The 57671-nt window shown below is 56.6% G+C and carries 48 protein-coding genes (2 of these 48 running past the window's edge); 36 read left to right on the top strand and 12 right to left on the bottom strand.

The features are described 5' to 3' along the window. From SJY29_RS04925 to SJY29_RS04915, 3 genes are all read left to right on the top strand, one after another. Nucleotides 1–1369 carry the 3' portion of an NAD-dependent succinate-semialdehyde dehydrogenase gene (locus SJY29_RS04925; protein WP_400087529.1) on the top strand. The gene continues 62 nt to the left of window position 1, outside the view, so 1369 of the gene's 1431 nt are visible here — the last part of the coding sequence; its start codon lies beyond the left edge, outside the window; its stop codon occupies nucleotides 1367–1369. Nucleotides 1370–1374: 5 nt separating this feature from the next. Then, complete coding sequence (locus SJY29_RS04920) at nucleotides 1375–2256, top strand: 2-oxo acid dehydrogenase subunit E2 (protein WP_400087526.1); 882 nt, start codon at nucleotides 1375–1377, stop codon at nucleotides 2254–2256. Between the two features lie 102 nt (nucleotides 2257–2358). Beyond that, the gene (locus tag SJY29_RS04915) at nucleotides 2359–4134 is read left to right on the top strand and encodes an SLC13 family permease (RefSeq protein ID WP_400087524.1); all 1776 of its coding nucleotides are present in this window, start codon (nucleotides 2359–2361) and stop codon (nucleotides 4132–4134) included. 46 nt (nucleotides 4135–4180) lie between these two features. Here the strand turns inward: SJY29_RS04915 and SJY29_RS04910 are convergent, their stop codons facing one another. Further along, nucleotides 4181–5356, bottom strand: a complete 1176-nt coding sequence (locus SJY29_RS04910; RefSeq protein ID WP_400087521.1) for a cytochrome c3 family protein — start codon at nucleotides 5354–5356, stop codon at nucleotides 4181–4183. A gap of 173 nt (nucleotides 5357–5529) precedes the next feature. Here SJY29_RS04910 and SJY29_RS04905 point away from each other — a divergent pair, with 173 nt between their 5' ends. The 13 genes from SJY29_RS04905 to SJY29_RS04845 all read left to right on the top strand — a co-directional run bounded on the left by SJY29_RS04905 (nucleotide 5530) and on the right by SJY29_RS04845 (nucleotide 18729). Beyond that, nucleotides 5530–6798, top strand: coding sequence for a Na(+)-translocating NADH-quinone reductase subunit A (locus SJY29_RS04905; RefSeq protein WP_400087518.1), 1269 nt, complete (start codon nucleotides 5530–5532; stop codon nucleotides 6796–6798). Next, complete coding sequence (locus tag SJY29_RS04900) at nucleotides 6795–7577, top strand: RnfABCDGE type electron transport complex subunit D (RefSeq protein ID WP_400087516.1); 783 nt, start codon at nucleotides 6795–6797, stop codon at nucleotides 7575–7577. Before SJY29_RS04905 ends, SJY29_RS04900 begins: the two co-directional genes overlap by 4 nt. Continuing rightward, the gene (locus SJY29_RS04895; RefSeq protein ID WP_400087513.1) at nucleotides 7564–8358 is read left to right on the top strand and encodes an FMN-binding protein; all 795 of its coding nucleotides are present in this window, start codon (nucleotides 7564–7566) and stop codon (nucleotides 8356–8358) included. The genes SJY29_RS04900 and SJY29_RS04895 overlap by 14 nt, the downstream gene beginning before the upstream one ends. 3 nt (nucleotides 8359–8361) lie before the next feature. Further along, entirely contained in the window at nucleotides 8362–9027 is a 666-nt protein-coding gene (locus SJY29_RS04890) for an NADH:ubiquinone reductase (Na(+)-transporting) subunit D (protein ID WP_400087510.1), read from the top strand. Beyond that, nucleotides 9024–9638, top strand: a complete 615-nt coding sequence (gene nqrE / locus SJY29_RS04885; RefSeq protein ID WP_400087507.1) for an NADH:ubiquinone reductase (Na(+)-transporting) subunit E — start codon at nucleotides 9024–9026, stop codon at nucleotides 9636–9638. The genes SJY29_RS04890 and nqrE overlap by 4 nt, the downstream gene beginning before the upstream one ends. Further along, complete coding sequence (gene nqrF, locus SJY29_RS04880; protein ID WP_400087504.1) at nucleotides 9635–10858, top strand: NADH:ubiquinone reductase (Na(+)-transporting) subunit F; 1224 nt, start codon at nucleotides 9635–9637, stop codon at nucleotides 10856–10858. The genes nqrE and nqrF overlap by 4 nt, the downstream gene beginning before the upstream one ends. Before the next feature lie 2 nt (nucleotides 10859–10860). Continuing rightward, entirely contained in the window at nucleotides 10861–11832 is a 972-nt protein-coding gene (locus SJY29_RS04875) for an FAD:protein FMN transferase (RefSeq protein WP_400087501.1), read from the top strand. 183 nt (nucleotides 11833–12015) lie between these two features. Next, nucleotides 12016–12408 (top strand): CBS domain-containing protein, encoded by a 393-nt coding sequence (locus SJY29_RS04870; RefSeq protein WP_400087498.1) that lies wholly within the window; start codon nucleotides 12016–12018, stop codon nucleotides 12406–12408. A gap of 97 nt (nucleotides 12409–12505) precedes the next feature. Further along, nucleotides 12506–14242, top strand: a complete 1737-nt coding sequence (gene acsA / locus SJY29_RS04865) for an acetate--CoA ligase (protein ID WP_400087495.1) — start codon at nucleotides 12506–12508, stop codon at nucleotides 14240–14242. Further along, nucleotides 14239–16242: a pyruvate dehydrogenase (acetyl-transferring) E1 component subunit alpha gene (pdhA, locus tag SJY29_RS04860; RefSeq protein ID WP_400087492.1), complete on the top strand. Its 2004-nt coding sequence runs from the start codon at nucleotides 14239–14241 to the stop codon at nucleotides 16240–16242. Before acsA ends, pdhA begins: the two co-directional genes overlap by 4 nt. Continuing rightward, nucleotides 16239–17438, top strand: a complete 1200-nt coding sequence (locus SJY29_RS04855; protein WP_400087489.1) for a dihydrolipoamide acetyltransferase family protein — start codon at nucleotides 16239–16241, stop codon at nucleotides 17436–17438. Before pdhA ends, SJY29_RS04855 begins: the two co-directional genes overlap by 4 nt. Beyond that, nucleotides 17435–17698: an acyl carrier protein gene (locus tag SJY29_RS04850; RefSeq protein WP_400087486.1), complete on the top strand. Its 264-nt coding sequence runs from the start codon at nucleotides 17435–17437 to the stop codon at nucleotides 17696–17698. The genes SJY29_RS04855 and SJY29_RS04850 overlap by 4 nt, the downstream gene beginning before the upstream one ends. An 11-nt stretch (nucleotides 17699–17709) precedes the next feature. Continuing rightward, nucleotides 17710–18729, top strand: coding sequence for an ABC transporter ATP-binding protein (locus SJY29_RS04845; RefSeq protein ID WP_400087483.1), 1020 nt, complete (start codon nucleotides 17710–17712; stop codon nucleotides 18727–18729). Here the strand turns inward: SJY29_RS04845 and SJY29_RS04840 are convergent. From SJY29_RS04840 to SJY29_RS04830, 3 genes are all read right to left on the bottom strand, one after another. Then, nucleotides 18726–19940, bottom strand: a complete 1215-nt coding sequence (locus SJY29_RS04840) for an MFS transporter (RefSeq protein WP_400087481.1) — start codon at nucleotides 19938–19940, stop codon at nucleotides 18726–18728. The genes SJY29_RS04845 and SJY29_RS04840 overlap by 4 nt on opposite strands. A gap of 76 nt (nucleotides 19941–20016) precedes the next feature. Beyond that, nucleotides 20017–20733 carry a response regulator transcription factor gene (locus tag SJY29_RS04835; RefSeq protein WP_400087479.1) on the bottom strand — a complete coding sequence of 239 codons (717 nt, stop codon included), beginning with the start codon at nucleotides 20731–20733 and terminating at the stop codon, nucleotides 20017–20019. Further along, complete coding sequence (locus SJY29_RS04830; protein WP_400087476.1) at nucleotides 20730–22643, bottom strand: PAS-domain containing protein; 1914 nt, start codon at nucleotides 22641–22643, stop codon at nucleotides 20730–20732. Before SJY29_RS04830 ends, SJY29_RS04835 begins: the two co-directional genes overlap by 4 nt. Before the next feature lie 131 nt (nucleotides 22644–22774). On the opposite strand from SJY29_RS04830, the gene SJY29_RS04825 reads away from it, so the two are divergent. The 18 genes from SJY29_RS04825 (at nucleotide 22775) to SJY29_RS04740 (ending at nucleotide 45198) form a co-directional block, all read left to right on the top strand. After that, the gene (locus tag SJY29_RS04825; protein ID WP_400087474.1) at nucleotides 22775–24724 is read left to right on the top strand and encodes an AMP-binding protein; all 1950 of its coding nucleotides are present in this window, start codon (nucleotides 22775–22777) and stop codon (nucleotides 24722–24724) included. Further along, nucleotides 24721–25539 (top strand): ABC transporter ATP-binding protein, encoded by an 819-nt coding sequence (locus SJY29_RS04820; protein ID WP_055293213.1) that lies wholly within the window; start codon nucleotides 24721–24723, stop codon nucleotides 25537–25539. The genes SJY29_RS04825 and SJY29_RS04820 overlap by 4 nt, the downstream gene beginning before the upstream one ends. Before the next feature lie 14 nt (nucleotides 25540–25553). Then, nucleotides 25554–26549 (top strand): branched-chain amino acid ABC transporter permease, encoded by a 996-nt coding sequence (locus SJY29_RS04815; protein ID WP_400087470.1) that lies wholly within the window; start codon nucleotides 25554–25556, stop codon nucleotides 26547–26549. Nucleotides 26550–26596: 47 nt separating this feature from the next. Continuing rightward, the gene (locus tag SJY29_RS04810; protein ID WP_055293217.1) at nucleotides 26597–27673 is read left to right on the top strand and encodes a branched-chain amino acid ABC transporter permease; all 1077 of its coding nucleotides are present in this window, start codon (nucleotides 26597–26599) and stop codon (nucleotides 27671–27673) included. Between the two features lie 83 nt (nucleotides 27674–27756). Continuing rightward, nucleotides 27757–29043: an ABC transporter substrate-binding protein gene (locus tag SJY29_RS04805; RefSeq protein ID WP_400087467.1), complete on the top strand. Its 1287-nt coding sequence runs from the start codon at nucleotides 27757–27759 to the stop codon at nucleotides 29041–29043. Nucleotides 29044–29111: 68 nt separating this feature from the next. Next, nucleotides 29112–29933, top strand: a complete 822-nt coding sequence (locus SJY29_RS04800; RefSeq protein ID WP_055293221.1) for an ABC transporter ATP-binding protein — start codon at nucleotides 29112–29114, stop codon at nucleotides 29931–29933. Then, nucleotides 29930–31114, top strand: coding sequence for a phenylacetate--CoA ligase family protein (locus tag SJY29_RS04795; RefSeq protein ID WP_400087464.1), 1185 nt, complete (start codon nucleotides 29930–29932; stop codon nucleotides 31112–31114). The genes SJY29_RS04800 and SJY29_RS04795 overlap by 4 nt, the downstream gene beginning before the upstream one ends. A 248-nt stretch (nucleotides 31115–31362) precedes the next feature. Beyond that, nucleotides 31363–32907, top strand: coding sequence for an O-antigen ligase family protein (locus SJY29_RS04790; RefSeq protein ID WP_400087461.1), 1545 nt, complete (start codon nucleotides 31363–31365; stop codon nucleotides 32905–32907). 4 nt (nucleotides 32908–32911) lie between these two features. Beyond that, on the top strand, nucleotides 32912–34255 hold the full coding sequence (locus SJY29_RS04785) for a flippase (protein ID WP_400087458.1): 1344 nt from the start codon (nucleotides 32912–32914) through the stop codon (nucleotides 34253–34255). A 108-nt stretch (nucleotides 34256–34363) separates the two neighbouring features. Then, nucleotides 34364–35056 carry an FkbM family methyltransferase gene (locus SJY29_RS04780; protein WP_400087455.1) on the top strand — a complete coding sequence of 231 codons (693 nt, stop codon included), beginning with the start codon at nucleotides 34364–34366 and terminating at the stop codon, nucleotides 35054–35056. Between the two features lie 132 nt (nucleotides 35057–35188). Next, on the top strand, nucleotides 35189–36166 hold the full coding sequence (locus tag SJY29_RS04775; protein ID WP_400087452.1) for a glycosyltransferase family 2 protein: 978 nt from the start codon (nucleotides 35189–35191) through the stop codon (nucleotides 36164–36166). A 187-nt stretch (nucleotides 36167–36353) separates the two neighbouring features. Continuing rightward, a complete protein-coding gene (locus SJY29_RS04770) occupies nucleotides 36354–37328 on the top strand; it encodes a UDP-glucuronic acid decarboxylase family protein (RefSeq protein ID WP_400087449.1) in 975 nt (324 codons plus the stop codon). 134 nt (nucleotides 37329–37462) lie between these two features. Next, entirely contained in the window at nucleotides 37463–38848 is a 1386-nt protein-coding gene (locus SJY29_RS04765) for a hypothetical protein (RefSeq protein WP_400087446.1), read from the top strand. After that, the gene (locus SJY29_RS04760; protein ID WP_400088835.1) at nucleotides 38775–40370 is read left to right on the top strand and encodes a hypothetical protein; all 1596 of its coding nucleotides are present in this window, start codon (nucleotides 38775–38777) and stop codon (nucleotides 40368–40370) included. The genes SJY29_RS04765 and SJY29_RS04760 overlap by 74 nt, the downstream gene beginning before the upstream one ends. Before the next feature lie 410 nt (nucleotides 40371–40780). Further along, nucleotides 40781–41590, top strand: coding sequence for a glycosyltransferase family 2 protein (locus SJY29_RS04755; RefSeq protein WP_400087443.1), 810 nt, complete (start codon nucleotides 40781–40783; stop codon nucleotides 41588–41590). A gap of 8 nt (nucleotides 41591–41598) precedes the next feature. Continuing rightward, on the top strand, nucleotides 41599–42675 hold the full coding sequence (locus SJY29_RS04750; RefSeq protein ID WP_400087440.1) for a glycosyltransferase: 1077 nt from the start codon (nucleotides 41599–41601) through the stop codon (nucleotides 42673–42675). 421 nt (nucleotides 42676–43096) lie between these two features. After that, a complete protein-coding gene (locus SJY29_RS04745) occupies nucleotides 43097–44374 on the top strand; it encodes a hypothetical protein (protein WP_400087437.1) in 1278 nt (425 codons plus the stop codon). Between the two features lie 80 nt (nucleotides 44375–44454). Beyond that, nucleotides 44455–45198 (top strand): glycosyltransferase family 2 protein, encoded by a 744-nt coding sequence (locus SJY29_RS04740; RefSeq protein WP_400087434.1) that lies wholly within the window; start codon nucleotides 44455–44457, stop codon nucleotides 45196–45198. A gap of 196 nt (nucleotides 45199–45394) precedes the next feature. Here SJY29_RS04740 and SJY29_RS04735 read toward each other — a convergent pair whose 3' ends face one another. The 8 genes from SJY29_RS04735 to SJY29_RS04700 all read right to left on the bottom strand — a co-directional run bounded on the left by SJY29_RS04735 (nucleotide 45395) and on the right by SJY29_RS04700 (nucleotide 55624). Then, nucleotides 45395–47584, bottom strand: a complete 2190-nt coding sequence (locus SJY29_RS04735; RefSeq protein WP_400087431.1) for a polysaccharide biosynthesis tyrosine autokinase — start codon at nucleotides 47582–47584, stop codon at nucleotides 45395–45397. 3 nt (nucleotides 47585–47587) lie between these two features. Further along, nucleotides 47588–48031 (bottom strand): low molecular weight phosphotyrosine protein phosphatase, encoded by a 444-nt coding sequence (locus SJY29_RS04730; protein WP_400087428.1) that lies wholly within the window; start codon nucleotides 48029–48031, stop codon nucleotides 47588–47590. A 6-nt stretch (nucleotides 48032–48037) separates the two neighbouring features. Next, on the bottom strand, nucleotides 48038–49111 hold the full coding sequence (locus SJY29_RS04725; protein ID WP_400087425.1) for a polysaccharide biosynthesis/export family protein: 1074 nt from the start codon (nucleotides 49109–49111) through the stop codon (nucleotides 48038–48040). A gap of 228 nt (nucleotides 49112–49339) precedes the next feature. Further along, nucleotides 49340–49543: a hypothetical protein gene (locus SJY29_RS04720; RefSeq protein ID WP_055687197.1), complete on the bottom strand. Its 204-nt coding sequence runs from the start codon at nucleotides 49541–49543 to the stop codon at nucleotides 49340–49342. Between the two features lie 70 nt (nucleotides 49544–49613). Next, nucleotides 49614–50243 (bottom strand): YjbF family lipoprotein, encoded by a 630-nt coding sequence (locus tag SJY29_RS04715; RefSeq protein ID WP_400087422.1) that lies wholly within the window; start codon nucleotides 50241–50243, stop codon nucleotides 49614–49616. 17 nt (nucleotides 50244–50260) lie between these two features. After that, entirely contained in the window at nucleotides 50261–52369 is a 2109-nt protein-coding gene (locus SJY29_RS04710; protein WP_400087419.1) for a YjbH domain-containing protein, read from the bottom strand. Nucleotides 52370–52583: 214 nt separating this feature from the next. Continuing rightward, complete coding sequence (locus SJY29_RS04705; RefSeq protein WP_400087416.1) at nucleotides 52584–53888, bottom strand: HlyD family type I secretion periplasmic adaptor subunit; 1305 nt, start codon at nucleotides 53886–53888, stop codon at nucleotides 52584–52586. Next, nucleotides 53885–55624, bottom strand: coding sequence for a type I secretion system permease/ATPase (locus SJY29_RS04700; protein ID WP_400087413.1), 1740 nt, complete (start codon nucleotides 55622–55624; stop codon nucleotides 53885–53887). Before SJY29_RS04700 ends, SJY29_RS04705 begins: the two co-directional genes overlap by 4 nt. A gap of 460 nt (nucleotides 55625–56084) precedes the next feature. On the opposite strand from SJY29_RS04700, the gene gmd reads away from it, so the two are divergent. After that, nucleotides 56085–57206: a GDP-mannose 4,6-dehydratase gene (gene gmd / locus SJY29_RS04695; RefSeq protein ID WP_400087410.1), complete on the top strand. Its 1122-nt coding sequence runs from the start codon at nucleotides 56085–56087 to the stop codon at nucleotides 57204–57206. 10 nt (nucleotides 57207–57216) lie between these two features. Beyond that, a protein-coding gene (locus SJY29_RS04690; protein ID WP_400087407.1) for a GDP-L-fucose synthase family protein crosses the window boundary here: on the top strand, nucleotides 57217–57671 show its beginning. The gene runs 505 nt beyond the window's last position; only the first 455 of its 960 coding nucleotides appear in the window; its start codon is at nucleotides 57217–57219; the stop codon falls past the right edge of the window.

The raw sequence follows: 57671 nt of genomic DNA, 5'->3' as shown, positions 1-57671 counted from the left end.
TGATGTGATCAACCCCGCCACAGAAGAGGTGATCGCCTCGGTCGCCTCAGCCGAGATTGCCGACGCTGACGCGGCCCTTGACGCCGCAGAAGCCGCAATGAAGGAATGGGCTGCACAAACACCGCGCCACCGCTCTGAAGTGCTGCGTAAGGCGTGGGAGTTGATGACAGCAAGGCTCGAAGAATTCGCCCATCTGATCACGCTGGAAAACGGCAAGGCCCGCACCGACGCCATGGGCGAAGCGACCTATGCCGCCGAATTCTTCCGCTGGTTTGCCGAAGAAGCCGTGCGCGCCGACGGGATGCTGACCCATGCCCCCGCATCCGGCGCACGGATCATGGTGCAGCATAAACCTGCAGGGCTTGCCGTGCTGGTGACCCCCTGGAACTACCCCGCTGCGATGGGGACGCGCAAAATTGCGCCCGCGCTGGCAGCTGGTTGTGCGGTCATCATCAAACCCGCCTCGGAAACGCCGCTGACAATGCTCGCGCTTATGCCACTTCTGGAAGAGGCTGGCGTGCCCAAGGGCCTTGTCAACGTGCTGCCGTCCAAGCGCACCGGTGCCTTGGTCGACCATATGTTGCACGATCCGCGCGTGCGCGTTGTGTCCTTCACAGGCTCGACCGGCGTGGGCCGCAAACTGCTGCATTCCGCGGCCGATCAGGTCCTGAAACCCGCCATGGAACTGGGTGGCAACGCGCCCCTGCTGGTCTTTGAAGACGCCGATCTTGATGTTGCCGTCGAAGGCGCGATGCTGGCCAAGATGCGCAACTTGGGCGAGGCCTGTACCGCCGCCAACCGCATCTACGTGCACGCGGACGTTGCAGAAGCCTTCACCGCCAAATTCACCGCCGCAATGGCCGCCTTGAAGGTCGGCGACGGCACAGACCCATCCGTTGATGTGGGCCCTTTGGTGAATGCAGACACCCGCGACAAGGTCGCGGCTTTTGTGGCTGATGCCGTCGCCAAGGGTGCCAAAATCGAATGTGGCGGCACCACCCCCAACGGCAAGGGCTTTTTCTACCCGCCAACCGTCATGTCCAATGTCCCCGAGGACGCAGACTGCGTGCATGACGAAATCTTCGGCCCTGTTGCCGCGATCCAGACATTCACCGATCAGGAAGACGTGATCCGCCGCGCCAATGACACCGAATACGGGCTGGTCGCCTACGTCTTTTCCGAAGACATGAAGCGCGCCCTGCAGGTCTGCGAGCGGCTGGAATACGGCATGGTCGGCCTGAACCGCGGCTTGGTCTCTGATCCCGCAGCCCCGTTTGGCGGTGTGAAACAGTCAGGGCTGGGGCGTGAAGGCGGGCATGAAGGCATGCTCGAATTCATGGAAACGCAATACATCTCGGCCAGCTGGTGAATGTGATGACAGATGTAATCGCCTCTCCTTCCGTCCGCACCCTTGCAGGTCAAAAAGGCATTGATCTGGAAAAACTGGCCCGCGATCTGGGCCGGACCACCATCGCCCGCGAGGATCTGACGGGTGATGCCAAATCCGCATCAGCCCAAAGCGATCACACCAAATACTGGGATGTGGATCACAGCCAGTTCGGCCCTGTGACCGAAGAACCGCTGAGCCGTTTTGCCCAGGTCGCGGCCGGAAACCTTGGTGCTGCAAACACCATGATCCCGCAGGTCACCCACCACGACCGCGCTGATGTCTCGGCGATTGAGGCACTGCGCAAAGAGTTGAAACCGGAGGCGCAGGCACGCGGTGTCAAGCTCACCGCCCTTGCCTTTCAGGTCAAGGCACTGGCACGGGCCCTGCGTGAATTCCCGCGTTTCAATGCGTCGCTGACACCGGATGGCAAGACACTGATCCTCAAGGATTATGCCCATATCGGGATCGCCGTTGATACCGCCCACGGTCTTATGGTGCCTGTGATCCGTGATGCGGACCGCAAGGGTCTTTGGCAGATCGCAAGCGAGATCACCGATCTGGCGGCGCGCGCACAAGCCCGCAAGGTGGGCCCCGATGAAATGGGCGGCGCGTCTATGTCGATCAGCAATCTGGGCGGGATCGGGGGCACAGCCTTCACCCCCATCGTGAACCCGCCCGAGGTGGCAATCCTTGGTCTGACGCGCACCGAAATCACGCCGGTCTGGGATGGCGAGGTATTTCAGCCCAAACCGATGGTGCCACTTGACCTGAGCTATGATCACCGCGTGATCAATGGCGCGGAGGCCGCGCGCTTTGTCAGCTATCTGGCCGGTCTGCTGGGTGATCCCCGCAGGATTATGATCTAGCGGTCAGCCACCGATCCTACAGCCGTCAGGCGCAGGCAAATGATCCCGCTCGTTTCGCAAAGCGGCATTTCCACTTTGATCAAAGCGCTCTAGGGTGCGGCTATGCAGGATCAACTGACGCAGATTTTTGTACTACTGGGCCTCGTTTTCGCGCTGCTCGTCTGGGGGCGTATCCGGTACGATCTGGTGGCGTTTGGCGCACTGATCATCGCGGCGACAATCGGGCTTGTCCCCACCGAGGAGATTTTTTCGGGGTTCGGACACGCGGCTGTGGCGATTATTGCACTGGTCCTGATTGTCAGCCGTGGTCTGTCATCGTCCGGTGCAGTGGAACTGATCGCGTCGCGGCTGATCAACCCTGACCGGCCCGTCCAGTTGCATATCGCTGTTGTCGGCGCGCTGGCTGCGGGATTGTCCGCCATCATCAATAATGTGGCCGCCCTCGCACTGCTCATGCCGCTTGATGTTGAAGCCGCAAAGAAGGCCAAGCGCGCGGCAGGGCAAACGCTGATGCCGCTCTCTTTTGCGACGATCCTCGGCGGCATGATCACCTTGATCGGGACGCCCCCGAATATTGTCATATCCGAATACAGACAGAGTGCCCTTGGCGAACCCTACGGTATGTTTGATTTTGCCCCTGTCGGCCTTGCCGTGGCCGTTGCAGGCATTGCATTTGTCTCGCTGTTCGGTTGGCGGCTTTTGCCGTCGCGTACTGCGGTCATGGACCAGAAAAAAGAGGTCAGTCAGGGACGCTATGTGGCGGAACTGCGGATCGGCGAACAATCCTTGGAAGAGGGGATGTTGGTCGCTGATCTTTACCCCAAAGCGAATGACGCTGACGTCAATATTCTTGGCCTGATCCGGCGCGGCAAACGCGTCCGCGGTCTTGCGCGACGTGTTGAATTGCAGGCGGGTGATTTTCTTGTGGTTGAAGGGGACCCAAAGGCAATCGAGGCCTTCATGGGTCAGGCTGGGCTTGATTTTGCAGGATCCGAAAAGCACGAAGGCGGCGTGGTTGCACCCGGTCTTACGCTGACCGAGGCCATCGTGCCCGAAGGTGCGCGCATTGACGGGCGCACGGCGCGCAGCCTCAATCTGCTGCAACGCCACGCGGTGACGCTTTTGGGTGTATCGCGGGGCGGGCGGAATTTTCAGGACCGTGTGCGCCTTTTGCCGATCCGGCCCGGTGATGTGCTGCTTCTGCTCGGGCCACCGGACCGCGTGGCGGACGCCATTGACTGGCTTGGCGTATTGCCTCTTGAAGGACGCCAGACCGAGGTTGTCCAGCGCAGCAAGGCGGGCCTGTCCATTGCTGTCTTTCTGGCCGCTGTCGGATTAGCGGTTTTGGGGCTCGTGCCTTTGTCTGTTGCGCTGGGTGGTGCGGTGATCGCCTATGTCGCGTTCGGCCTTGTCAGTTCCCGCGAGGTCTATGCCTCGGTGGAATGGAAGGTCATTGTCCTGCTGGCCAGCCTGATCCCGCTGGCTGAGGCCTTCGACCATTTCGGAGGTGCCGATCTGATCGCAAGAGAAATTGTGAGCCTGAGCGAAGGATACCCTGCCTGGGTGTCGCTTGTCGCGCTGATGGTCGTGACCATGACCCTGTCAGATTTCCTGAACAACGTCGCAACCACATTGATCGCCGCCCCCATCTCGATGTCGATCGCAACCGCGACGGGCACAAACCCCGATACCTATCTGATGACCGTTGCGGTCGCCGCGTCCTGCGCGTTTCTCACCCCCATCGGGCACAAGAACAACACCCTTATTCTGGGCCCGGGCGGGTATCGTTTCGGCGACTACTGGCGCATGGGCCTTCCGCTGGAAATCATCGTGATCTGCGTTGCAGTTCCGACAATCCTTGTGGTCTGGCCCTTATAAGCAGACATTTCTTGGCAGGTTCCCGCAGCCATGTTCCGCAATGTGGCTACCGCAAGAGATTGAGGTCATCCATGTCGATCCCGAGTGGTGTGCTCAGATCGTCGATGGAATTGTACAGAAGCTCCAGCGTGTATTGCGGATTATGCGCATAATTGCCCGGATCGGCGGTGACCAGTTTCCAGTTGAAGGCAGTCCGCAGGCTTCTGGGGGTCCATGCCTCGTAGGCGACGGGCGCACCGTCAACCATATCAATAACGCCGTCACCGTTCGCATCCGTAAAGAAATAGGGGTAGCGCGTGCCGTCATAGATCACCGGCATCCCGACCACTTCACGGGAATAATCTTCGATCATGTCAAGCAAAGTGCCGGCATTCGCCATGATGTCGGACCGGATCCCGACAGATGTGTCACCGCTGCCGTCATAGCTTTGGCGTGCAATCCGGATATCCTGCGGGCTGTTGGCTTCGTGGCAGGTCAGGCAGGGCTCGAAAGCAACCTCAAGCGTGTGTGGTTCATGGCACGAATTGCAACTGGCGACGGGGCGTGCGTGAAAGAAGCGCCCGCTGTAGGTATGGTCTTCATATTGAAAGCCGGCGCGCCCGTAGCCGCCCAGCCAGGTTGCGGCAGCCGTCGCATAATGCGGGTTAATGAAACGCAACGTGCTGTCTGGCGCGTCAAGCGCCTTATCGGCCGTTGCCCGTTCGACAGTCAGACCAGCAGCGCGCCCTTGGTGGCAGGTCAGGCAAGAGGCTTCGACACCTGTGACCGGATGCACGATACCGCTTGGAAATGTCACTTCGGCAATCTCTGCCAGTCCGGCATTGTGGCAAGTCCCGCAATCGACAACACCGCCCACATCAATTGTACCGTTCACGACGCCAACCTCTGTTCCGTCCAGACCGTGAAAATCCCGGAATCCTTCTCCCGAATGACAGGTCGCACAGGCGGCGCGCACCTCGCCGTCATCATCCCAATGGCTGAATGCCTCCGAGGCGGCATTAGCATGGGCCGAGCGGAACCAGTCGCTAATCGCCTTGTCATTCCCGATCTCGATCTCTGCCGGTGTGAACGGTCCTGACTTGGGCAAAGCGAAGGGAATAAGCGCTTCGTCATCCTGCACGTCTTGCGCTGTCTGGCTCGCGGCCTGACTGAAATAAAAGACAGCGGCAAGTCCGGCAGCAAGACACAAAGACATTGAGAAATTGGATGAAGGCAAAGGCATGAACGGTCTCCTGTGCTGGAACCTCAAAGGTTGTTTTAAACCATACCGTGCAAGCAACCGCTCGCTTTGATCTATGTCATGTCCTGGATCGCCTTCAGGCTGTAGACGTTGAGGGAGTGATGCGCGGGGGTTGCTGCGCGCAGCAGGCGTTGGCACATGTGATCGGAGGGCAGATGCAAATTCTTGGTTCCGGGACAGGTTTAAACCCGGACTTTCCGTCCCCGCCGGTGACGCCAGGGATAGAGGACGTGGTCACCGAGGAAGCGGCGGTGGCCGCTCCGGAAGGTTCTGCGCTGAAAGTAACCACGCTTGTCAAAGAAGGTGATCTTGTTGCGCAGGGTGCAGCTGTCGCATGTCTGCGGCATGCCCCGGACGTCTGTTTTGTTGCGCCCGTTGCTGGCCGTGTGGCACGTATTTCGCTTCTGGCGGGAAAAAAACTGTCTGAAATAGTTCTGTTTCGCGAAGCTTCGGATGCGGTCGAAACGCACGATGTGACAGGTACCAAGACCGATGCCGGATTGCGGCATCTGATGCAAAGCGCGGGCCTCTGGCCGTTGCTGCGCCGCAGACCTTTCGGGGGTATGCCCCATCCGTCAGAGAAACCCGCCGCAATCGTGGTCATGGCAACGGATACCCGCCCGTTTGCGCCTGATCCGCAGATTGCCCTTGAGGGACGCGAGGATGACTTCGCGCGCGGTCTGGCTGCGCTGGCACAGCTGACCGAAGGGCCTGTTCTTGTGTGTCAGCAAGCAGATGCGCCGGTTCTTGCACTTCCCAAAGGTGACAATAAGTTCAGGTGCGTCACCTGTGGCCCGCGTCATCCACAAGGTCTGGCTGGCCTGCCCATCCATCAACTCTTTCCCGCAGGTCTTGATGCACCCGTCTGGGACATCCATGCCGAAGATACCGCAGCCCTTGGCGCGCTTTTGAAAACCGGCGTGTTGCCAATGACACGGCTTGTCAGCATTGCCGGACAAGCGCTGCGCGAGGCACACCTGCTGCGCACTCATCCGGGTGCCGACCTGCGGCAACTGACGCAGCGCATCGTTCTGCCCGGACCGCATCTACTGATGTCGGGATCACCACTGGATGGCCATCCGGCAAGATGGCTGTCACCCCGCGACAGGCAGGTCACAGCGCTGCCCCGCGAGACAGCGCAAAACAGACCCCACTGGTTCATCGCCGCCCTGACGCGGTCTGCGGGCAAGACACCTGCCATCCCGACCGCCGCATTGACCCAGTCTTTCGGGGCCGGTCTTCCCGCTATCCCGTTTTTGCGTGCGCTCAGTGCAGGCGACGATGAAACCGCGCTCAGCCTCGGTATTCTTTCTCTGCTGGAAGAGGATGTGGCACTTGCCGATTATGTGCTGAGCGAAAACGGACAAATCACCGCGCAGTTGCGTGCCATGCTCGACCGGATCAAGACGGAATTTGCAGCATGAACCGCGGTTTGTGGAACCGCGAAACCGTCGCAGCCATCCTGATCGCGGCCTATCTTCCAATGGCACTATTCTGGCTTTGGCTGGAAGGCACCGACGCCTTGGCGCGGCTGGGTTTCACCGCGCTTGTCATCGCTGTCTGGCACTTGGTTTTCATGTTGACGCGCGCGCAGGCGCCTTCCCTCGCAGCCGTCACTGCCGCCTTTGCAATCGCGATGCTGGCGCCAGAGGACCTTGGGATCTTCCGTTTGGCGCTTGGCATCAGCTTTGGTGTGGTGATGGGTGAGCTTGTGTTCGGCGGATGGGGGCGCAACGTCGTGCATCCGGCAACCGTTGCGCTGTCGTTTCTGGGATACGGCTTTCCAACTGCTGCATGGCCGGTGCTGGACGCGCCCATCGCATGGGCCGCAATTCCTACCGCACTGATCGGCATGGCAACCGGGGTGATGCCCGCGCAGGTTATTGCTGGCGCGGTTCTCGTTGCAGGCGGGGCGGCGGCGGCGGGCCTTTTGGGGGAACCCGCGCTTTTGGCCGGAGGCATTGTTTTGGTGCTTCTGGTGGCTGATCCGGTCACCAGCGCGATCACCCTGCCCGGGCGCTGGGTCAACGGCGCGCTCTATGCCGCGCTTCTAACACTTTTTGCAACGGGCTGGACCGGGGCCGCCCCCCTTCAAATCGCAGTGGCCGCGGCCCTGCTCACATCACTTGCGGCCCCGCTTTTGGACGAAGCCGTGTTGGCGCTTTGGGTTGCACAACGTCGGAGGCGACATGGCAGGACGTGAATGGAACCCCTGGCGGCGACTGTTGGCCTTGCCAAATGAAAGCCGCGCGAAAACAGTGATCATTGCCTTTCTGGTGTCAGCGGTTTGTGCGGCATTGGTCAGTAGCGCGACAGTGGTGCTGCGCCCGATCCAGACCGCCAATCGCGCGGCAGAGGAACAGGCCCGCATTGCCGCACTGGTACAGGGCATCCCCGGGATGGCGACACTACTCGAACAGTCGGGCGGCACGCTCTCGACCGTTGTGATCAACCTCGAGACCGGTCGTGCCGCCACCGACGTGACACCGGCGAACCTTGAGGCAACGTTGCGTGATCAAACATACTGGACCGTGCTGGATGCCGCACAGGACTTGGCCGGTCTGGGACAGCGGCCCGATTTTGCGCAGGTGTTCTTGCTGCGTGAAAATGACAGCGTCTCGCTGGTGCTTTTGCCGATCAGCGGTCAGGGCTATGGCGGGCGCATTGATGCGATCATTGCGCTGCATGGTGACATGAACACCATCGCGGGGATTGCGGTAACGCAACACGCCGAGACACCCGGTCTTGGGGGGCGGATTCAAGAGGCATCATGGCAGGGCACATTCCCCGGGACGGCATTGCGCGATGATAACGATGACATGCGTTTTGAAGTAGCGCGCGGTCCTGCGGCTACCGCCTATGAGGTTGATGGCATTACCGGGGCCACGCGCACCGGACGCGGGGTAACACAGATGGTGCGGTTCTGGCTGGGGCCGGACGGTTACGGCCCTTTGCTTGACGCAATCCAGCGGCAGGAGTTCTGAGCAATGCCGCAGGTCCCCTCATATTGGAGCACCCTGACGACGCCGCTCATCCGGCAGAATCCGGTGACTTTGCAGATCCTCGGGATTTGCTCGGCGCTTGCGGTGACGACCTCGCTTGTGACCGCCCTGACCATGTCGGTATCCCTGACTGCGGTTCTTACCCTTGCCGCAGGTCTTGTCAGTGTCATCCGCCGCCATATCCCCGATACAATCCGGCTGATTGTGCAGATCGTGATTGTCGCCTCTCTCGTGATCGTCATCGACCAGATCTTACAGGCCTATTTCGCCGAAATCAGCCGTGCACTTTCGGTCTATGTTGGCCTGATCACGACCAATTGCCTCGTGCTGGGCCGGACCGAGGCCTATGCCAGACACCACCCCCCGCTGCCTGCGATGGTTGACGCGTTTGGCAACGGGCTTGGCTATTCCCTGATCCTGATCGTGATCGGCGGGCTGCGCGAGCTTCTGGGAAAAGGTCAGCTCTTGGGCGCGCAGGTTCTGTCGCTTGCGGATGCTGGCGGGTGGTTTACGCCGCTCAGTCTGATGCTGCTTGCGCCATCGGCCTTTTTCCTGCTGGGCATCTTGGTGTGGGCCGTGCGCAGCCTCTATCCTGGGCAAATCGAGCAGCCTGAATATGCGCCAGCACAACAAAAAAGCCCCGCCGAATGACCGGGCTGTGGGATATCTTTGTGACTGCGGCTTTTGTCGACAACATGCCGCTGACGCTTTTTCTGGGCCTGTGCACCTTTCTGGCCTTGTCCAAACGCCCCGAGGCCGCATTGGGCCTTGGCGTGGCAATGACGGGCGTGCTGGGGTTCACGGTGCCGCTGAATTACCTGATTTACCAAGGCTTTCTGGCACCCGGCGCATGGGCTTGGGCCGGCCTGCCGGACTTGGACCTTTCCTATTTGGCCCTGATTGCATTCATCGGGGTGATCGCAGCGGCGGTACAGCTTCTTGAGATGGTGCTGGACCGGTTCTTTCCAAAGATACACGCGGCGTTTGGTGTCTTTCTGCCACTTCTGACGGTGCAATGCGCGATCCTTGCCGGCAGCCTTTTCATGGTCGAGCGGAGCTATAACCTCGCAGAGTCAGCAGCCTTTGGCCTTGGCAGCGGGCTGGGGTTTGCCCTGGCCGTTGCCATGCTTGGCGCGATCCGCAAACGGCTTGTCTATGCTGACCTTCCGGCTGGTTTGCGCGGCCTCGGGATCGCGTTCGTCCTTGCAGGGCTGATGTCGCTGGGGTTTGCCTCTTTCGCGCAGATGGCGGTGGCGCAATGACAGAGGTTCTTTTTGGCAGTCTGATCATCGTGGTCCTGATTTTGGGGCTCACGTCCGTGCTCTTGCTGCTCAAGGCGCGTCTTGTGCCCGATCAAGGTCTCGACGTCGCGGTGAACAGCGATTTGCACCTGACGGCACGTCGCGGTGACCGGCTTTTGGGTGTGCTGCATAACGCAGGCATCATGATCCCTGCGGCTTGTGGTGGCACAGGCACCTGCGGGCTGTGTCGCGTCACTGTGACGGGACAAGGCGCTGGCCAGCCACAGGCCACCGAACGCGGCGTGTTGTCGCCCCGTGACCGCCGCGCGCATATCCGGCTCGCCTGCCAGACCACATTGCGCGGCGATTGCGCAGTCAAAGTCCCCGATGACATCCTGAGCGCGGGCGGCGGGTTTACGAGCAAAGTGTCTTCCACCCGCATGCTGGCGCCGCTGATCCGCGAGATCGTGGCGGACCTTCCGACCGATCACGCCTCCGACTTTCGCGCGGGGGATTTCATGCAAATCACCGCACCGCCCTATCAGCTGGACTTCGACACGCTCGCCCTTCCCGAGACCTTCCGCGATGCATGGCAAATCGCAGGATGGCGCAGCATGCGGGTCGGCTCCGACACAGAGGTAACACGCGCCTATTCCCTTGCCAGCAGGCCGGAGGACAAAGGCCGCGCGGTGTTCAACATCCGCCTCGCCGTCCCCCCCGCAGGGCGCGAGAACGAGATCCCGCCCGGTATTGTGTCGTCATGGCTCTTCTCGGTGGCGTCGGGCGACGATATTACACTCTCGGGTCCGTTCGGCGATTTCCATGTGCAACCGACCACGCGGGAGATGGTCTTGGTGGGCGGCGGTGTCGGCATGGCGCCACTGCGCGCGATGATCCATCAGGAACTTGGCCGAGGTACCAAGCGGCGGGTGCGGTATTTCTACGGTGCGCGTGCAGCGATTGATCTGCTCTATGCCGACGAATTCGCAGCACTGGCCAAACGGCACAAAAACTTCAGTTGGACGCCTGCCTTGTCCGATCCTGCCCCGGGTGATCGCTGGACCGGGGCCACCGGTTTCATACACGAGACACTGCGTGCCGAAATGGGCAGCCATCCCGCACCCGAGGATTGCGAATACTACCTGTGCGGCCCCCCTGTGATGATCTCGGCTGTCCTGTCCACCTTGGGTCAGCTTGGGGTCGACCCTTCTTCAATCTTTTACGATGATTTCGGAGCTTGAGCATGATGCAAACTGTCTTTCAGCCCTCCCGCCGCAGCGCAATGACGATGCTCGGCGCCGCGCTGCTGGCGCCGCGTGTCGGCCTTGCGGCCCCTGTCGAAATCATGTCGGGCGCAGCGTTCGGCACATATTGGCAAATCAGCGCACCCGATGGCGGCGGCGCATCGGAACTTGCCGCAGACATTCAGCAGTTATTTGATGGCATCGACAGGGTGTTTTCCCCGTGGCGATCCGACAGCACAATCAGCCGGTTCAATCGTGGTCGTGCCGGCGCGACCGATCCTGCGTTCATAGAGGTGACAACGGCTGGACTCGAGATCGCGCGCAAAAGTGAGGGCGCCTTTGATCCCACGGTGGGGCCGTTGGTCGCGCAGTGGGGCTTTGGCCCTGTGATGCAAGGCAGCGCACCGGATTGGCGGGCGTTGTCGGTCGGTCCCGATCTACTGACAGGGGCGCGCGCTGATCTGACGCTTGATCTTTGCGGAATTGCCAAAGGCTGGGCACTCGACCGTGCTGCTGGGCTGGCACGCGACGCGGGCTTTGACAACCTACTGATAGACCTTGGCGGAGAGCTTTATGCACAGGGACAACACCCCGCAGGCCGCGACTGGCATGTCGCCATTGAGGCGCCATTGCCAATGCACAGCGCACCTGCGGTGCTTAGGTTGCCGACGGGGGCCGCTGTTGCCACATCCGGTACGCGGGCCCAGAGCTATCAACTCAACGGGCGGACCTATAGCCATATTATTGATCCCCTGACGCGCGCCCCTGCGGCGGGTGGTTTGCGATCTGTGACCGTCGTAGCGCCCGACGCCATGACCGCTGACGGGTGGGCCACGGCATTATGTGCGGCTGGTGCCAGCGCCGGTCCGGACCTTGCTACGACGCAAGACATCACGGCGCTTTTCCTGATCGAACAGGAAGGTACGTTGCGGGCCTTGCGCACAGGCCAGATCTCCCAGTTCATTCTATAGGGGGCGTCAATTGGAAGTCTTGTTCGCCATTGTCATTGTCAGCCTTGCTGCAGGTGGGATCGGTCTCGGGCTCGCTCTGGGGCGGAGTCCGGCGCGGACAAGTTGCGGTGCGGCAGATGATCTTGCTGTCGGGCGGTGTGCGGATTGCCCGTTGCGACGGCGCGGCGCACGAAAGGAACCGACATGACCGAATACACAATCGGTGCGATCATGCGCACCGATATCATCACACTGACCGGCGAGACACCGATCCGGCGCGCTGTTGCTGCTCTGGTTGACGCCAAGACGCCAGCGGCACCTGTGCTTGATGAAAACGGGAACCTCGTTGGCATCCTGACCCAAAAGGACTGTTTCCGCCCGACACTGCATGCCAGCTATCACCGCGAATGGACCGGTCAGGTTGCCGATTTCATGTCGCGCGACGTGGTCTGTGTTGACGTCACCGATGAAGTCATTCGTATCGCGGAGATGTTTGTCAAAGAACCGCACCGTGTCTTTCCGGTGCTGAAGGCCGGTCAGGTTGTGGGTCTTGTCCATCGCTCGGATATACTGGCATTCCTGACGCGGTTCGGCTGAGACGCCACTGCCGAATTGATATCGGTCAATGCCGCGCGCATCTGACGTGCAAGACTCCGTCTCAAGTGCTGCAATCTGCGGCAGGGAGAGGAGGACCATGCCTGTTCAACGCATCCACAAAACCGCGACCCAAGCCAACATGTCTGACTATGATGCTTTGCGCGACAGTTTCGATTGGTCAGACGCACAAGCATTGCTGGATGGTCTGCCTGACGGGCATCTCAACATCGCCCACGAAGCACTCGACCGGCATGTGGCGGCGGGGCACGGTGATCAGGTTGCGCTGCGCTGGATCGACAAGGCAGGCAATCGCACCGACTACACATATGTTGACCTCGCGCAGCAAGCGAACCGCTTTGCCAATGTCCTGCACGCGCACGGGCTGAAAAAGGGTGACACGGTCTATAGCCTGCTGGGACGCGTGCCAGAGCTTTACATCGCGGCACTTGGTACACTGAAAGCAGGCTGCGTTTTCTGCCCCTTGTTTTCCGCCTTTGGACCGGAGCCTGTTCAGGCGCGTTTGCAGATCGGTGAAGCGCGCGCGCTGGTCACGTCCACCCGGCTTTATAAACGCAAGGTCGCTGGTATCCGTGATACCGTGGCAACCCTCAAGGATGTGTTCACCATTGACGGTGCGGCAGACGGTACGACCGAACTTGCGCCATTGATGGCTGCGGCCCCGGACATATTCACAACCGCTCTGACCCTGCCCGAAGACCCTGCCCTGCTGCATTTCACATCAGGGACAACCGGCAAACCCAAAGGCGTGGTGCATGTGCACCAAGCCGTTGTGGCCCACGATACGACCGGCAGGATCGCCCTCGATCTGCGCGCCGGTGATGTCTACTGGTGCACGGCCGATCCGGGCTGGGTGACGGGCACATCCTACGGGATCATCGCGCCGCTGACGAACCGCGCCACAATGATCGTGGATGAAGCAGAATTTGATGTGACGCGCTGGTACGACATCCTCAGCACCGAGGGCGTGAACGTCTGGTATACCGCCCCCACAGCCATCCGTATGTTGATGAAGGCCGGGGCCGATGCCATTGGCGTGCGCAGCTTTCCGGACCTGCGGTTCATGGCCAGCGTGGGCGAGCCATTGAACCCCGAGGCGGTGATCTGGAGCAATGACACCTTCGGGATGCCCTTCCACGACAATTGGTGGCAAACCGAGACAGGCGGCATCATGATCGCCAATGACGCCGCGATGGATGTCAAACCCGGCTCTATGGGTAAACCGCTGCCCGGCATTACCGCGGGAATTGTCGAGGTTTCGGGCGATACTGTCACCGAATTGACCGCGCCAATGGCCATGGGTGAACTGGCGCTGCGCCCCGGCTGGCCGTCGATGATGCGGGCCTATCTTCATGAGGAAGCGCGCTATCAGAAGTGCTTTAAGGATGGCTGGTATCTCAGCGGCGATCTCGCGATGCGCGATGCCGACGGCTATTATTGGTTTGTGGGCCGCGCCGATGATCTGATCAAAAGTGCGGGCCATTTGATTGGCCCTTTCGAGGTGGAAAGTGCCTTGATGGAACATGAAGCCGTCGCTGAGGTCGGGGTGATCGGGCTGCCGGATGAAACCGCCGGGCAAATGGTCAAGGCCTATGTTGCTCTGAAACCGGGCTATGCGCCAACCGATGACCTACGTCTTGATCTGCTGGGCCATGCCCGCAAGCGGCTGGGACCCGCGGTTGCCCCCAAAGAGATCGCCTTTCGTAAGAACCTGCCGAAAACACGCAGTGGCAAGATCATGCGGCGCCTCTTGAAGGCCCGCGAAATGGGGCTGCCCGAGGGCGATATTTCAACGCTGGAGAGTGACGAGACATGACCGTGACCCGCACAAAACCCCGACTTGATAGCGCCCATGTGCGCGAACTGCTGCACAGCATGCTGCGTATCCGCATGTTCGAGGAGAAATGTGCCGAGGCCTATACGCAGGAAAAAATCCGCGGGTTTCTGCATCTTTATGACGGGGAGGAAGCGATCGCTGCGGGCATCATTCCTTTGCTGGAGGATCACGACAGGCTTGTTGCGACCTACCGCGAACACGGCCATGCGCTGGTACGCGGTGTGCCCATGGGGGCTGTGCTCGCCGAGATGTACGGCAAATCAAATGGCTGCGCGGGTGGGCGCGGCGGGTCGATGCATCTGTTCGATGCGGATCGCAACTTCTATGGCGGGAATGCGATTGTGGGGGGCGGTTTGCCGCTTGCCGTTGGGCTTGCGCTTGCCGATCGCATGCAGGGCAGACAAGCGACAACCGCCTGTTTTTTTGGCGAAGGCGCTGTCGCCGAGGGGGAATTCCACGAAAGCCTGAACCTCGCCAAGCTGTGGGGACTTCCGGTTCTGTTTGTCTGCGAAAACAACGGCTATGCGATGGGCACACGGTTGGACCTGACCGAGGCCGAAATTGATATCACAACCAAAGCGCGGAGTTATGCCATTACGGCAGAAGCCGTTGACGGAATGGATGTTGTTGCTGTCGAGGCCGCGGCCCGCAGGGCCCTGCAAACCATCGCGGAGACCGGCAAGCCCTACTTTCTGGAGTGCCGCACATACCGGTTCCGCGCCCATTCCATGTTCGATGCCCAGCTTTATCGCCCCAAAGAGGAAGTGGCCGCATGGCGCGAGAAAGGCCCGATTGTGCGGTTTCAGAAATGGGCCATGCAAAGCGGGCTTTTGCACGCGCATGACATCGATGAAATCAAGGCCGAGATCGCGTCTGAAATCGGTGAAGCCGTGGCATTTGCCGAGGCTGGCGCGGATGAACCGCTGGATCATCTGACCCATTTCGTCATGGCCCCTGACCGCCCCGCCCCGCCCGAAGTCGCAGTGCCGGGAAAGATGATCGAGACCACCTACCGCGAGGCTGTCAAAGCGGCGATCACGGACGCGATGACCCGCGACGACCTTGTGTTTTTGATGGGTGAGGACGTGGGCCATTACGGCGGGTGCTATGCCGTAAGCAAGGGCCTGCTTGACCGGTTCGGTCCGGACCGTATCCGCGATACGCCTTTGTCGGAATCCGGTTTTACCGGTGCGGGTATCGGGGCGGCCATCGCGGGTATGCGCCCGATTGTCGAGGTGATGACTGTGAACTTTTCCTTGCTGGCGCTGGATCAGATCATGAACACAGCCGCCACCCTGCGGCATATGTCCAACAACCAGTTCGGCGTTCCCGTGGTGATCCGCATGGCAACAGGTGCGGGCAAGCAACTGGCCGCCCAGCATTCGCACTCGCTGGAAGGCTGGTATGCCCACATTCCCGGCCTGCGCGTGCTGGCCCCTGCCACCATGGAAGATGCGCGCGGGATGCTTTGGACCGCCCTGCAAGATCCCGATCCGGTGCTGATCTTTGAAAATGTCATGCTGTATAATCGCACGGGCGAACTGGCCGAGAACGCAGGCCCCGTTGATATTGACCGCGCTGTGGTGCGGCGTGCGGGGCGCGATATCACGCTGATCACATATGGCGGATCGCTGTTCAAAACGCTTGAGGCCGCCGAAGCGCTGGCGCGCGACGGTATTGTTGCCGAGGTGATTGACCTGCGCAGCCTGCGACCGCTGGATATGGCAACGATCAAGGCCTCGGTTGCCCGCACCCACAGGGCGTTGATGGTGGATGAAGGCTGGCGCACAGGGAGCCTTGCAGCCGAAATCGGGATGCAACTGGCCGAGGATGCGTTCTACGACCTTGATGCGCCGCTCGCGCGGGTCTGTAGCGCCGAGGTGCCGATCCCCTATGCGGCCCACCTTGAACAGGCGGCCATCCCGCAAGTGGACAGCATCATTACCGCAGTAAAACAGGTCATGGAGAATAAGCCGTGAGTACATTCCTCATGCCCTCTCTTGGCGCAGACATGGAGGACGGAACCTTGGTTGAACAACTCGTAAACCCTGGCGACGCGGTCACGCGTGGCGAGATCATCGCAGCGGTTGAGACCCAGAAAGGGGTTATTGAAATCGAAGTCTTCGAAGACGGGTTTCTGGATAAATGGCTGGTCCCGCTGGGCACGAAAGTCCCTGTCGGAATGCCCATTGCGATGATCCGTGCCAGCCAAGACCCTGACGAACCCGCGGTCCCGCAACCCGCCGATCCGGCCCCTGCACCACCACCGCCAGAGGCCCCGCAGCCCGAAGATCCCGTTGCGCCGCCGACAACACCGGAAGAGCCGCCCGCCGCGCCAGAGCAACCTGCCGAACCGCCGCAGGAGCTGTCACAACCGGTCCGCCAGCGCGTCAGTCCCGCCGCCCGCAGACGGGCCGCACAAACAGGGTTTGATCTGGCAAGCCTCGGCACAGGCAGGATTATCTCACTTGCCGATGTTCCCGAAGCGAGGGACAAACCCGACACGGAACCCCTCTCTGCGATGCGGCAGGCGATTTCGGCGGCAATGACGCGCGCGAAACGCGAGATCCCGCATTATTATCTATCTGATACGATTGACCTGACGTTGGCAGAGGCGTTCATCGGTAACTACAATGCCGATAAACCGCCCGATGCCCGTCTCGCGTTGAGTGTGCTCTATATCCGTGCGGTTGCCTTGGCCGCCCGAAAGAACCCCGACTTCAACGGCCATTTCGAAAATGACCAGTTCAGCCCTGCCGACTCCGTGCATCTGGGTATGGCGATCAACCTGCGCGGTGGCGGGCTTGTCGCCCCTGCCCTGCATGATGCGGACAAAGACGACCTCGAAACACTGATGACACGGCTCAAAGACCTTGTGACGCGCGTGCGTCAGGGGCGGTTTCGGGCGCGTGAATTATCAGACCCGACAATCACCCTGACCAGTCTGGGCGACCGTGGTGTGGCCGGCATCACCGGCGTAATTTTTCCGCCGCAGGTGGCCATTGTCGGGATTGGCACACCCGGCCTCCGGCCAGCGGTTGTTGACGATAAGGTTCAGCCGCGCCGCCTTGCACAGATTACCCTTGCCGCCGATCACCGCGTCAGTGACGGACACCAGGGGGCAAATTTCCTCCGCACGATCATCAAACACATGCAGACACCGGAGCAGCTATGACTGACGATCCCCTACGCGACTTGCTTATCAGACATCTGGGGCGCATCGCCCCCGACATTTCCTTGGACGACGTCGATACGGGCGCCGATCTGCGCGAGGAATACGACATCGATTCGATGGATTTCATGACACTGATCACTGCTTTGGGCAAAGAGCTTTCCTTGCCGATGCCAGAGGCGGATTACGACCAGATGCGCAGCTTTGATGATCTGCTCGCCTATCTGCACCGTCAAAGCACGACACAGGCCAAACCGACATAGAAAGGCCCCAGATGATCGCTTTACGCCTCACTGACATCCAGAAAACCTATGGCGACAACCACGTCCTCTGCGACGTGAACCTGACCATCGAGGATGGAGAGTTCATCGTCATCGTCGGCCCCTCAGGATGTGGCAAGACCACCCTGCTGCGCGTGATTGCAGGGTTGGAAAGACCCGATGCAGGCGAGATCATGCTTTTTGATACAGTCGTGAACGAAATGTCGCCCGCCCAGCGCGAGGTTGCGATGGTGTTCCAGTCCTACGCGCTCTACCCGCATTTGACCGTCTTCAAGAACTTTGAGTTTGCGCTGAAGCTGGCAGGCATGACGTCGGAGCAGATACAGCAGCGTATTGATGAGGTGGCGCAAACCCTTTCGCTCTCGGACTATCTTGATCGCAAACCGTCCGAGCTCTCGGGCGGGCAGCGTCAGCGTGTGGCCTTGGGCCGTGCGCTTGTGCGTAAGCCGCGCATGTTTTTGTTTGACGAACCCCTGTCCAATCTAGATGCCGCTTTGCGCATGAATACCCGCATCGAGATTGCCGATCTGCACCGGACCCTGAAGACACCCATTCTCTACGTCACCCACGACCAGACAGAGGCAATGACGCTGGCTGACCGGATTGTGGTTATGCGCGCGGGCCGGATTGAACAAATTGGCGCGCCGCTTGAGCTTTATAATACGCCCAATAACCGTTTCGTGGCCGGTTTCATCGGATCACCTGCGATGAATTTCATCGAACCTGATCTTCTGCCGGGCCTGGAGGCCGCATGCATTGGCGTGCGCCCCGAACACTTGTTTATTGCCGAAGATGGCCGCTTGTCCGGCAAAGTGCTGTTGCATGAACGTCTTGGCACCGACACCCATGTCATCGCCGATGTCGGCGCGGGGCAAAAGCTGACAGTGCGGTTGCCCGGGCAGTGGGAATTCGAGCGCGGCGCGCCCATCGCCTTTGATTTCGCTGATGCAGATGCGGTGCTCTTTGATGCGCAAGACAACCGGATCATCGTTGATGAACCTATCAGCCTTTAGCGTTTGCTGACCGGCCTCTTCGGATCGAGCCGGAAAATCAGCGGAACAATGGCGATGACGCAGACCGCCGCCAAGAGGAAGGGCGCACCCGGCAGATAAAGCCCCTCATCATTGACCGATCTTTCAAACACACCTGTCAGAAACAGCGGTGCTGTGACGGCCGCGACAGACGACAAGGATGCGATCACACCCTGCACTAACCCTTGCTGGTCTTCGTCCACCCGATTGGCCGCGAAAGCGGTAATCAAAGGGGGCGCCATATCCGACAAGGCTGCGATGGGCAGGAACAAGAACACCGCCCAGACCGCAGTTGTTGCGCCAAACCCCACCAGTCCGATGATGGCGGCGGCAGTCGCGATCAGCAGTGTCTGGTAGTCACCATAGCGCCCCGTCAGACGCGGCAGAATACCTGCCTGCACCATTGCGATCAGAATACCATAGCCCGAGAGCGTCAGCCCGATCGTGAAACCGTCCCAACTGAACACCTCGCGTCCCCAGAACGCCCAGAGCGTCGGGTAGACCATATTGGCAAATTCGAACACAAAGATACAAACCAGCGGCACAGCAAGTCCCGGAATAAGAAAGGCACGCATAATAGTTCCGAAGGGGTTCAGATCGCGCCGCCCGAAGGGACGCCGGTTTTCGGGTTTGAGCGATTCAGGCAGCAGGAAGAACCCGAAGGCCACATTGAGCGCCGACAAAACCGCAGCGATCCAGAACGGCGCTGTGATATGCCACCCCGATGCCAAACCGCCAAGTGCGGGGCCCATGACAAACCCCACACCGAAAGCCGCGCCGATCATACCAAAGGCCGCCCCCCGCTCCTCGGGTTTTGCAATATCAGCGATATAGGCCGTGGCCGTGATGTAGGTGGCACCCGCCATCCCTGCCAGGACACGCCCCACAAGCAAAACCCAATAGGTCCCTGCCAACGCCATGATCACATAGTCGATGGTCAACGTCACCAATGCGAAAATCAGAACAGGCCTGCGGCCATAGGCATCCGACAAGCTGCCGATGATTGGGCCGAAAAGGAACATTGCGGCCGCATAGGCCGACATCATGATCCCACCCAGCAACGCGCCCTCAGCGGTGCTGGTGGCACCGACGCGGTCCATCAGATCGGGCATAATGGGAAAGACGATACCCACCCCGATGGCATCGATCACAAGCGTCATCAGGATGAAAAGAAAGGGACCGTTCAACTTCATGCCACACCGGACACGCTAAACGCGAGTGAGACAACCCTTAAAACGCAAATCTGTCAAAAAGTTACGGATTTTCGGGTCACGCCGTGACGGGGGACACATCCGAGATGAGGATATACCCTGCGCCGTAGATCGTCTTGATGATCTTGGGGTCTTTGGTGCTGTCCTTGAGCTTGGCGCGCAAGCGGGAGAGGCGCACATCAATCGCGCGATCAAAGGACTCCGCGTCGCTCTTTTCGTTCAACTCATCGCGCAATTGATCGCGGGTGATCAACCTGTTTGGACGGGACAGGAAAATGCGTAGCAGCATCGCCTCGCTGGCCGACACCCGCGTGCTGTTGCCGTCTGCGTCGATCAGGTTGAATTGCGCAAAATCTATCGTCCAACCCGAAAACGTCAGCTTCTCGGCCTCATTCTTGGCCGTTGTCGGGGCCTTGCGCCGCAAGAGTGCACGCACCCTTGCGATCACTTCGCGTATCTCGAAAGGCTTGGCGAGATAATCATCCGCCCCCAGTTCAAGGCCGACGATTTTGTCTTGCAGCGTCGAACGGCCCGAAATCACCAATGTGGCCGTCGCGCTGTTGGCCAAAGCCGCAACTATGCTTAGTCCGTCCTTGTCAGGCAGGCCCAGATCGACGACGCAGACTTCGGGCTGTCTGGTGGCGAGCGCGCGTTCAAAATCCGCAGCACGGGCAAAGCTTTGCGTCGTGAAACCCGCATCGGTCAACGCCGCCGACAACATATGTCGGATATCGGGGTTGTCGTCGATGATGGCGACATAGCCTTGCGTGCTCATAGACTGGCCCTCAAGAATGCGGCCTCGAATGTGGCGAAATCGAAGGGTTTTGGCAGAACCGGATGCGCGGCCCTGGCTTTTTGATGCAAAGCGTCAGAGGGCGGTAAACCGGTCACAATCAGGACCGGTATGCCTGACGGCGCTTTCTCCGCGACATCAAGGCCCGAGCCCTCACCGATCGCCAGATCCGTGACAACATGTGTCAGCCCTTCAAGCGACATCAGCTTTTGCGCCTCCTCGACCGAGGCCGCCTCAACCACAGCATGCCCCGAGCGGCGCAGGAAACTGCGCATGGTCTGGCGCACATCAAGCGTGTCATCCACCAAAAGCACCAACCCCGCCTCAACGGTGCGTGCCGGTGTGTAGGGTATGCGCAACGTCACAACAGCGCCGCCCGAGGCATGATTGCGCAAGCGCACAGTGCCACCACTTGATTTGGCAAAATCGAATGCGGTTGTCAGACCCAGACCGCGCCCGATCTTACCGCTTTTGGTGGAATAGAACGGGGCCAGTGCATTGGCGAGCGCGTCTTCGGAAAACCCGGGACCATTATCTGCAACGATGATTTCCAGCATCCCGTCCGCTGCACGATGCATGCGCGTAGTGATCATCGCGGGCCCGTCCTGCGCCTCGGCGGCATTAAGAACAAGGTTCAGAATGGCATCCTGCGCAAAGCCGGGATCAAAGGTCAGGCGCGCATCGGGTATATCATAATTGATCTTCAGCACAGCATCATCCGGCACAGCTGCGCGCGCCAATTGCAGCACATCAGCAACAAAATCCGCAACCTTGACGGACACCGGATTGAGGCTGCGATGTGCCTCGATCCTTGAGAGATTTTCAATCAACTCGCCACCGCGTTTCGCCGCTGAATTGATCGTCGCGGATACCTCGGCCAGGGCCGGATGCAATGACGCCAACTCATCCAGCTTGGCCTGTTGACCCAGAATGATCGTCAGAAGATTGGCGAAATCATGGGCCATCCCGCTGGTCAGTTGGGTGGCCAGCTCCTTGCGCCGCGCATGGGCAAGGGCCGCACGGGCCGAGACTTCTTCGGTCACATCAACAGTCAGGATATAGGCCCCCTGAACAGAGCCATCCCCTGCCATGTCGGGGGTCATCGCAAGACGCATGAAACGTCCCGAGGCCTCGTCACGGATTTCCGATGTGGTCGGTTTGCCTTGCAAGACCCGCGCAAATTGCGGGGCAACCTGCGCCCAGACAAAGGGACCCAGCACATTTTCAAATGATTGCCCGACAATCTTGCGCTCACCCACAGGCAGGATCGTGGGCAGGTTGCCGTTCGAGTGGGTATAGACCCCTGCCGCATTCACATGCGCGATATGGCCCGGTGTCATCGTGTTCATCAGTGCCAGATGTTCGCGACTATCCGTGACCTCTTGCTTGGCCACTTCCAGCGCATTCACTGTGGCCGACAAGGCCCTGTTGGCCAGCGCAAGGTCTTCGGAGCGCTGCAACAGCTTTTCGGAAAGGGTTTCGGTATGCGAGCGGAAGAAATTCTCTTGCCGCTTGGTTTCGGTGATATCCGTGTAGACCGAAATCCAGCCACCCTGCTGGAACGGGCTGCCTTCGACCGAGATGGCCGTTCCGTTTGAACGCGTGCGTTCGAAATAATGCGGCTTGAAGGTAAAGGCGAGACGGACCTTTTCATCTACAAAACCGGCAATGTCATCGACGTTCCCGTATTCGCCCTGTTCCGTCAGGTACATCACAATATCACGAAACTCGGCCCCCGGAGCGACAAGCCTGTCCGGCAAGGAAAACATCTGTTGAAAACGCCGGTTGGCGGCAACAAGGCGCAGTTCCTCGTCATGCAAGGAAATCGCCTGCTTGATCAGGTTCAGCCCCGACAGGATCATGTCGTGGCGCGATATGTCGGTCACTCCCATGACAGAATTTCTAGCAGCAAAGCCTTGCAATGTGACAGCGGAAAGAGCGCTGTAAGAATTCGTTAGGATTTAGAAGAAAACTAGCAAGGATCACAGATTACCCCTAGTCTTGTCAGAAGGGGGGGAATTTCATGACAACAGACGTGTCGCGTGATGCACCACAGTCCTTGCCGGCCTTGCTGGCACGTAACGTTGCACGTTTTCCCGACAAACCTGCCTTTCGTGAAAAGGAATTCGGCATCTGGCAAAGCTGGACATGGGCCGAAACAGCAAAAGAAATTGATGCCTTCGCCCTTGGCCTGCTGACCCTTGGGGCCAGCGAGGGTGACCATATCGCCATTATCGGGCGCAACCGCCCTGCCCTTTACTGGGCGATGGTTGCGGCGCAAAAGGTGGGCTGCATTCCTGTTCCGCTCTATCAGGATGCCGCCGCAGAAGAGATTGCCTATGCGCTGAACCACTGCGGCGCGCGCTATGCAGTAGTGGGTGATCAGGAACAGGTGGACAAGATCGCCGATGTCCGCGCCGATGTGACAGCACTCGAGCACGTAATCTACCTCGATGGGCGCGGTCTGCGCAAATATGACCACAGCCATATGACATCTTATGCAGATATTGCCGCCAAAGGCGGCGACCGCGCCGAGATGGAGCGCCGCACAGATGCGCTGACTTATGATCATACCAGCGTGATGCTTTATACCTCTGGCACCACAGGGCGCCCGAAAGGGGTAGTGCTGTCGAACCGCAATGTGATCGAGACCGCCAAGAATTCCTCCGAGTTTGATCACCTCCTGCCGACAGATGAAGTCCTCGCCTATTTGCCAATGGCTTGGGTCGGGGATTTCATCTTTTCGGTCGGGCAGGCCATGTGGACCGGTTTCTGCGTGAACTGCCCCGAGAGCGAGCACACGATGCTGACCGATCTGCGCGAAATCGGGCCCACGTATTTCTTTGCTCCGCCCCGTGTGTTCGAGAACCAGCTGACCTCGGTCATGATCCGGATGGAGGACGCGGGCCGGTTCAAGAAGTGGTTGTTTGACCATTACATGCGCGTTGCGCGGCGGGTTGGCCCCGCCTTGCTGGATGGCAAACCTGTCGGCTTTGCCGACAGGGTCTCTTATGCGCTTGGCAACATTCTGGTCTATGGCCCGCTGAAGAACACACTGGGCCTGAGCCGTATTCGCATCGGATATACCGCTGGCGAGGCCATCGGCCCCGAGATTTTCGATTTCTACCGCGCGCTGGGGATCAACCTCAAACAGCTTTACGGCCAGACCGAAGCAACCGTCTATATCACCCAGCAACCCGATGGCGAGGTGCGCTCGGATACGGTTGGTGTGCCCTCACCTGGTGTCGAGTTGAAGATCGCGGATAATGGCGAGGTATTTTACCGCTCACCCGGTGTATTCGTGGAATACTACAAGAACGCGGAAAGCACCGCATCAACCAAAGATGCCGAAGGTTGGGTCGCCACGGGCGATGCGGGCTTTATCGAGGAAGGCACAGGGCATCTGCGTATCATCGACCGCGCCAAGGATGTGGGCAAAATGGCGGATGGATCGCTTTTCGCGCCCAAGTATGTTGAAAATAAACTGAAATTCTATCCCAACATCCTTGAGGCCGTGGTCTTTGGTGCTGGCCGCGACCGCTGCTGTGCCTTTATCAATATTGACCTGACGGCGGTCGGCAACTGGGCCGAGCGCAACAATATCGCCTATTCCTCTTATCAAGAGCTGTCCCAGCATCCGCGTGTGCTGGAGATGATCGACGGGCATGTAGCCGAGGTGAATGCCTCTGTCGCGCAGGATGAAATGCTGGCGGGCTGCCAGATCCACCGCTTCCTTGTGCTGCACAAAGAACTGGACGCCGACGACGGCGAAATGACCCGCACCCGCAAGGTGCGCCGTGCCGTTGTGGGGCAAAAGTTCGATGACCTTGTGAACGCGCTCTATAGCGATGCGACCGAGATCTACACAGAAACAGAAGTCACCTATGAGGACGGCCGCAAGGGCAAGATCAAAGCGACGCTGAACATCCGCAATGCCATCGTCGCCCCGACAATGAAGGTGGCAGCGGAATGAAAGATATGCTGACACCTTATGTGACCGAAGATGGCCGCCAGATTGGCGAAACCTTGATGGATATGCGCAATATCACCCTGCGCTTCGGCGGGGTTGAGGCCATAAAAGACATTTCTTTCAATATCCAGGAGGGCGAGATCCGCGCGATTATTGGCCCAAACGGGGCTGGCAAATCGTCCATGCTGAATGTGATCTCGGGCTTTTATAACCCGCAGGAAGGCGAGGTCTGGTTCCGCGGCAAGAAACGCCCGCCGATGAAGCCGTTTCAGGTCGCCCGCCTTGGCATCGCCCGCACCTTCCAGAATATCGCACTGTTTGAGGGCATGTCCGTGCTGGATAACGTCATGACGGGCCGGTTGAACCACATGAACGCGGGCCTGTTTTCGCAAGCGCTTTGGAAGGGCCGCGCGGAACGTGAAGAAACCGAGAACCGTGAAGCGGTGGAGCGGGTGATCGATTTTCTGGAAATTCAGGCGATCCGCAAGACACCCGTCGGCCGCCTGCCCTATGGCTTGAAAAAACGGGTCGAACTGGCCCGCGCGTTGGCAGCGGAACCCAAGCTGTTGCTGCTGGACGAGCCGATGGCAGGCATGAACGTTGAGGAAAAAGAGGACATGAGCCGCTTTATTCTGGACGTGAACGATGAATTCGGCACCACGATTGCGCTGATCGAACATGACATGGGTGTCGTGATGGACCTGTCAGACCGCGTCATCGTGATGGATTACGGCCGCAAGATCGGCGACGGCACGCCTGACGAGGTGCGCAACAATCAAGAGGTGATTGATGCTTATCTGGGGGTGGCACATGACTAAGGGGGGCGGTCGCGATGTCAGCTGATTTTCTTTACGGCATTGAAGTTATCATCAACGGGCTGATGGCGGGCGTGCTTTATGCGCTGGTGGCGCTCGGGTTCGTTCTGATCTTCAAGGCATCCGGAATTTTCAATTATGCCCAAGGGGTTATGGCGCTTTTTGCAGCCCTTACGCTAGTCGGCATCATGGAAGGCGAGGTGCCGTTTTCGCATCTGATCAACGCAGTCTTTGGCACGGATATCCACCATTTCGGGTGGGAGGTCCCCGCCCTTTTGGCGATCCTGTTGACGCTGGTGGTGATGATCTTCTTTGCCTGGGCGGTGCAGCATTTCGTGTTCCGGCATCTTGTCGGGCAGGAACCGATCATCCTGTTCATGGCAACCATCGGTCTGGCCTATTTCCTTGAAGGTGTGGGCGATCTGATGTGGGGTTCGGACATCAAGACGCTGGCGCTTGGCCTGCCACAGGGCGGCTCGCTCTGGGTCGAGGATATGACATCGGGCCTGGGCGGCGATGATTTCTATGGCTTCTTTATCGACAAGCTCGACATGGTGGCGACGGTCGTGGCGATTGTGCTGGTGACCGGCCTGATCCTCTTTTCGCAATACACCAAACAAGGCCGTGCAATGCGTGCGGTGGCCGATGACCATCAGGCGGCATTGTCGGTGGGCATTTCACTCAACTTCATCTGGGTGTTGGTCTGGTCGCTCGCGGGGCTTGTGGCGCTTGTCGCTGGTGTCATGTGGGGTGCGAAATCCGGCGTGCAGTTCTCGCTTTCGCTGATCGCGCTCAAGGCGCTGCCGGTGCTGATGCTGGGCGGGTTCACCTCGATCCCCGGCGCGATTGTCGGCGGGTTGATCATCGGGGTTGGTGAGAAGCTCTTTGAATACATGATCGGCCCGATGGTGGGTGGCGCGACCGAGAACTGGTTCGCCTATGTGCTTGCGCTGATCTTTCTGGTGTTCCGCCCGCAGGGCCTGTTCGGGGAGAAGATCATTGAGAGGGTTTGATCCACGCATGGCCCACAAGCCAAATTTGACCAAACGGGAGGCCCAGCATGCTTTATCGTGAGGCCGGAGACTTCAAGACGTCCTATCAGGAAGACAGCCAGACCTTCCCGATCGCCTTTGACCGGTACCGGTATTGGGCCGTCCTCGCCTTTGCCTTTCTGGTCGTGCCCTTTGTGATCAACGACTACTGGGCCAACGCCATTCTGGTGCCGTTCCTGATCTATGCGATTGCCGCGATCGGCCTGAATATCCTGACGGGCTATTGCGGACAAGTCAGCCTTGGTACCGGCGGTTTCATGGCTGTGGGGGCCTATGCCTGCTACAAGCTGATGACGTCTTTTCCCGATGTCAGCATCGTCATTCATATCATTCTGTCAGGCGGCATCACCGCAGCGGTCGGTGCGGCCTTTGGCCTGCCCTCTTTGCGGATCAAGGGGTTTTATCTGGCTGTGGCCACGCTCGCGGCGCAGTTCTTTCTTGTCTGGCTCTTCAACAAGGTGAGCTGGTTCTACAACTACTCCGCCTCTGGCCAGATCAACGCGCCGGAACGCACCGTCTTTGGTGTGCCGGTCACAGGCCCCAATACAGAAGCCTGGGCGCAATATCTGATCTGTCTGGTTTTCGTGACCGCCTGCGCCATCATCGCACGCAATCTGACACGCGGGTCATTAGGGCGCACATGGATGTCGATCCGCGATATGGATATCGCCGCCGAGATCATCGGGGTGAACCCGCTCAAGGCCAAGCTGACAGCTTTTGCGGTGTCTTCCTTCTTTATCGGGATCGCCGGTGCGCTGTTCTTTGCCGTCTATCTGGGCGCAGTGGAAGTGGGCGAAGCCTTTGGCATCCAGAAGTCATTCCTTGTGCTCTTCATGATCATTATCGGCGGTCTTGGCTCGATCTTCGGCAGCTTTGCAGGGGCCGCGTTTCTGGTCGTCCTGCCTGTTGTGCTGAAACTGATCGGTGTCGATCTTTTGGGCTGGCCCACCGATCTGGTGGCGCATTTCCAACTGGTGATCGTGGGGGCACTTATCATGTTCTTCCTGATCAAGGAACCACACGGACTGGCCCAGCTGTGGCGGCTGGCCAAAGAGAAACTGCGGCTTTGGCCGTTCCCTTATTAAATGCGGCGCGCGCTCTGCGCGCGCCTAAAGATCGGGGCAAACCCCGGCGTGACAATCGGACCAACCATGGGAGGAGAAACCCGATGAAACTGAAGCAACTGGCCGCAATGGCCGTGACCGCAACACTGGCCGCAGGTGTGGCAAGCGCGGAACTGGTGATCCCTGATCTGAGCTACCGCACCGGCCCTTATGCGGCAGGTGGTACGCCGTTCTCGGATGGCTATCAGGATTATTTCAACATGCTGAACGCCCGTGACGGCGGCATCGGCGGCGAAAGCATCCGTATCGTGGAATGCGAAACCGGCTACAATACCGAGAAAGGTGTGGAATGCTATGAAGCCACCAAGGGCGAAGGCGCTTTGATCTATCAACCACTGTCCACAGGTATCACCTATCAGCTGATCCCCAAAGCCACCGCAGACGGCATTCCGCTTCACACCATGGGTTATGGTCGCACCTCTGCTGCCAATGGTGAGGTGTTCAACTGGGTGTTCAACTACCCTGCGAACTATTGGGATGCTGCATCGGTGATGGTAAACTACCTTCTGGAGGAGAATGGTGGCGATCTGTCGGGCAAAAAGATTGCGCTGATCTACCACAACTCTGCCTACGGTAAGGAACCGATCCGCACGCTCGAAGAGCTGTCGGCAATGCATGGTTTTGAATTCACCCAACTGGCCGTCGACCACCCCGGACAAGAACAAAAATCACAGTGGCTGCAAATCCGCCGTGAACGCCCTGACTATGTCCTGATGTGGGGCTGGGGCGTGATGAACCAGGTTGCCGTGCAGGAAGCCGCCAACATCGGTTTCCCGATGGAAAACTTCATCGGCAACTGGTGGGCCGGTGCTGAACATGACGTCACTCCTGCGGGCGCTGCGGCAAACGGCTATAAGTCACTGAACATGAACCGGATCGACGCCAACCTGCCTGTCTTTGATGACATCCGCACCTTGGTCCACGACGCGGGCAATGCGGCCGGTGACGGTTCGAACATGGGATCGGTGCTTTATACGCGGGGCATGTACGCCGCGATGCTGGCCGCCGAAGCCATCGCCAAAGCGCAGGAAATCCACGGCGTGTCCGCTGTGACCCCTGCGATGGTGCGGGACGGAATGGAAGCACTGGAAATCACCGATGCGCGCATGGAAGAACTGGGCATGGCCCGTGTCGGTCCTGCGTTCAGTGTGAGCTGCCAGAACCATGGCGGGTCCGGTCTGGGGATCGTGCAGCAGTGGGATGCATCTGCGGGCAACTGGGTTGCCCTGACCGACTATATCGCGCCCGATATGAGCGTGATCCAGCCTTTGGTTGCCGAAGACTCTGCTGCATTCGCGGCCGAGGCCGGCATTGAGCCGGGCTGCCTCTGAGCCACAAGAAACCGGGCGGCCCATCTCTGGGCCGCCCGCCACGATGAACACAAACGGAGCCGCGCCCCATGCTGGATGACAAACCGGTTGAGACCCTGCTTGAGGTCAACAACATCGAGGTGATCTATAATCACGTGATCCTTGTGCTGAAAGGCGTGTCCCTGACCGTGCCCAAAGGCGGCATTACGGCCCTTCTGGGTGGCAATGGGGCGGGCAAGACAACAACGCTCAAGGCGATCTCCAACCTGCTGCATTCTGAACGCGGCGAAGTGACCAAGGGCGCAATCACATATCGCGGTGAACCCGTCCAAGACCTGTCGCCCGAGGCGCTGGTCAAGCGCGGCGTTGTGCAGGTCATGGAAGGCCGCCATTGCTTTGAGCACCTGACCATTGAAGAGAACCTGCTGACGGGCGCCTATACGCGCAGCGATGGCGGTGCGGCCGTGCAGGCCGACCTTGAGATGGTCTACAATTATTTCCCCCGCCTGCGCGAACGGCGCAAATCACAGGCTGGCTATACCTCGGGCGGGGAACAACAGATGTGCGCGATTGGCCGCGCCCTGATGTCCCGCCCCGAGACGATCCTGCTGGACGAACCCTCAATGGGACTTGCGCCGCAACTGGTAGAAGAGATCTTCGGGATCGTAAAATCCCTGAATGAAAATGAGGGCGTGTCCTTTCTGCTAGCCGAGCAGAACACGAACGTGGCCCTGCGGTTCGCCCATCGCGGCTATATTCTGGAATCCGGGCGCGTTGTGATGGAAGGCCCCGCGGCAGAGTTGCGCGAAAACCCCGACGTGAAAGAGTTTTATCTCGGCCTCTCTGACGAGGGGCGTAAATCATTCCGTGATGTGCGCAGTTACCGGCGGCGCAAAAGGTGGTTGGCATGAGCATGAACACCCTCGAAACCCGTTCTCAGGACGAAAGACTGGCCGCGCAACTCAAAGCGGCACAAGAGATTTTTCCGGAGGCGGGCCTTGCCTCTTTGACGGATCTGGCGCGTCTGCCGGTCATGCGCAAAGACGCCCTCTGCCGTGGGCAGGCCGAAAACCCGCCTTTCGGCGCAGTCCCTGCCCGCAACGTCAGTCACATCTTCCAGTCGCCCGGCCCGATCTATGAACCGGGCAGCACACGGCCGGATTTCTGGCGCATGGGACGGTTTCTGGCCGCGATGGGCTTTGATGCATCGGATGTGGCCCAGAACACATTTGCCTATCATTTCACCCCCGCAGGCATGATGTTTGAAAGCGCCGCACGCGCGATCGGCATGGTGGTCTTCCCCGCAGGCCCCGGTCAGACCATGCAACAGGCCGAAGTCGCCGCCGCGATTGGCACGACCGCCTATATCGGGACGCCGGATTATCTTGCCACGATCCTCGCCAAAGGTGACGAGATGGGGCTTGATCTCAGCCGGATTACAAAGGCGGCTGTGTCAGCCGGCCCGCTGTTCCCCCAGATGCGCGCCGCCTATGAGGCGCGCGGTATTCTGTGCCGCCAATGCTACGCGACCGCAGATGCGGGTCTGATCGCCTACGAGTTTGCTGACAGCACAGATGGCATGATCGTGGATGAGGACGTGATCGTCGAGATCGTCACCCCCGGCACCGGTGATCCTGTTGCGGCAGGCGAGATTGGTGAAGTTCTGGTCACGGTCCTCAACCCCGATTATCCGCTTTTGCGGTTCTCGACCGGTGATCTCAGTGCGATACTGCCCGGTCAAAGCCCCTGCGGGCGGACCAATACACGCATCGTCGGCTGGCGCGGGCGGGCGGATCAGGCGACCAAGGTCAAAGGCATGTTCATCCGTCCCGAACAAGTGGCGACCCTGGTTGCGCGCCATGCAAATGTGGCCAAGGCCCGTGTCGAGGTACACCGCGGTGCGAACGGCGACGAGATCACAGTGCAGCTTGAAACAGAAGCAACCGATCCGGCTGCGTTTCAGGTGTCAGTTTCCGAAATCCTGAAACTGCGCGCCAGAATCGATCTTGTCGCCATCGGCGCCCTGCCCCGCGACGGCGTTGTCGTCTCGGACCAACGGCCAGTACTTGAGCAGGCGGTCGCAGGCGCATAGACCTGTCTGAACATATACCATCCCCCAGTAAACATGCAGGGCCGGGTGGCCTGTCCGAAACCATTTCTCCGGTCTTTCAGGATCCGCCTGTTTGCGCAGCAAGGTATGAACAAGAAACCTTGCGCGCTGGCGTACCCAGATGGCAAAATTATCCCGCGAGAGGGCAACAGCTTGCGTTATCGGGCGTTTGCTGAGTAGTTGTACGCGACAGGAGGACCTGCGGGTCAAGGCAGTACAAAGATGAGAACATGTTGAAAAAAGACGACTCGCCACTCCAGTTGATCCTGCTGTGTGCTGTTGTCATGTCTTCGCTCCCACTCCTCGCCTTTGGGCTCAATCCAGAGCCGGGGCCGATTGAAATCATGCAGGTTCCAACAACGGTCGCGCAGATCGCCTTTGTTTTTGCATTGGCGCTGCAGATCGGTGTCAGAAATCTCTTCGCCCCGATGACAAGTATACAGCGTAGTCTTATCGGATCACTGGTGGTCTACGTCGTCTTCATTTCTTTCACGTCACCAGTGCCCTCAGCTGCGATCTTGGCCCCATCGTGGATTGTCCACATCTTCTTTTTTGTGGCACTCGTGAACTACTTCTATTATGCGGATCCGGATCGGACTGAAGTGATCTGGACAATTTTGGGCTTCACGGCAATTTTTCATGTCTGCGCGTTCTTGATCGCCTGGGCCATATGGCCCGAAGAAATCCGCCAAAACAGACTGCCTGCTTTCGATAATATACGGCACTTGGGATATTTACTTGCTCCAGCAGCGGCCATGGTAGCCATGCAATTTGTAGTGTGTAGAAATAAAGCGATCCTGCCGCTTTTCAGTTTTACGATGGCTGTCTTTTACATTCTGTACACTGGTTCACGCGGAGGTGCTGTTGCCCTTGCTTCGGGCCTGTTCATTGCCGCAACGTTTGTGGTGTGGCATCGGAAGAAAGTTTTTTCCTATCGCGTTTTTATACTGATAGGCGTGATCTGCGTTGCCATAGTTGTCTCGGAATTCCTCCCCCCTCTGCCATGGAAGCCCGTCTTCGGAAGAGGCGTTGACGCTATCAGCCAAACAGGGACTGAGATGCTATCTGGTCGCCGCGAGGTTTGGAACTTCTCGGCAATTGCCATTCAGCAAAACTGGCTTTGGGGATACGGCCCCGCAATCATGGGTCAGATTCCGGAGTATCAAGGTCTGCCCTTCCGCCACCCCCACAATATTGTCCTTCAGGTTCTCCTGCATTGGGGCATAGTCGGGACAGTTCTTATAACCGCTGTCATAATGTCATTTTTGCCCAGTGTTTTGAAGGCGCTGAAAGAGCAACCGGTTTTATCGCTTGCCCCTTTATCCTTGCTCGCCACGATGTGTATCCACGCCTTAGTTGACGGCGGACTATTCTATCCATTTTCTACTGTGATTGCCTTGATCGCCTTTGCACGGCTAGTCGCGATTGGAGGTCTCCTACACCAGAATAGCTCGCATGAACCATGGTTCAGCATGGCTCAACCCGATCGAGTACTGCCAAACAAAACCGGTGATCGCACATCACTACAAGTGAAAGTGAAGGACAGGGCCTACGCGCTTCCAAGAAAGACCGAGAACACTTTGCAACTCGCTTCCACAGGTTTCGCAAGCACGATCAGATTTGCGGACACATGGGGCGATATATCGTTCCAAGGGATGTTTCCGGTCCAAATCAACTCAGCATCTACTGCTTTCATCGAACGCAAGCCTTCCGTCAAAAATCAGCCGGTCCGCCAGAACCTTTCGTACCGCAACAAACCTATTATCCGCGGTTAATTCAGTGTCACTGATCCCCGCATTTATACGCCGTCGCATAAGCCATAGGCCAAGTCTTATCAGAATAGCTGAAAATATCAGCTGGCTATTCTTCGACAAAGTCTTACGCATGAGTGTCGGACTGTTCGTAGGGATCTGGATAGCACGCTACTTAGGTCCTGAGCAGTTCGGAATTCTTAGTTATGCTATGGCATTTTCCGGACTATTCGGGGCGCTTGCTGCGCTTGGCCTTAATGGAGTTGTCGTGCGTGACATCGTCCGCGACCCCGCAAACGCCAGCTTGACACTCGGTTCAGCCGCTGTGCTTCAGCTAATCGGTGGACTGGTTTCTTTCCTCATTATGCTTGCTGCGATCTCCATACTCAGGGCAGATGATCCACTCGCTCGCAGTATTGTCGCCATACTCGGGGCAATGATGCTACTCAAGGCAAGTGAGGTTGCCGCCTATTGGTTCGAGTCACAGGTTTTGTCCAAGTACACTGTTTGGGTTCAAAGCAGCGCATTCATCATATTTTCTTTGGTGAAAGTGTATCTGATATTGGCACAGGCACCTCTATTGACCTTTGCTTGGGCGATGTTGGTTGAAGCGATCGTGGTTGCAGTCGTGTTGCTGACCGTTCTCAGTCGCAATGGGGTTGCGTTGAGCAGCCTAAGTGCGAGCACTCAACGCGCTCGTTCCTTACTGGCAGACAGTTGGCCCCTCGCAATTTCAGCAATTGCAATCACAGTCTACATGAAGATTGACCAGATTATGCTGGGGCAGATGATCGGAGATGAAGCAGTTGGCATCTACAGCGCCGCTGTTCAGATCAGTGTGCTCTGGTATTTCGTCCCTGTTGCGATTTCCAACAGCGTACTTCCATCTCTTATTGAATCCCGGCAGCGCAGCGTTGTGCAGTATAATGAAAGGCTCAAGAAGCTGTACGAACTGGTGGTGGTACTGAGCTTTGCAGTGGCGATACCGTTCACATTCCTCGCCACTCCTATCATACATCTGCTGTTCGGCGCGGCCTATGCGGGCGCAGGTGCAGTATTGGCCATCCACATCTGGGCGTCCGTATTTGTGTCACTTGGGGTGGCAAGCAACCATTGGTTCCTCGCAGAGAACAGACCGATGTTGAACTTGCAGCGAACGATCCTCGGGGCGCTGGTAAATGTTGCTTTGAATCTTTGGCTGATACCATTGTATGGAATGACGGGCGCCGCAATCGCCACTGTTTTTTCACAGGCAACTGCTGCTTGGTTGTATGACGCGCTTCATCCTGCAACACGTGCAATGTTCCTAGTAAAAACGGCGGCAATGAATCCGTTTAGGATGCTGAAGAAGCAATCACACAGAGGCGACTAACCGATGCTAAAGTCCATCAGAGCAATTTACGTATTCATCTTTGCACGCAAAAGGTTCGCAAGACTCAACAGGTTTCTGTTTTCCCTATCTCTCGGCGGACTAGGCGTGATGAACTATGGATCATCTGCGGTCACAGGCGAACGGGCCTTCCTAAGAAGATATTTACCCAACAAAACAGGCGTTTTGATCGATGTGGGCGCAAACACTGGCCAGTACAGCACGGACGCGTTGGCCCTAAACAGATCCTTGCAGATATTCGCTTTTGAACCGCATCCGAAAACGTTCGAGGAGTTGGCAGCGCGCGTTAAGGACAAGCCGAACATTGTGGCAATCAACAAAGGAGTTGCCAGCGCCCCTGGCAAGCTTGCGCTTTTTGATTATTCCGACAGGGACGGATCGCAGCACGCATCCCTATTCCAAGAAGTCATCACAGAGATTCATGGTGCCGATGGTTATATTTCCCACCAAGTGGATGTGGTGACGCTTGATCAGTTTGTGTCAGAGAACGCGATCGCTGAAATAAGTCTTCTCAAAATTGATACTGAAGGCAATGAACTTGAGGTTTTGAAGGGGGCCAGGGAGACTTTGGCGCAAGGCATGATCAAGGCGATCCACTTCGAATTTAACGAAATGAATGTGATTTCAAGAACCTTTTTCAAAGACTTTGATAGGATTCTTCACCAGTATAAGTTCTTTCGTTTACTACCAAACGAAATGCTTGAGCTACCGAACTACCAGCCTCTTTACTGCGAAATCTACGCTTACCAAAACATAGTTGCTGTTCTTGATGAAGGGCGATAGCGGATCTAAAGAGTACGGGATACGAACATCTTTCCTCCGGCGAAAGCAGCATGCAGTTCACTAGTTCACATGCGCCACCTCGACCCCGGAACCAACATCAGCACGCTGTGAGATTATCGAGGTCACCACTGCATGAACCAAAAGCTTGATTCTTCCGCTGCGCTGCAAACGCCAGTTCTGTTTTTGGTATTCAATCGCCCGGACACAACCGCTCGGGTTTTTGAAGCAATCAGAAAAGCAAGACCCGAACGACTCTATGTTGCAGCAGACGCACCGCGCGAGGGGAAACCCGGCGAAGCTGAACGCGTTGCACAAGTGCGTGAAATCGCTACAGCGGTTGATTGGCCTTGCGAACTCAAGACGCTTTTTCGAGAAAAAAACCTCGGATGCAAATATGCTGTGAGCGGAGCCATAAGTTGGTTCTTCGAACATGAGCCAGCGGGAATAATACTCGAAGACGACTGTCTACCGAGTGCAAGCTTCTTCTGGTTCTGCCAAGACATGCTCAAACGCTATCAGGATGACGATGAGATTATGGCGGTGACTGGCACAAACATCACCAATGGTTTGACATTTGACAGTAGTTATTTCTTTTCAAACTACGCGCTGATGTGGGGTTGGGCTACTTGGGCACGATCTTGGGGGAAATATGATCTTGAGCTTAAAAGCTGGCTTTCAGAAGGTAACAAAAAGGTTCTACGCAACCTACGGCCTCATGACTATGCATTTCAAGTGACATGGAAACGACTTCTCCAAAGGACATATGACGGTGAAATCGACACTTGGGATTATCAGTGGATTTACAGTTGTTGGCGCCACAACGGATTGACAATCGCACCGTCAGTGAACCTTGTTACAAATCTCGGTTTTTCGGATGACGCCACGCATACGTTCGGCACGGATCCGATCAGGAGCAACTTGCCTCTAAACGAATTGTCCTGGCCAATTGTCGATCCCAAAGAACGTACAGTCCACATGGGTGCTGATCGGTTCATAGGACGGTTTTGGTTTTCTGAAACATGGATATCAATTGTCAAAACAGACCTTTTGCGGATCAAGTTAGTGTCGAAACTGAATGATACCCGAAAGCGGCTTATGGTATGGAAATGAAGATCGGCCAGGTTACTTGACACTCCGATCATTGTGAGAGTGAGACTTGACGTAAACGTCATCGTAAAAGTGCAGGCTGTTGATTTCAGCATTCATTTCGCGTGACGTCACTCTATGGAACGATTAGCGTAGTGCCGTGGCGTAAGTAGGTGAACAAGCACCGCGTAAATGCAAAGAAGAGGCCAATTTGACTAGACTATACGACAGCCGCAAGCGAATACTTGTCACCGGAGGGGCCGGTTTTGTTGGCTCACACTTGATAGATCGCTTGCTAGAGCAAGGCCACGATATCCTTTGCGTTGATAATCTTTTCACCGGCAGCAAACGCAATATCGAACATCTACACAATCACAGCCGCTTCGAACTGATGCGTCACGATGTAACCTTCCCGTTGTACGTCGAGGTAGATGAGATCTACAATCTGGCGTGCCCCGCGTCACCCGTTCATTATCAATATGATCCAGTTGCCACGACGAAGACATCAGTCCATGGCGCAATTAATATGCTTGGCCTCGCCAAGAGGCTCAAATGCAAAATCCTCCAAGCTTCGACAAGTGAAGTCTACGGCGACCCAAGCGTTCACCCGCAGCCAGAGGAATACTGGGGGAATGTGAATCCAATTGGACCGCGGTCCTGCTACGATGAAGGAAAACGCTGCGCAGAGACCCTATTCTTTGACTATCATCGGCAGCATGGTCTCGAAATCAAGGTTGCCCGCATCTTCAATACCTTCGGACCACGTATGCACCATGCAGACGGAAGGGTAGTTTCAAACTTCATTGTTCAGGCACTCAAAGGTAATCCAATAACGATTTACGGAGATGGAAGTCAGACTCGCGCGTTCTGCTATGTTGACGATCTTGTCGACGGATTGATCCGACTGATGGAAACCGATGCCAGCGTCACTGGCCCGATCAATCTCGGCAACCCAGGAGAGTTCACCATGCTGGAGCTGGCTCAAGAAGTCATCTCACTCACCGGATCAAAGTCAGAATTAATCTTTACTGATCTCCCGGCTGATGACCCAAAGCAGCGGCAGCCAGACATATCTAAAGCAAGATCGCTATTGGCGTGGGAACCCGAAATTCCCTTGAAGGATGGTCTGCGCCGAACCATTGAACACTTCCAAAATCGCTTGATTGAACTGCAGGTTAGCAAGTGACCGTGCAGGGTTCTCTTTGATGGATACCAGTCACAAAAGCCCGCGCATCATCCTAAAATTGCCTCAATGGAGACACTTTCTGAGATTAACAATTTCGAGAAATCTACTAAAATTCTACAAAATTTGGAGTGATCATGACCCTACAATTCCTTGAAGCCATCGGCACCGTTGGTCTGCAACAGGACGATGTGACTGGTGAGTATTTCATCGTTGACCTTGATGAATTCGGTGAGCCAATCCCTGAAACTGGGGCTTTTATTTCCCGTGATGGCGCAATTGTAAGCGACCTGACCTACCCCGGTTACGTGGCAACCCAAGCGGCGGCTGACGATACGCCGGATTCTGACGGCTACAAGGTGCTCTTCCAGAATTCCGAGAATGGCGACATCTTTGTTTGGACCGTTACCGCAGAAGGCGCCTACGTTTCTGATGTCAACATCGCCGGTGATGCTGAGGCAATCCGCGCGACGGAAATCGGCTTTGGCGTTGATGGGCTTGATGATGTAGAGGGCATCGGTGCAGAGCCACCAGTTGATCCAAACACAGTCATCAACTCGACAGCCGACGTGGCGCTTGAGAGTACACCAGAGGGCGCATATGTCCTGAACGACGGTGTGACGACCTTTGCGATCACACGCGATGGTGCACCGATCACCGATACGACCTATGCAGGTTATATCGCAACGCAGGCTGCAGCCGATCCGGAAACCGGTGGCTACAAGGTGCTCTTCGAGAATGCCGTAAACGGCGACCTCTTCGTCTGGACACTGACCGCAGAAGGCGCATGGGTCTCTGACGTGAACGTCGCCGGTGACGCTGCCGCAATCCGTGAAACGGAAATCGGCTTCGATGTTGATGGCCTTGATGATGTGGAAGGCATTGGTGCGGAACCATCAACCGATCCAAACACAGTCATCGACTCGACTGAAGACGTCGCTCTCGAAAGCACAGCCAGCGGCGCATATGTCCTGAACGACGGTGTGACGACCTTTGCAATCACACGCGATGGTGCGCCGATCACCGATACGACCTATGCAGGTTATGTCGCAACGCAGGCTGCAGCCGATCCGGAAACCGGTGGCTACAAGGTGCTCTTCGAGAATGCTGTAAACGGCGACCTCTTCGTCTGGACACTGACCGCAGAAGGCGCCTACGTCTCTGACATCAATGTCGCCGGAGATGCCGCTGCGATCCGCGCGACGGAAATCGGCTTCGATGTTGATGGCCTTGATGATGTGGAAGGCATTGGTGCAGGGGGCGAAAGCACAGTCATCGAACTCGACAGCCGACGTCGCTCTCGAAAGCACAGAAACCGGCGCATATGTCCTGAACGACGGTGTGACGACCTTTGCGATCACACGCGATGGTGCACCGATCACCGATACGACCTATGCAGGTTATATCGCAACGCAGGCTGCAGCCGATCCGGAAACCGGTGGCTACAAGGTGCTCTTCGAGAATGCCGTAAACGGCGACCTCTTCGTCTGGACACTGACCGCAGAAGGCGCATGGGTCTCTGACGTGAACGTCGCCGGTGACGCTGCCGCAATCCGTGAAACGGAAATCGGCTTCGATGTTGATGGCCTTGATGATGTGGAAGGCATTGGTGCGGAACCATCAACCGATCCAAACACAGTCATCGACTCGACTGAAGACGTCGCTCTCGAAAGCACAGCCAGCGGCGCATATGTCCTGAACGACGGTGTGACGACCTTTGCAATCACACGCGATGGTGCGCCGATCACCGATACGACCTATGCAGGTTATGTCGCAACGCAGGCTGCAGCCGATGCGGAAACCGGTGGCTACAAGGTACTCTTCGAGAATGCCGTAAACGGCGACCTCTTCGTCTGGACACTGACCGCAGAAGGCGCATGGGTCTCTGACGTGAACGTCGCCGGTGACGCTGCCGCAATCCGTGAAACGGAAATCGGCTTCGATGTTGATGGCCTTGATGATGTGGAAGGCATCGGTGCGGAACCATCAACCGATCCAAACACAGTCATCGACTCGACTGAAGACGTCGCTCTCGAAAGCACAGCCAGCGGCGCATATGTCCTGAACGACGGTGTCACCACTTTTGCAATCACACGCGATGGTGCGCCGATCACCGATACGACCTATGCAGGTTATGTCGCAACGCAGGCTGCAGCCGATCCGGAAACCGGTGGCTACAAGGTGCTCTTCGAGAATGCCGTAAACGGCGACCTCTTCGTCTGGACACTGACCGCAGAAGGCGCCTACGTCTCTGACATCAATGTCGCCGGAGATGCCGCTGCGATCCGCGCGACGGAAATCGGCTTCGATGTTGACGGCCTTGATGATGTAGAGGGCATAGGTGCAGGGGGCGAAAACACAGTCATCGACTCGACTGTAGATGTTGCTCTCGAAAGCACAGAAACCGGCGCATATGTCCTGAACGACGGTGTCACCACCTTTGCAATCACACGCGATGGTGCACCGATCACCGATACGACCTATCCAGGTTATGTTGCTACACAAGCAGCAGCGGGTGCGCCGTCGGATGGCTACTTTGTCCTCTTCGAGAACGCCGAGAATGGCGACCTGTTTGTCTGGACCGTCACTGCAGAAGGTGCATGGGTTTCAGATGTGAACGTGGCAGGCAATGCGGCTGACATTCGCGCAACAGAGATCGGGTTCGATGTTGATGGTCTCGATGACGTTGAAGGTATCGGCGCGACACTTATCGAGGATATCGGCACCGTAGCACTGACTGAAGGACCAAGTGGGCAATATTTTGTCAACGATGGTGCCGGACCGATTGGATTGACAGGAGATACCGGTTCAGGTGTCTTGCCAATTACTCAATTCGAGGACGTCCAAGGAGAAGACACCTTCGTCTTTACTGCTATCGAGGCGGTGGAAGACAGCGATGAGGTCGGTTATCAGCTTCTGCTTGAAATAACAGACGCGTCAGACGGATCTGTTGTCGACTATGACGTCTGGACCTTTGATGAAACGGGTCTGTTTGAGGCTGATGCAGGCGATACGGGCTTGTTCGACTTCTTCAACATCACCTAAATCCCAGTCCGCAATCATTGCAGACTTCCAGGGCGGTCCCAACTGATGGTTGGGACCGCCCGATATATTCGGCTTCATGTATGGCCTTAAATGTGGGGCGACCTATATGAGGAAGAGCGTGACATGAGGAGCTTCAGATAAAGGCGCCCCTGGATTTGTAGGCGTTCCGGTCTTACAGTGCTCAATCCAGGTGAATTGATCCGAACAGAGACATTGCCGCAGAACCGGCTTACCCATCGACTATGTAGCGATTGCAATTAGTGCTATCCTATCCCCAAACTCATCGACCATTGAACCATTCAATATTATCAGATCAAGAAGGCAGCACAGCGCTGCAACTTGCTTTATTGTGTCTTGTCAGCGAAATCTAAGTTTGCGCGACGGGGTCGCTTGTCAATGGAATTATTTAGATGAAATCAACTACGAAGCTATCGATCATCATCGCAACCTATAACTGCGCAAGAACCCTAGAAGACTGTCTCACCAGTATTTTTGAACAGACCTATCCGCATATTGAGGTCGTCGTTGCTGATGGTGCGTCGACTGATGGAACGCTGGATATTCTCAGGAGCTACTCAGGCAAGCTAGGCAATTGGATTAGTGAACCTGACCGCGGCCTCTATGATGCGTTGAACAAGGCCATTGATAGGACGACGGGTGACTGGATCTATGTTATGGGTGCCGACGATACACTTCATGCCCCCAACATCATCGAGCAGGCAATGAAACAGCTTGTCAACTTGGACGAAACTACGATGATAGCTTACGGCGCGATCAACTATGTTTATGGTGATGGTCGGCAAAAGATTTGGGGCCCGCGCTGGGAGATCGCCAAGCGACATGTCAGATCAAGAATGCCAATACCACATCAGGGCGTTTTTCATGCACGTTCCTTGTTCGACCGCTTTGGCGGTTTTGATACGGAACTGCAGATTGCAGGAGACTACAAGATCATCATCCAATCCTTGACGATCGCAGAGCCGGTTTTCCTTGAAAATCTGTGTATCGCCAATCATCATGAAGGTGGAAAATCCAGTTTGCGTGAAAACCGAATAAAATCATTAATGGAGGTCAGGAAGATCCAGATAGACTATGGCTATCCAATTACGTTTGACTGGTTATTCACTTATGCCAAAGGTATCATTTGGACGATTTTGATCCGCGCACGCAGTGCTTTGAGTTTTGCATCTCAGAGACGCAATCGTTTGCTTCCAAAATGATCATACATATGACCAATATTGAGGGGCTCGGAGCCGTCAGACTCGTCGAGAACCTGCTCCCGGAACTACTCGCTATTAACCCAAGTATTTCTAAGGTTCTGACACCGGATACAGATCAATTCGAGCTAATCACTAAAGATTTCGGTGTCAATTCCATTAAGAAAAGACGCTTTTTGCCAAAACCCATATCTCGTGCTTTGGAGGTACTCTTTCCCGGTGCGGGCTTAATGGGGTGTGGACCTTTTATTGTACTTGGCGACATGCCGATTAGAAGACTGAAGGGTCAAGTGGTTTTGGTTCACAATCTGCATCTAGTCGAAAGACCACGGCCAAGGCTAACTTTGGAATACTTCAAAACAAGCCTTATGCAACTCTTGTTCTCAATCAATTCCAAGTATGTTTCACAATTCATTGTTCAAACTGAAGTCATGAAAACAGCGCTTTGTAGCCGATATAACATTGATGAAGGGCATGTACACGTTATTCCGCACCCTCCCCCAAAGTGGGTTACACACAGACCAAGAGCGAATTCTGCCAAGATGAAGACGGAAAGAAAGTCATTGCGACTTTTCTACCCGGCGCGCGCCTACCCACACAAAAACCACGCCTTGCTGAATTCACCTCATGCTGAGGGCTTGGCTGATCGCATCGAGTCTTTGACGTTAACAATTTCACCACAACTCAACCCTCGCAAAGATGCAACATGGATTAATTGCGTTGGTGAATTGGATTTTTCAGAGGTAATGAGACACTATGAGGAGAGCGATGCTCTCGTATTCCTGTCAAAAGCCGAAAGTTACGGGTTGCCACTCATTGAGGCGATATGGCTTGAAAAACCAATAATTTGTCCAGATTTGCCTTATGCGCGATCAATATGCGCAGAAGGCGCCATATACTTTGATCCCGATAGCTTCGCTTCCTTTGCTTCTGCAATCGACCAGCTGTACGAGACTGTTCCAAGGGGTAAAATTCAAGACTGGTCGGAACAAAGACGAAGGTTTCCCGAAACCTGGCACGAGGTCGCTAAACGTTTTTTTGAAGTCTGCAATCTAGCTGTTTCAGAAGCAAAAGAACGAACACACTAACAGTGAGCAAGTCTGCGTGGCAGCTTCTCGAACATACCGAGGCTAAAACCATCTGCCGCTGGATACCGCTATTGCCGATACACCCAACGATTTCCGGACGTCTTAAAGCGATACTTACCAGCCAGATGAACTTTTATGACAGACACCTGATGATTGGCGAACCACCAGGATTACGTACAAAGGGGAGATTTCGAAAATGAGCATTTTTGGATTTTTCTCACCATAACCCATCTATTAGATCACAACTACGCTAATGGTGTATTTGTTAGTGCGGCAACTAGATCGCCAAGTGCTCCATATCCTCCGGCACCGATCACAAACAGTCTAGGACATTGGCTGGGTCATAAAATAGGGGCAATCTCAGCAGGCATGTGCAACATACCCCTTGAACGGGGTAAAACTAGTACTCTAATGGTGGTTAATGAACCAGATTAGACAAGCACGCAGTCCCGGACAAGCGATGAGATGGTCGCTCGGCGGGCTATTGCTCCTTCCACCAGGTTTGCATTTTTTGGGGTTTGGTTCTTCCTATGCTCTGGGGCTATCGCTGTTCGCAGCCATGGTACTTGTACTCGAGTTCTTGCTTCTCAAACCAACGGTTAGCAAGACTGCCGTAGCAGTCCTGCTCATCACAACCATTATCCTACCCCTGCATCTACTTATTGTCAGTGTCGCTAACCCGACTGTCAGTATCCTATGGGACCGCGCCCTGCTCAGTCTCATCGTCATAAATCTCATCATCTTGGTGACTGACACTGTAGCGCGCAATGCACTTCTCATGTCAGCTGATGCATTTGATCGCACGATAACGCAGCTTGCAGTGCTTTTGCTGATCCTTGGATTTCTCTCTTTTGTGACAAGTGGCATTGCCTTTCATATCTTGGGGCTTCCTTCATCTATTCCGCCATTTTCCGAGCCTTCCCATTTCACGCTCGCACTCACCCCATTTGCAATTTACGGTCTGGCGTCAAGGAATCGAAGAATTATACTCCTTAGCCTCACATTTATTCCGTTTATGATCCTAGAAGTTTACAGTTCGGTATTCTTAATTCTAATCGTAATCATCACTCTCATCCGAGTCCCAATTTGGCTGGTACCAATTGCTATTTTGGGTCTTATATATTTAACTGATGTGATTTTATTACTCACTCAGTCTATTCTAGCAGGGTATGGATTAGAATATTACTTAGACCGACTAACATTTGGTTATTCCGAAAACTTGAGTGTTCTGGTTTATCAGCAAGGAATTGATCTGGTTAAGTCTGCTTTTACGGCAGAATACTTGTTGGGGTTCGGCTTCCAGCAATTGGGCACTTCTGATCTTGGATTTGATAGCACGAGCAGAATTCAAGAAATACTCGGCGGGTCTATCATAAACACAAGAGATGGCAGCTTCTTGGTTGCAAAGCTGTTTGGTGAGTTTGGAATTCTTGCGGTTACAATGGTCGCTCCACTTGGCTTCATGATAGTTGTCGCTTTCAGAAATATTCAAAAGCACTACACCGGTCGTAACCGGCTCGCTCCACAAATCCTTTTTGCATACTGCTGTATTTACGGGTTCATCATCGAACTCATATTTAGAGGAATAGGATACTTCTCCCTAGGTGGGACCCTGTTATTTTGCGCTCTATTTACCTTGAGCAGATTCAAACGCGCCAAGAGGGCCCAGAGTTACGATTCCGTTAACCAAGATCAGTAATCCGCCTCGGCTGTATGAGGTGGACTTAACTTGGAAAATAGAACAAGTAAAAATAGCGCTTCTTATGGAGAAACCGTCACTTGAAGTTCACGATCATCACCGCTGTCTATAACCGGTCAAAGACAATCGGCGCGGCGCTCGATAGCGTAACACAACAGACGTACGCCAATGTTGAACATGTGGTCATCGACGGAGCATCTACTGACGGCACTCTTGAAGTCATTGAAGCCCATCGTCATGAAGGAATGGTGCTAATTTCCGAGCCTGATCGTGGGATCTATGACGCTCTGAACAAAGGGATCGAGAACGCTAGTGGAGATATCATTGGTATCATGCACAGCGACGATTTTTACTCGCACCAGAACGTTCTCGCAAAGGCAGCAACATGTTTCGCGCAGACGTCAGCTGATGCGGTGTACGGCGATCTCGACTACGTCTCGTCATCTGACACTGATCGAATCAGGCGGCGTTGGAGCTCGGGTGATTTCGACCGCAGAAAATTAAGGCGTGGATGGATGCCTCCGCATCCAACTTTATTTGTGCGACGAGCGGTCTTCGAGCAGTTTGGAGTTTATGATACTTCCTATCAAATTGCTGCAGATTACGATGCTATGCTGCGCTGGTTCTGGTGCAACAATATTGATCCTGTCTATATTCCGGAAGTGCTCGTAAAGATGCGGGTCGGCGGGGAAAGCAACCGATCATTGGAACGTATTTGGCGCAAGAGCGTTGAGGACTATCGTGCACTGCGCTCAAATGGCGTGGGCGGCATTCTTGCACTTACTTCGAAGAACCTCAGAAAAGTTCCGCAATTCTTTGGGTAGCTTGGCTGCAGTTGGCGCGTGAACAAGGAATGCACCGATGTGCTGTCGATCTAAACGCCGCTGATCCAGTTATTTCTAGAGTTCAACGATGTATACGTGGCAAAGTCACCGGTGCGAGCTGTCACCTTGGGTGGCCGAACGACATTATAAATCGGGATTTACTTCGCTACAAACGGGGTAAAGTGAATACCTCTCCTCACTCACCTGACTTGTAACTGTACCGCGCATTGTACGCATAACTATAGCCGTAACGCCCCCGCGCGCTCTTGGGGTCAAAGTCATTAAGGATCGCGCCCGAGAGCTTCACGCCGGAAGTCTCAAGCGTCTTCTTCATAGCGAGTACCTCACCTGGGTGTGTCCGTCCGAAGCGAGCCACCGCAATCACAGCACCTGCGGCACGTCCGAGGACGACAGGGTCGGTCACGGCAAGCACAGGGGGCGCATCGATGATAATCAGGTCGAAGTCCCCGTCGAGGAGCTTGATCAGCCTAGAAAGGTCCTCCCGCATCAGGAGTTCGGACGGATTTGGGGGGAAAGGGCCGCTGGAAAGCACGGAGAGATTATCCACCTGTGTCGAAACGAGTGCTGAAGCAAGTTCGACTTTGCCCGAAAGGACCTGAGCAAGGCCCGGATGGCCTTTGGACAACCCAAAATATTTGCGCTGCTGCCCGCGTCGCATGTCGGCGTCAATCAGACACACTTTCTGTCCTGACTGCGCCGCAACAACTGCGAGGTTAGCAGAAATGAAGCTCTTGCCGACGCCTGGCGCAGGGCTGGTGAAGACAACGGACCGCGTCTGCGCGTCCAGCATGCCAAAGTGGAGCCCTGTCCGCAGTGAACGCAAACCTTCAACAAAGAGATCACCGGGCGTTTCAACTGCGACAAGAGGCAGGTTCTTTCGGCCCTTTGCCGATTGTGGTGCCGACGGATGGCGATTGAGCGTCGCGAATACAGGAAGACCCATGGCCTCAAGCTCTTCGCTACCGTCAACGGTCTTGCGCAGATATCGCTTTGTCAAAACCACTGCAGTTCCGCACATCAGCCCCAGCAAACCGGCAATCGCAAGAACGAGGAGCTTGCGTGGAGAAACGGGCCGCTCGGCGGTGCGTGCTGTGTCGACGATACGGACGTTCCCGATGTTGCTTGCCCTCAAGACCTGTAATTCCTGCGCGCGATTGCGCAGTTGAATAAACACCTCGCGCGCCAGTTCGAGGTCCTGTGTCAGGTTCAGCACCTCACGCTGCGTCGCGGGCAATGCCCGTACTTCCTCACGCAGGCTGGCAAGACGGTCTTCGATCCGCTCTCTGTTATTCAGCAATCTCTGGTATTCGGGGTGGTTGCGCGTGTACCGCTCTGCCACCTCTTCCTCGACGGCCGCGAGATCGATTAGTTCAGCCTCAAGCGTGCGGATCTGCGTCAGAAGCGCCTCGCCCTCGGCGCTCAGGTTGATAGCCTCTTCATCCTGCCGAAAGGTGTTCAGCGCGGCTTCTGCCTCTTGCACCGCCTCGCGTGCGGCTGGCAGTTGGCTCTCAACGAAGGCAAGACCGCTGTCGGCCTCTGCCGCACTGCGGTCGGCATTCTGAGACAGGTAGCCCTGCGCAATCGCGTCGAGTGTGCGCCTTGCCGTCTCGGGTGAATCGGCCTCATAGGTCATCCGCAAAATGCCGGAATTGCGCCCTTGTTCAGCAATGCTCAGCGCATCCGCAACGCGTGCGATCGCCTCAATTTCAGAGAGTTGTTCAAGGATAAAGACGCGGCCCGGTTCTGCGACAAGCGCACCAACGCGCAGCGACAGCCCGACGTCTTCCGCAATCACGGGTTCGCCCACCTGTCCCTGCACCTGCTGTCCGTTTGGCAAGGTCAGTACAAAGCGCCCCTCACCCTCTGCTGTCAGGCGAATTTCCTCACCCAGCCAGACGGCGGGAACATCAAGCAGATCAAGGCGGATGGCATCACCGGGGCGGGCAAATTGGGCCAGAAAACCCCAGGCAGGAAGCGGGAGATCCTGTGTCGCGAGCAAGTGTCCGATGACCGGCGCCTGAAGTGGTGCGGCATACCAATCAAGATTGAGCCGGGACACAGCACGCCCGACCACCATGCGCGACCTGATGATCTCGATCTCGGTAACGGCGCGCGGGCTATCCCCTGACAGGTCGGCAAGGCTTTCCGGCAGACCCAGTTGGCTTGCCTTTTCTTCGAGTTGCAAGAGGCTGTCGGCTTGATATGTGGGGGGCGTGTTCAGGACATAAAACAGCCCCGCCAGCACTCCAAAGAGCGCAAAAATAATGATTGTGACTTTGCCTGCCCATATCTGTCCGAACAGTTGGAGCAGATCAATTTCGTCGTCCTCGATCGGATCACGCCGGGTCTGTAGCTGGTCCGTCATTGATCACTCCGGTTTCTTGGGCGACAGGCGCGACACCCAGGCCATTGAGGCCTCTTGAATAAGCCCGAAGACGTACTCGTGAAATTCGTGGCTCTTGCGATAAGGGTCAGGAATGTCAGTATCGCCGCTCCAACGGCTGAGCCGCATAACGCGGCCCGAAAGCTCTGGCGCAATCCGTTCGATCTCTCGCTTGTGCCCGCCTTCGAGCACCAGAATGACGTCATGTTGCTCACCGATTTCACGCGTAAACTGTCTGGCCACATGGGCATTATCGGCAACACCTGCGGCGGCTGCAACCTCGGCTGCTGTCGCGTCCACACCGCGCCCCACGACTGCAGCGATCCCCGCCGACGTCACCGTATGATCAGGCAAGTGCTCTCGGAGTATGGCCGCTGCAATGGGAGAACGGCAAATATTGCCCACGCAAACAGTCAATATCCTCTTCATCGCGGCTTACAGCCCGTCGACGGTTGCGTTGGTGGACGCGACCGCGCCAACCGTTGGCAGCAAACCATTGATCGTGTCGTTCCAACGCTGGCGGGGTGAACGGGTCACATAAACGACATCGCCCGGCTCAAGACCAAAGCGGGTCCCCAACAAGAAGCCTGTCGGCGACTCGACGGAAAGCTGAAAGACAGTCATGTTGTCATTGGTCCCGCGGAACACGAAAATACCACGCGCATCAGCGCGCAGTTCATCAAGCCCGCCCTGCCGTGCGAGCGCCTGCGTGAGAGACAGCTCTTCACCGTCGAGATCAATACCTGCGGGCCGCCCAACCTCACCAAGAATGTACACTTCTTGCGGCGCGCGTGCCGGGATGTAGATCACATCACCAGAACCCAGCATCGGATTATTCCGGGCCTGCCCGCGCTCAAGAAACCCTTCAAGGTCGACATTGTAGGTGCGCCCGTTGCGCTGGATCGTCACACGCTCCGGATCGGCATCTGGCTCAAGTCCGCCAGCGGCGTTCACGGCATCAAGAAGCGTCATCGGCACAGTTGTCACGGGCAGACGCTGTGGCGTTACAACAGCACCTGTGATGTTGATGGATTGGGAATTGAAGGCGGCAACGCGGACTTCAAGCTGCGGGTCGGCGATATATTCCGCCAAGCTTAGCATCAGGTTTGCACGTATTTGTTCGGGCGCCAGACCTGACGCCTGCACCTGCCCCACAAAAGGATAAAAGAATGTGCCGTCCGACTGGACCCGGAAGCCGGATTCAGCGGCACTGCGCTCGGGACCGGCGGGCATGGTCAATTCAGGATGGTTGAAGACAAGAACACTCAGAATATCACCGGGTGCTACGCGGTAGTTCCACGCGACCGACCCTGGCAAACGCTGTGCGTCTTCGGCGGATTGCGCAAGTTCGCGTCGGAATGACCTGATATTCTCTGCATTGAGCTGGATGACGACAACATCCTCACTCAAAGCGTCCTGCGCGGAAGGCGCCACAGGAAACTCACTGACGCCATCGGTGCATGCAGCCAGCCCAAGACCAATCAGTAAGGCGATCAAGAAACGCATCATAGCTCCAAATACACCGTGACCGCCCAAGACTCGCACACTGATCACACGTTGGGAAAGAAGACAGCCATAGCTGCCGCCAAAACCCCAAGCGGGTGTGCTTTTGGAATCACAAATTGCGACACACGATAAAAGCAAAAAGATACGTCCGGCTTAAGACCCCTGATGAAACATCAAAGCATCAAAAACCGGCGTATCTGCAGCACCGCCCCCAAAAAGAACGAAACGGCTTTAGCTACCGCCGCCTGAACTACCGGCAGCGACTGCTGCAACGACAGCAAGGGCCAGCAGAGGGATCCAAAGAGGTGTGGACTCTTCTACGACGACCGGAGCAACGACCGGTGTTTCTACGACTTCATCAAGAAGGCCGCCTGCATTCGCGGACGAGGCGGCAATTGCAAAAATTGCGGCTGCCGAAATTGCTTTAATTTTCATTGTGAGTGTCTCCTGTATACGCCTTTCCTATACCTTGAACCGCTTAACACATCAACCCAAGACTGCACTGTCACAGTTTCTGAATATCGACCGATCCAACCCGCCCAGACACCCATTGGCGCGACTGCCAGATCGCGCCAGCCGCGTCGATCCAGTAGAGATTTGTAAAGCTGCCCGTATTCCCGGTGCAGGTCTCGCGGACAACACGCGTTCTAAGTTGACGCTGAAAAATCTCGATCACTTCGGTGCGAAGCGTGGCCATCTCGCACTGGAATATGCTGCGGATAATCTGGTCTTCACCGCCCAGGTAATCATGCACCCGCTGCGCACGGCCACTCCCGCTGACAATTGCTGGATAGACTTGCGCCACATCAGCGCCCATCAGGTCATTTCCTAGGCCACGGGTGGCAATGACGATCCCATCCCGCAGCGTCAAGCTGTCCCCTTCATCAGAAACCCAAGTCACCCTGTCGGCATTTGCAGCCACACGCTCAAACACCGACGCAACCTCTTCGTCAACCGGCGCAAAGAGCAGCAGGTCATTCGCGGCGGCGTCGATGCGCTCCCTTGTGAGTGTTTCTCTGGGGTCGCGGTCTTGTTCCCATTTATCCGCACCTGCGCTGGCTAGCCCCTGCACAGCATTTACAAGCGGCTGGTTCTGCGCCAGAGGCCCGCAAGCGGTCAGACCAAAGAGCACCATGAGTAAAGATAGCCTTCTCATCTCCAAAACCGCCCCCAACTTTCCTGCAGGGCAACGACATGGCCGCCGCGCACCGTTTCGTACAAACGGCCATCGACGTTCAGGCGCGCACCACCATCACGGCTCAGCGAAGACAGGCTGACATCTGTTCTGTCGCGCGTCGCATTGCCGATGGCCCAATCAAGTGGGATTGTCAGCTGAATGCCCTTATCAAACGACCCCTCGCCAAAATTCTCGAAGGGCACATCGGTTAAGGTGGCATAGGCCCCGACGCGCCACCCATTGGCGAATTCACGGTCCAGCGCAAAGGTGGCACCCCAATCACCGGCAAGGTAGCGTCCGACGTCGATCCTGCCGTGGAAATCGTTTTCAAAGTCATAGTAGACGGATGCGTGCCCCGTCACGACATCGTAGACACCGTCGAGTTCGGGGAAATCCTGCGCACCAAAGCCAAGGTCATAGTCCCGTTGCACAACGTAGTTGAGTTCGGCCCCAAGCGCCACGCGGCTGTCGACGGGTTTCCACAGAAGTTCCGTCGAAGCCCCCGCAAACATCTTTTCGAGATAGCCGAGTGATACGCGGCTGTAGAGCGCGCGGCCGGGCCGCTCGTACCAATGTAGGGCCAGGTCTTCGATCCCGATCTCGCCCGCCTCTCCATAAAGAGCCACATTGCGCCTGACCGGTTGGAGCGTTGAATCCGAAACGCGCGCATCCGAGCGGTTCTCGGAAATCCGGTAACGCGCTGTCCCTTGAAGGGTGAGATTGGGCCGTAACGCATAGCGCAGATCGGCCTGCAAACCATATTCGCCCCGCAGCGGGTTTGATCCGTCAAACAACTGGACGGCGTAATAAGGTGACAGTCCCCACTCGAGCGCACTGGCCTGCACACCAACTTCAACTGCACTCACATCAGTTCGCGCCTCTGAAATTGCTGCGCGTTCATATATTTGTGCCGCGGCATTTGGGCGGTTCTCAAGCGTCTCCATATCGGATCGCCTGATCGAAACGATCGATAGGGGCAACCCTGCACGGGTCGGCTCAAGCACGAACACTTCGACAGACGACGGCATGGTCTTGGTCAGCACCCGCGCGACACGGCCCAAAGCCTGCGCGTCAGCGCGGTATCTCTCGTTTTCAAAACGCACCCGAACAGTGCGGCCTGCCACGTCAAGGCTCTGTAATACCACGCCCTCTTCCAGAAGGCCGGTGGCGGTCGCGCGGCGCAGCGTATCCTCTGCTAGCCCGTTGGCACTGGAGCGGCCGCGCAAGACAACAGGCTGCGGTGCAGGTTCAAGGCCACTGCGTGCTGCGCGGTCCTTGGGGTCAATGACAATCGTTGCCGAAAGTCCCAACTCACTTCCCCCCAAAGCATAGGCGCTCAGGATGTAATCACGGCGTGGCGCATAGCTCAGGCCGAAGTTGAAGGGCGTCTCGCGCTCGACGACCCCCAAGGCCGCCTCGCGCACGTAGGCGTCACTGGAGTATTCAGCCGTGGCCGTCAAACTGTCACTGATCCGCCATTCAGCACCGCCAAAGAATGCCGCGTCACCGCGGAAAAACTGATCAAACGCGGGCGTACCACCGTCACCAAAATCAAGCGGTGGCCGTTCGTTGAGCGTTTCGTCAAACACACCCAAGGGGTTATCAAAGCCGCCTTCAGTACCAAGGCGCCCCCAGCCCAATCCCACAGTTGCCCGCAAACGAGGTGAGAGTGCCTTACTGGCGACAAGATACTCGCCAGTATAAAGACCAGTCCCAAGGAAGTCGCGCAAACCGATGGCAACGGCGGGACGCAAGCTACCCTCGGTCAGAAGCTGGTAGTGAAAATCAAAACTGCGGTCATAGAGATCATCCGTGTCCGGCCCCGAAAACTCGGCAAACCGCGAATAGCGAAACGTGCCGCTCAAACGCGGTGTGACCTGAAAATTGAATGATGCCCTTTGCTGGTTTTCAAATCCCCCGAGGGTCACCCCGATCTCTGCATCCGGCCGCACAAACGCCGAGGGCAATTCGATGAGGCCCGGGGTGCCGTAGAGAGTATATCCACTGCGCCAATCCTTTGCCGCTGCTGCGGTAGCATCAAATAAGCAGCAGGCCAAGATAGATATTCGAAAGGATCTTTTCATAGCCTGAGTGCCCTGCCCCACCATCCTGTCTGGTCACCCCAAATCAGATCTGGTCTTTTTTCTTGCATCTTTGTCTACGCAAACTTTCGCTCGAAAGCCAATTGCTTTTGACGCACAGTCACCACTGGCCTGTGCATGGTATGCAATAAGATCGGGGTGACATCCCCAATTGGGCGATCATTGGCAAAGCGCCATCTAGGATTACCAGCGCCACTCACGTCTCACGAAAAGCTCGGACGAAATAGTCGGCAAGCGGCTTGATCAGGAACTGAAGCGGGCTGCGATCCAGTGTGCGTGCAAACGCCTGCACCGGCATGCCGGGGATCAGCGTCATTTCCTCGGGCAGCCGGTCCATCTCGCCTGCCGCAAGCTCGATCTCGGCGCGGTAATACGACAGCCCGGAGTTTTCATTCTGGAACGCATCGGCCGAGATCAGGGTCACAGTGCCATTCAGTTCAGGTGTGCGGCGCTGGTCAAAAGCCGAGAACCGCAGCGTGACCTCTTGGCCGACATAAATCTGGTCAATGTCTGTCACCTGCACCTGCGTGGCGATCACAAGCGGGCGGTCCTGCGGGATCAGGAACAGCACAGGATCTGCGGCGCGGATCACTGATTGCGGTGCAAAAACCTGCAAACCATACACAATCCCCGAGACCGGTGCACGAATATCCAGACGGTCAAGCTGGCGACGCAGCGTGCGGCGACGCTCGGACAGTTCCAGCTCGTTGAACTCCAGATCACGCAAGCGCGTGATGGCCTCCTCGCGGCGGGTCGATGACAAACCAAGAACCTGAAGCTCGATCTCGGTCATGCGTTCCGCCGCCTGCGCGGCTTGCGCCGTCAATTCACCAACACGACCAAGCAGACTGGCCTCTTCCCGCTGCAGCGCAAGCACGCGGCTTGCTTGCGCCAGCCCCCGGTCCAACAGGCTTTGTTGATCCGCAAGCTCTTTGCCGATCAGATCGCGTTGGGTCGAAAGCGCCTCTTGCTGCGCACTGATCCCTGTCAGTTGGCTGGCAACTTGTGCGCGCTGCTGGCTAAGCTGTTCGATCGCACTCTGATTGGTTTCCAGTCGCGCCCGGAACAAGCGCTCCTGCCCATCCATGAGTTTTTGTACTTCCGGCGTTGCAACCTCGGTCAGGATCGGGCTGAATGTCAGATCTGACGCATCATCCCTCTCAGCCTCTAGACGGGCACGGCGCGCCAGAATTTCGAAAAGCTGCCCCTCGACAACAGCGAGTTCCGATTGCAGGACCGTCGGATCCAGCCGGAGCAGAAGATCGCCTGCCTGCACCGCATCGCCCTCATCGACGATGATCTCGTCGACAACGCCGCCGTCAGGGTGCTGCACGACTTGCCTATTGCGGTCTACCTCAATTTGACCGGTCGTAATCACGGCACCCGAGATTTGCGCCATGACCGACCATGTCCCGAAACCACCGACAAGGATCAGCAACGCAAGAGCACCAATCAAAAGGTGCTTATTTGCCGACCAGCGCTTGGCGACATTCGCAATCATGACACGCCTCCGCCTTTGCCGGTGCTGCGTTGTATTTCACCGTGGTTCTTCACCATCTCAGCCAGCACCGCGTCTTTTGGGCCAAAGGCCCGCCGTGTGCCGTTTTCAAGGACCAACAAGAGATCACATTCCTGAATAGCAGACGGCCGATGCGCCATGATGAAGACCACTTTACCGTCGGCTTTCAGTGCCTTGATCGCCTTGTTCAGCGCAAGAGACCCGTCATTGTCGAGATTCGAGTTGGGTTCGTCCAAGACAACAATCACCGGATCGCCATATAGCGCCCGCGCCAGACCGATCCTTTGAATCTGACCGCCCGACAACCGCCCGCTACTCGATGACACGCGGGTATCATAACCGTCCGGCAATTTGAGGATCATCTCATGGGCGTCAGCGGTTTTTGCCGCAACGATCACCTTGGCGTCATCAGGTGCCATCGACATCCGCGCAATGTTCTCTTTAATCGTGCCGTCAAAAAGATGGACACGTTGCGGCAAATAGCCGACATGCTGACCCAGCACATCCGGTTCATATTGATCAAGTGCCGCACCATCGAGCCGGATCTTGCCAACCGCAGGCGACCAGACACCGGTGAGAATACGGGCAAGTGTCGACTTGCCAGCACCCGACTGACCAATCACGCCAACGGCCTGTCCCGGCGCAACCGCAAAGCTGATATTGCGCAGCGCTGCCTGTTGCTCGCCTGGCGGCACCGCACTGATCTGATCAGCAATAAGCTTGGCCGAAGGCTTGGGAAGTTCAGTACGCGGCTCGTCTTCTGGCACTTGCCCGAGAAGCTCGGACAAGTTGCGCCAGCCTTCGCGCCCCCGCTGGAACACGGCCCATTGTCCCACGAGCTGTTCAATCGGTGCCAGCGCGCGTCCAAGCAGGATGGACCCCGCGATCATGGCACCGGGTGACAATTCATTGATCAACACAAGGTATGCACCGAGACCGAGCATCGCAGATTGCAGAAAGAGCCGGAATGACTTGGTGATCGCCGTGAATGTTCCCGACGTGTCTGCGGCATCAATGGCTGTATCCAAAGACTTGCCACGCGCGAGTTGCCAACGATCAAAAGCAGCGCCCCGCATACCAAGGGAATGCACCATTTCACTCTCACTGCGGATCTGAGTACCCAATTGGTTTGACGCGAAACTTGCCGCATTCGCGGCTTCCAGAGGTTTGCGCGACGTGAATTGGTTGAGCAAAGCGACAATCAGCAGGACCACCGCCCCGACGATTGCCAACAGACCCATCAAAGGATGAAAAATAAAAATACCGAAAAAGAAAAGCGGCACCCATGGCAAATCGAACAGCGCCATCAGTGCAGGTGATGTGATCAGGCGCTGAACAGCTTCAAGATCACGCAAACCGGTTGCCGCCTCACGCGGCGCCCTGTTCAGGGTTGTCGCCTTGAGTACAGCGCCAAAGACCCGCCGGTCCAAATCGGCCTGAAAGCGGGCGCCGACCCGCCCCATGACTCGACCGCGGACGAAATCGAGAATGCCCATCATCGCGTAAAGGAACGCCACCAAAACGGACAAAGCGAGCAATGTTTCAAAGGACCGCGAGCTAAGCACGCGGTCATAGACATTGAGCATGTAGAGTGGCCCGGTCAGCATGAGCAGGTTCACAAAGAAGCTGAAAACTGCGACTGCCCAATACAATGAGCGGCTCTTCTTACGCGTTTCAGCAAGCTCCGCTCTGCCCCGAACTGAGTTTTCAGTAGACATTTGTTATTGATTACCTCGAAGTCCTCTGCTCGCCGGCATCATAAGGCCTAATCGCATAGACACAATTGTGAATGTCTTGTTTGGTCAGCATAGAGTTGGCGCAAAACGTAGCCGCATAAAAGGCAACCGATCCGCTATGGCAGCCAAAACGCACAAAGTGTTGCCCATATCAAATCCATTTATCAAGATGTCCTATCAATGATTGAGAAACCTGCGTGACAGCTACACTTCGTGATTTCGAAGTTGTCAAAACAGGATGCTCTCACGCTTCGATGTCTGGGCTGCCCGATAATTGCACCATATTGGCTCAGCCTGCACGCAAAATCAAAGTCTTCAACGGAAGATTGCAGAAATCTGGCAGACTTGGCGCATTCATACTGTATAGAACTGTTGGCATTTCAGCGCCTGCATGGGACAACCTCCATCGACGATTTCATTCTTGGACAAGCACGCATTAAAAATGACAAAAACTGCACTCATCACAGGCATCACCGGGCAAGACGGTTCCTACCTCGCTGAATTCTTGCTCGAAAAAGGATATGAGGTGCATGGCATCAAACGCCGTGCCTCCTCTTTCAACACCCAGCGGGTCGATCACATCTATGAGGACCCCCATGTCGATAACGCCCGCTTCAAGTTGCACTATGGTGATCTGACCGACACCTCGAACCTCACACGCATCCTGTCCGAGGTGCAGCCCGATGAGGTCTATAACCTTGGCGCGCAATCCCATGTTGCTGTGAGTTTTGAGGCGCCGGAATACACCGCCGATGTTGATGGCATCGGGACACTGCGGCTTTTGGAAGCCATCCGTTTTCTGGGGCTCGACAAAAAATGCCGCTTCTATCAGGCCTCCACATCCGAACTTTACGGCCTTGTCCAAGAGACGCCCCAACGCGAAACAACGCCATTTTACCCGCGCTCTCCTTACGCGGTTGCAAAGCTCTATTCCTACTGGATGACAGTCAATTACCGCGAGGCCTACGGGCTTTATGCCTGCAACGGTATCCTGTTTAACCACGAAAGCCCGCGGCGCGGCGAAACCTTTGTGACGCGCAAGATTACCCGCGGTTTGGCGCATATCGCCCAAGGGTTGGAGCCGTGTCTTTATATGGGCAACATCGACAGCCTGCGGGACTGGGGCCATGCCAAGGATTACGTGCGCATGCAGTGGATGATGCTGCAGCAGGACCAGCCCGAGGATTTTGTGATCGCCACCGGCAAGCAACATTCTGTGCGCGACTTTATCAACTGGTCCGCAGCGGAACTGGGTCTGACGCTGGAATTTACCGGCGAAGGCGTGGATGAGGTAGCCACGGTCGCCAGCATCACCGGCGATATGGCCCCTGCCCTGAAGCCGGGCGATGTGATCATGCGGATCGACCCGCGCTATTTCCGCCCGGCCGAAGTTGAAACGCTGCTTGGCGATCCTTCCAAGGCCAAAGAGAAACTTGGCTGGGAACCCCAGATCACTGCCCAAGAAATGTGTGCCGAAATGGTGGCTGAAGACCTGAAAACTGCCCGCAGGCACGCGTTTCTCAAGGCGAACGGGATGGACATACCCGTCGCATATGAGAGCTGAGATGGCGGGGATGCAAAAGATATACGTGGCAGGCCATCGCGGCATGGTTGGCGGCGCCATCCTGCACCAGTTGAAAGTACGCGGGAACGCAGAGACCATCACCCGCACCCATGCGGAACTGGACCTGACAGACCAATCAGCGGTGCGCGATTTCATGCAGGCCGAAAAGCCCGATGTCGTCATCCTTGCTGCCGCCAAAGTGGGCGGCATCCATGCCAACAACACCTACCCCGCTGACTTCATCTACGATAACCTGATGATCGCCAGCAATGTGATCCATCAGGCCTATGCTGCCGGCGTGACACGTCTGCTGCAACTGGGATCGTCCTGCATCTATCCCCGCGACGCAGCCCAGCCGATGCGGGAAGACGCGCTGTTGACGGGGACGCTTGAACCCACAAATGAACCTTACGCTGTGGCCAAGATCGCAGGCATCAAGCTTTGCGAAAGCTACAACCGCCAGCA

The sequence above is a fragment of the Yoonia sp. R78084 genome, assembly GCF_044595625.1.
GTDB lineage: Bacteria > Pseudomonadota > Alphaproteobacteria > Rhodobacterales > Rhodobacteraceae > Yoonia.
This window is presented reverse-complemented; position numbering and strand designations above follow the sequence as displayed.

What these genes read in the sequence shown, in the direction of transcription:
- SJY29_RS04920 (WP_400087526.1), top strand. Translation starts at nt 1,375, where the DNA reads ATGACAGATGTAATCGCCTCTCCTTCCGTCCGCACCCTTGCAGGTCAA.
- SJY29_RS04915 (WP_400087524.1), top strand. Translation starts at nt 2,359, where the DNA reads ATGCAGGATCAACTGACGCAGATTTTTGTACTACTGGGCCTCGTTTTC.
- SJY29_RS04910 (WP_400087521.1), bottom strand. Translation starts at nt 5,356, where the DNA reads ATGCCTTTGCCTTCATCCAATTTCTCAATGTCTTTGTGTCTTGCTGCC.
- SJY29_RS04905 (WP_400087518.1), top strand. Translation starts at nt 5,530, where the DNA reads ATGCAAATTCTTGGTTCCGGGACAGGTTTAAACCCGGACTTTCCGTCC.
- SJY29_RS04900 (WP_400087516.1), top strand. Translation starts at nt 6,795, where the DNA reads ATGAACCGCGGTTTGTGGAACCGCGAAACCGTCGCAGCCATCCTGATC.
- SJY29_RS04895 (WP_400087513.1), top strand. Translation starts at nt 7,564, where the DNA reads ATGGCAGGACGTGAATGGAACCCCTGGCGGCGACTGTTGGCCTTGCCA.
- SJY29_RS04890 (WP_400087510.1), top strand. Translation starts at nt 8,362, where the DNA reads ATGCCGCAGGTCCCCTCATATTGGAGCACCCTGACGACGCCGCTCATC.
- nqrE (WP_400087507.1), top strand. Translation starts at nt 9,024, where the DNA reads ATGACCGGGCTGTGGGATATCTTTGTGACTGCGGCTTTTGTCGACAAC.
- nqrF (WP_400087504.1), top strand. Translation starts at nt 9,635, where the DNA reads ATGACAGAGGTTCTTTTTGGCAGTCTGATCATCGTGGTCCTGATTTTG.
- SJY29_RS04875 (WP_400087501.1), top strand. Translation starts at nt 10,861, where the DNA reads ATGATGCAAACTGTCTTTCAGCCCTCCCGCCGCAGCGCAATGACGATG.
- SJY29_RS04870 (WP_400087498.1), top strand. Translation starts at nt 12,016, where the DNA reads ATGACCGAATACACAATCGGTGCGATCATGCGCACCGATATCATCACA.
- acsA (WP_400087495.1), top strand. Translation starts at nt 12,506, where the DNA reads ATGCCTGTTCAACGCATCCACAAAACCGCGACCCAAGCCAACATGTCT.
- pdhA (WP_400087492.1), top strand. Translation starts at nt 14,239, where the DNA reads ATGACCGTGACCCGCACAAAACCCCGACTTGATAGCGCCCATGTGCGC.
- SJY29_RS04850 (WP_400087486.1), top strand. Translation starts at nt 17,435, where the DNA reads ATGACTGACGATCCCCTACGCGACTTGCTTATCAGACATCTGGGGCGC.
- SJY29_RS04845 (WP_400087483.1), top strand. Translation starts at nt 17,710, where the DNA reads ATGATCGCTTTACGCCTCACTGACATCCAGAAAACCTATGGCGACAAC.
- SJY29_RS04840 (WP_400087481.1), bottom strand. Translation starts at nt 19,940, where the DNA reads ATGAAGTTGAACGGTCCCTTTCTTTTCATCCTGATGACGCTTGTGATC.
- SJY29_RS04835 (WP_400087479.1), bottom strand. Translation starts at nt 20,733, where the DNA reads ATGAGCACGCAAGGCTATGTCGCCATCATCGACGACAACCCCGATATC.
- SJY29_RS04830 (WP_400087476.1), bottom strand. Translation starts at nt 22,643, where the DNA reads ATGGGAGTGACCGACATATCGCGCCACGACATGATCCTGTCGGGGCTG.
- SJY29_RS04825 (WP_400087474.1), top strand. Translation starts at nt 22,775, where the DNA reads ATGACAACAGACGTGTCGCGTGATGCACCACAGTCCTTGCCGGCCTTG.
- SJY29_RS04820 (WP_055293213.1), top strand. Translation starts at nt 24,721, where the DNA reads ATGAAAGATATGCTGACACCTTATGTGACCGAAGATGGCCGCCAGATT.
- SJY29_RS04815 (WP_400087470.1), top strand. Translation starts at nt 25,554, where the DNA reads ATGTCAGCTGATTTTCTTTACGGCATTGAAGTTATCATCAACGGGCTG.
- SJY29_RS04810 (WP_055293217.1), top strand. Translation starts at nt 26,597, where the DNA reads ATGCTTTATCGTGAGGCCGGAGACTTCAAGACGTCCTATCAGGAAGAC.
- SJY29_RS04805 (WP_400087467.1), top strand. Translation starts at nt 27,757, where the DNA reads ATGAAACTGAAGCAACTGGCCGCAATGGCCGTGACCGCAACACTGGCC.
- SJY29_RS04800 (WP_055293221.1), top strand. Translation starts at nt 29,112, where the DNA reads ATGCTGGATGACAAACCGGTTGAGACCCTGCTTGAGGTCAACAACATC.
- SJY29_RS04795 (WP_400087464.1), top strand. Translation starts at nt 29,930, where the DNA reads ATGAGCATGAACACCCTCGAAACCCGTTCTCAGGACGAAAGACTGGCC.
- SJY29_RS04790 (WP_400087461.1), top strand. Translation starts at nt 31,363, where the DNA reads ATGTTGAAAAAAGACGACTCGCCACTCCAGTTGATCCTGCTGTGTGCT.
- SJY29_RS04780 (WP_400087455.1), top strand. Translation starts at nt 34,364, where the DNA reads ATGAACTATGGATCATCTGCGGTCACAGGCGAACGGGCCTTCCTAAGA.
- SJY29_RS04775 (WP_400087452.1), top strand. Translation starts at nt 35,189, where the DNA reads ATGAACCAAAAGCTTGATTCTTCCGCTGCGCTGCAAACGCCAGTTCTG.
- SJY29_RS04765 (WP_400087446.1), top strand. Translation starts at nt 37,463, where the DNA reads ATGACCCTACAATTCCTTGAAGCCATCGGCACCGTTGGTCTGCAACAG.
- SJY29_RS04755 (WP_400087443.1), top strand. Translation starts at nt 40,781, where the DNA reads ATGAAATCAACTACGAAGCTATCGATCATCATCGCAACCTATAACTGC.
- SJY29_RS04750 (WP_400087440.1), top strand. Translation starts at nt 41,599, where the DNA reads ATGACCAATATTGAGGGGCTCGGAGCCGTCAGACTCGTCGAGAACCTG.
- SJY29_RS04745 (WP_400087437.1), top strand. Translation starts at nt 43,097, where the DNA reads ATGAACCAGATTAGACAAGCACGCAGTCCCGGACAAGCGATGAGATGG.
- SJY29_RS04735 (WP_400087431.1), bottom strand. Translation starts at nt 47,584, where the DNA reads ATGACGGACCAGCTACAGACCCGGCGTGATCCGATCGAGGACGACGAA.
- SJY29_RS04730 (WP_400087428.1), bottom strand. Translation starts at nt 48,031, where the DNA reads ATGAAGAGGATATTGACTGTTTGCGTGGGCAATATTTGCCGTTCTCCC.
- SJY29_RS04725 (WP_400087425.1), bottom strand. Translation starts at nt 49,111, where the DNA reads ATGATGCGTTTCTTGATCGCCTTACTGATTGGTCTTGGGCTGGCTGCA.
- SJY29_RS04720 (WP_055687197.1), bottom strand. Translation starts at nt 49,543, where the DNA reads ATGAAAATTAAAGCAATTTCGGCAGCCGCAATTTTTGCAATTGCCGCC.
- SJY29_RS04715 (WP_400087422.1), bottom strand. Translation starts at nt 50,243, where the DNA reads ATGGTGCTCTTTGGTCTGACCGCTTGCGGGCCTCTGGCGCAGAACCAG.
- SJY29_RS04710 (WP_400087419.1), bottom strand. Translation starts at nt 52,369, where the DNA reads ATGAAAAGATCCTTTCGAATATCTATCTTGGCCTGCTGCTTATTTGAT.
- SJY29_RS04705 (WP_400087416.1), bottom strand. Translation starts at nt 53,888, where the DNA reads ATGATTGCGAATGTCGCCAAGCGCTGGTCGGCAAATAAGCACCTTTTG.
- SJY29_RS04700 (WP_400087413.1), bottom strand. Translation starts at nt 55,624, where the DNA reads ATGTCTACTGAAAACTCAGTTCGGGGCAGAGCGGAGCTTGCTGAAACG.
- gmd (WP_400087410.1), top strand. Translation starts at nt 56,085, where the DNA reads ATGACAAAAACTGCACTCATCACAGGCATCACCGGGCAAGACGGTTCC.